The sequence below is a fragment of the Tateyamaria sp. 7Alg 36 genome (assembly GCF_059882455.1).
The window spans coordinates 1-56493 of record NZ_CM187613.1 but is presented as its reverse complement, the minus strand read 5'-3'; the positions used below and the strand labels follow the sequence as shown (position 1 = coordinate 56493).

Below are 56493 nucleotides of genomic sequence, written 5' to 3'. Positions count from 1 at the left end.
GGATCAGGATCGAGGTCACGCGCTGCCCCGGGGCCTCAGCCAGCCAGTCCTGCGGGAACGGATCAAAGGCGCGCGGATCGAACGGGCGTTGCTCCACCCCTTCGGAAAAGATCGTGTAGGTCACGAACTCGGTGTGCTGTTCCCATTTCAGCCAATAGCGCCCGATCTGCCCGTAATAATGCGTGGCATCGGGTTGCGGGTGCGGCGCGCCGTGGCGGTCCAGCAGCTTGTGCAGGTGCGCCACATCGGCGGATCGGTCACGGTTCGCCGCCATCTCGGGCTGTTTGAACGCGACATAGGCGGCAGCGCAAGGCGCTTGCATCGACGGGAACGGGCGCGCGTGCAATTCGTTTGCCAGTTGATAGCGCAGCGGATGATCTTCGACGGCTGTCATGGTGGATATTCCGGTCCCTTTTCCCCCGAATAATCGCAAACCGCGAAAACTCAAAGCATTTATTATTTTATTTCAACGCCTTATCGGAATACAACGGTATGCAGCCGACATGGGCGCCGGTTTCACGGCGTCACGCGCGCCCGCAGTTTGTCATTCAGGGGCAGCGTATCGGACTGCAAAATGCGGCGCACGAGGTCCGAGTGGCCAGTCTTGTTCGCCCGTTCCAGCAGATCGCGCACGAACACGGGATCACTATGCCGCTTGCGCAAAAGCTGGTGGAATTTGCGCGGGTTCAGCCCGCCCTTGATGGCGCGGCTGGCGATGGTCGACAGCAGGCCCATGGACTTGAGGTGCTGCGGCACGCGGTGCCCCATGAAAGCGGCGTGATAATGCTGTACCTGCGGGCCAGCAAGGCGGGCGGCATGGGCGGCGTCGGCCTCCCAGAACGGGTCATAGATCAGCTTGACGCTGGCGGCATCCGCGATGGTGCGCGCCCCGTCGACCCATGGCCCCGACCACTGGCCCAGCTTGCGCCCGTTGGGAAAGCGCGTCTCGAACGGGGCGATAGATTTGCGCAGCGTGGATTGGGGAGAGATCGCCACCACCCGCGCCCCCGGATGCACGACAGAAAACGCGCAAGCCGCATAGCCGCCCATGGACGCGCCGTAAAAGACGACCTCGTCAAAGCCTTCGAAAAAGGCGGTGTCGCGCAATTCGCGGTACAGCGCGAACATGTCCTTGTGGCGGAACCAGTCGTTCTGCTTGGTCATGTTGCCCAGATGCGACCAGCCCATTTGCGCGGCCAAACCGTGCCCCCATGGCAGGCGCGGCGGTTCGGAATGGATCGACCCGTAATGGTCGAACGTCACCAGCAGTTTGGAAGATCGCGGCATGAACACGACGCAATGGCGCGGCATGTTGCGGATAAACCCCTGCCGCCCCGACTGGACCGAGGCCGCGACTATTTCTTTCAACAGGGACACGCGGGCACAGACCATCCATTAAGTACGCAGACGGATGCCATCCTAGCCCATTTCCCGCAAAGGGCCAGCCTGACGCAAAAACACCGCCCCGAGGGTTCGGGACGGTGTCTGTACTTGTGTGAACCGGCAGGGCCGCCCCTGCCGACTGCGCGTTCTGATCAGTCGATCATCGGCAGCAGTTTGTCGATGGACGCCTTGGCATCGCCGTAGAACATGCGCGTGTTCTCTTTGAAGAACAGCGGGTTCTCGATACCGGAATAGCCTGTGCCCTGCCCGCGCTTGGACACAAAGACCTGCTTGGCCTTCCAGCATTCCAGCACCGGCATACCGGCGATGGGGCTGTTGGGATCGTCCTGTGCGGCGGGGTTCACGATGTCATTGGACCCGATTACGATGGCAACATCCGTGTCCGGGAAGTCGTCGTTGATCTCGTCCATTTCCAGCACGATGTCATAAGGCACTTTGGCCTCGGCCAGCAGCACGTTCATGTGACCGGGCAAACGGCCTGCCACGGGGTGGATGGCGAAACGCACGGTCTTGCCTGCTGCGCGCAGCTTGCGCGTCAGTTCGGCCACGCCTTGCTGTGCCTGCGCCACGGCCATGCCATAGCCCGGAATGATGACCACGCTGTCGGCCTCGTTCAGGGCGGTGGCAACACCGTCGGCTTCGATGGCAATCTGTTCGCCCTCGACCGCCATCTGTTCACCCGCAGGGCCGCCAAAGCCGCCAAGGATCACGCTGACAAAGCTGCGGTTCATCGCCTTACACATGATGTAGGACAGGATCGCACCCGAAGAGCCGACCAGCGCACCGACCACGATCAACAGATCGTTGCCAAGGCTGAAGCCGATCGCCGCCGCCGCCCAGCCGGAATAGCTGTTCAGCATGGACACAACCACGGGCATGTCCGCACCGCCAATGCCCATGATCAGGTGATAGCCGATGAACAGCGCCGCCAGTGTCATCACGAACAGCGGGAAGAACCCGCCGGTGTTGAAGTACCAGATCAGGCACAGCAGCGACAAACCCGCAGCACCCGCGTTCAGCAGGTGACCGCCTGGCAGTTTGGTGGCCGCCGAGTCGACCTTGCCCGCCAGTTTGCCATAGGCAATGACAGAGCCGGTGAACGTCACGGCACCGATGAAGATACCGAGGAACAGTTCGACCCGCAGGATCGAGATTTCGACGCCGTCCTTCTTGGCCAGCAATGCGGCAAAGCCTTCAAGCGCCTTACGCTCCATATCGTCCATGGCCAGCACGCGGCCCAGTTCGACATGCGCAATCAGCCCGACAAACACAGCCGCCAGACCGACAAGGCTGTGCATCGCGGCAACCAGTTCGGGCATTTGCGTCATCTGCACCTTGGTGGCCAGTTGATACCCGATGGCCCCGCCCATCCCGATCAGGATCACCGACAACAGCCAATAACCCGATCCCGGTCCGATCAGCGTTGCCAGCACGGCCAGCGCCATGCCGACAATGCCATACCACACGGCGCGCTTTGCGCTTTCCTGACCGGACAGACCGCCGAGGCTGAGAATGAAAAGAATTGCTGCGACCACATAAGCCGCTGTAGTGAAACCAAATTCCATGATCCCGCCCCCTTAAGATTTCTGGAACATGGCAAGCATGCGCCGTGTGACCAGAAAGCCGCCGAAAATGTTGATGCCGGTCATAAAGACCGCCAGCGCCGCCATCAGAATGACAAGGCCGGACCCCGACCCGATCTGCGTCAGCGCGCCCAGAATGATGATCGACGAAATCGCGTTCGTGACCGCCATCAGCGGGGTGTGCAGGCTGTGCGCCACACCCCAGATGACCTGAAAGCCGACAAAGACCGCCAGAACAAACACGATGAAGTGCTGCATAAAGCTTGCAGGGGCCACCAGACCCACTGCCAGCAACAGCGCCCCGCCAATGGCCAGCAGGCCGACCTGCGTCTGGGTCTGTTTCTTGAACGCAGCCGTTTCGGCGGCGCGTTTTTCCTCGTGGGTCAGTTCCTTGACCGCCGGCTTTTTCGGCGCGGCGGCAATGGCCGCGATCTTGGGCGGTGGCGGTGGGAAGGTGACCTCTTTGCCATGGGCGATGGTCGCGCCACGGATCACGTCATCTTCCATGTTGTGATTGATCACGCCGTCTTTTTCCGGCGTCAGGTCCGTCATCAGGTGGCGGATGTTCGTCGCATAGAGGCTCGACGATTGCGTCGCCATACGGCTTGGGAAGTCGGTGTAGCCGATGATTGTGACGCCGTTCTCGGTCACGATCTTCTCGTCCATCACGGTCAGCTTGCAGTTGCCGCCCTTTTCCGCCGCCAGATCTACAACCACCGAACCGGGCTTCATGGCCGCAACCATGTCCTCGGTCCACAGCTCGGGCGCTTCGCGGTTGGGGATCAGCGCCGTCGTGATGACGATATCGACCTCGGGGGCCAGTTCGCGGAACTTGGCTAACTGCGCCTCGCGGAATTCCGGTGACGAAACAGAAGCATAGCCACCCGTCGCCGCGCCGTCTGTCTGTTCTTCCTCAAAGTCGAGGTAGACAAACTCGGCCCCCATCGATTCAACCTGCTCGGCCACTTCGGGGCGCACGTCGAAGGCGTAGGTGATCGCGCCCAGCGATGTGGACGTGCCAATCGCGGCCAATCCCGCAACGCCCGCGCCAACCACCAGAACTTTCGCAGGGGGCACCTTGCCCGCCGCGGTGATCTGTCCGGTAAAGAAGCGGCCAAAGTTGTTGCCCGCCTCGATCACGGCGCGGTAGCCCGCGATATTCGCCATTGAGGACAGCGCGTCCATCTTCTGGGCGCGGCTGATCCGCGGGATCATTTCCATCGCGATGACGGTCGCGCCTTTCTTGGCGGCGGACTTCATCTTGGCCTCGTCCGCGACGGGGCTGAAGAACGAGATCAGCGTTTGCCCTTCGCGCAGGCGCTTGAATTCTGTTTCGTCCGGCACGCGGACCTTGGCGACCACATCGGCGGCCTTCCACAAGGCGGCGGCGGTTTTCACCACCTCGACGCCCGCTTTTTCATAGGCCTCGTCGGAAAATCCGGCTTCCAGCCCTGCGCCTGTTTCGATCAGGCAGGTATGGCCCAGCTTTTGCAGGGCCGTTGCGCTTTCCGGCGTCATCGCAACGCGGCGCTCTCCGGCAAAGGTCTCTTTAGGTGTTCCGATCTTCATCCGGTGCGCTCCTCCTAGCTGTCATGGCGGTCATTCGGCGGCAAAACCAGAGTGCAGAATGGCAGGTGCCGCGGGAGTGTCCACTACATTTACACTCGCGGATATACAAGACAGCCATACGCCCACTTACAGTAATAAATGCAAAGCTGTGGGCGAGATGGCGCAGTTTTCGGTCGCAAGCCGCCGCGCAGGGCGCAAGTTAGGGTCTGCTGCAGTGCAAGGGGCGGCCCCGATACGGCGCTCGCTGATGCAGGCGGAACAGCCCACTGTTCACCGGCTTCGGGCGCAAAACCCCTTTGCGCTTGGCCCTGTCCGCCCACCCATTCAGCGCAAGGCACCGACCATCGCTGCCTATCTGCCCACACCATACGCGATGCGCTTCAAAACCGGCACCCTACTGCCAACCCACCGAAACCGTTTGAATATTTTGCGCCGCCCGCGCACAATCTTTAGGCGCTTCCACCCAAAAGGACACCCAAGATGCAACACGACACCTCTCTTGACGGCAAACACGCCCTTGTCACAGGCGGCGGTACAGGCATCGGTCTGGCCATCGCCCGCGCCCTTGCCGAGCGTGGCGCACAGGTGACCATCACAGGGCGCCGCCAGTCCGTGCTGGACGATCTAAGCGGCAACGGCCTGTTCGGCATGGCGATGGATGTGCGCGACGAAGCCTCGGTTTGTGATGTCATCGCAAATGCGACTGACCTGCGCGGGCCGGTGCAAATCTGTGTGCCCAACGCGGGCATCGCCGAAGGACGCGCCGTTCACAAGACGGATATGGAGTTCTGGCGCAACATGATGGCCACCAACCTTGATGGCGCGTTCCTGACCATCCGTGAATGTCTTGGCAGCATGCGCACGACCGATTGGGGGCGGGTGATCGCCGTGTCTTCCATCGCGGGTCTGCGCGGCCTGCCCGGTGCGGCGGCCTATGCCGCGTCCAAACACGGGCTGATCGGTCTGATCCGCTCGCTGTCCGAAGATTACATGGGCCAGCCCTATACGTTCAACGCCCTCTGCCCCGGCTATGTGGACACGCCCATTGTCGAACGCAATCAAAGCGCCATTGCCAAACGCACAGGGATGAGCGCCAAAGATGCGCGCAAGGTCATGGTGGATGCTAACCGGCACCAACGCCTGCTTGAGGTCGAGGAAGTCGCCGCCGCGGCGCTCTGGCTCACCGGCCCCGGATCTCAAAGCATCAACGGCCAGAGCATCCAGATCTCTGGCGGTCAAACAGTATAAAGTCAGAAAAGAAGGGCACAGGCGCGCAGAACCACGCGCCCGTCCCCGAACAGCCTAAGCTCAGGCGGAACGCAGCATCGGTCGCGCCCGCCGCGCCTCGGCCCAATCACGGCAAGCCGCGCCAAAGGCTTCGAACAGGGGACGCGATACCGCATCATCCTTGGCGTTCCACTCAGGATGCCATTGCACCGACAGGGTGAACCCCGGTGCGTCCTCGATATAGATCGCCTCGGCCGTGCCATCGGGCGCATGCCCGTCCACCACCACACGTGGTCCAGGTGTTTTGATCCCCTGCCCGTGCAGCGTGTTGGTCAGAACCGACCGTTCCCCCATCAAGCGGTGGAACACCCCCCCGTCCGAGAATGTCACGTGATGGCGCAGGGCGAACTTTTCCTCCAGCGTGCCGTCGGGCGGCATGCGGTGGTTGTCACGGCCCGGCAGGTCGCGGATCTCGGGATACAGCGTGCCCCCCATCGCGACGTTCACTTCCTGAAAGCCGCGGCAAATCCCCATCAGGGGTTGGCCCCGCTCTACCAATGCGCGGATCAGCGGCAGGGTCAGGTTGTCACGATTGCGGTCAAACGACCCGTGGGCGGGGGTCTCTTCCTCGCCATATTCCTCGGGATGCACATTGGCGCGGCCGCCCGTGAACACAAACCCCGCGCAGCTTTCCAGCAGATCCTCCAGCGGCACCTTGTCCGGCTCGGCAGGCACCAGCAGCGGCAAACCTTCCGCCACATCCGCCACGGCCGAGATGTTGATCAGCCCAGCGGCCTGAACATCATACTCTTCGTTGATCGTGTGCAGGTTCGAAATAATGCCAATGACGGGACGGGCCATGTGATCCTCTTTATGCGCGCAACGAGGGTCTTCATAAACCCTCGCCCCGCATGTGCCTAGAGGGCCTCGCGCACAACACACTGTGCGCAAGACGCCTTTCGCGCCACTGCCTAGATTTCAGCCACAAGTCCGGTGGCGGCAATGCCCGCCTGCGCGGCGATGACGTCATTATCGGACGTATCCCCCGTCACACCCAGCGCACCGATCACCGCGCCACTGTCGTCACGGATCAGCACGCCGCCCGGCACCGGCACGACCTTGCCGCCATAAACGCCGTTCACCGCCGCCATGAAATAGGCCTGCGCATCGGCCCGCGCCATCTGCGCCCTGCCCGCCATGCCCAGCATGATCGACCCATAGGCCTTGCCCTGCGCGATCCCGAACCGTCCGGGCGATGCGCCGTCTTCCCGCTCAAAGGCCAGCACATGGCCCCCCGCATCCAGAACAATCGCCGACAAGGGCTTGAACCCCATCTCGCGGCCTTTTTCCAACGTCGCAGCAATCATCGTGCGCGCAAGATCCAGTGTCAGTCCCATCCGTTCTCTCCTCATGGTGCGAAACAAAAGGTCCATGACCTTCTCTGTTCCAAAAAATCCTCGGGGGAGCGCGAGGGGGCAGACAGCCCTCTCGCTCCCGTCCCTCGTAAATAGGATGCCCGCCCAGATGATGCAAAACCTTTACCGCCCGCCTCCGCGTGCCGGCTCCCCCTTGGCCTGCCCGCGACAGCGGCGCGAACAATAAAGGACCGTCTCCCAGTCCTTTTCCCACTTCTTGCGCCAGAAGAACGGGCGGTGACAGACGGGACAGACCTTTTGCGGCAGGTCCGACTTTTTGCGCATCTTTGCCATGCGACCGCTCCTCAGCGACTAACCATTCCGAATATGCTGTTCACCGCAGACCTAAACCGCGCGGCGCCTGTGCCAAGGTCTGCCGCCACCTTCCCCTAGTGCACCACAGGGAAGCTCCGCTTGCGGTCCAAGGGCGCGAACCCTACGTTCCGCAGTAACGCCCGCCCAGATATAAAGGCCATGCATATGCGCGACGCCGCACCCCAGACGATCTTCCTTCAGGACTACACCCCTTTCGGTTTCTCCGTGTCCGAGGTCCATCTGACCTTCGATCTCGCCCCCTCTGCCACGCGGGTCACGTCGCGCATTCGCTTTGTGCCGAACCGCGCCACGCCAGACCGCACCTTCTTCCTACATGGCGAGAACCTGACCCTCCTGTCCGCCAAGATCGACGGAGAGGCCGTGACACCGACCCTCACGGACGAGGGACTGACCTGCGACGTGCCCGACATGCCCTTTATCTGGGAGGCGGAGGTCAAGATCGACCCCGCCGCCAACACCGCGCTCGAAGGGTTGTACCTGTCGGGTGGCATGTACTGCACCCAGTGCGAGGCCGAAGGGTTCCGCAAGATCACCTATTATCCCGACCGCCCCGATGTGATGAGCACCTTCACCGTGCGCATCAACGGCCCGCACGGCACGCTCTTGTCCAACGGCAACCCCGTGGCCTCGGGCAATGGCTGGGCCGAATGGCACGACCCGTGGCCCAAGCCTGCCTACCTGTTTGCGCTCGTGGCCGGCGAACTGGTCGCCCATCGCGACACATTCACCACCTCCGAAGGGCGCAAGGTCGATCTGGCCCTCTACGTCCGCCAAGGCGACGAGGGCAAATGCGCCTTCGGGATGGAAGCGCTGAAAGCGTCGATGAAATGGGACGAAGAGGTCTATGGCCGCGCCTATGATCTGGATGTGTTCAACATCGTGGCGGTGGACGACTTCAACATGGGCGCGATGGAGAACAAGGGGCTGAACATCTTCAACGCCTCTGCCGTTCTCGCCAGCCCCGAAACCTCGACCGATGCCAATTTCGAACGGATCGAGGCGATCATTGCCCACGAATATTTCCACAACTGGACCGGCAACCGCATCACCTGCCGCGACTGGTTCCAGTTGTGCCTCAAGGAAGGACTAACCGTCTTCCGCGACAGCCAGTTTACCTCGGACATGCGTTCGGCCCCCGTCAAGCGGATCAGCGACGTGATCGACCTGCGCGCCCGCCAGTTCCCCGAGGATCAGGGTCCGCTGGCACATCCGGTGCGCCCCGACCGTTTCCAAGAAATCAACAACTTCTACACGGCCACCGTCTATGAAAAAGGGGCGGAGGTGATCCGCATGCTCAAGACGCTGGTGGGAGATGCCGCCTACGAAAAGGCGCTGGACCTCTATTTCGACCGCCATGACGGGCAGGCCTGCACGATCGAGGATTGGCTGGCCGTGTTCGAGGACGCCACAGGGCGCGACCTGTCCCAGTTCAAACGCTGGTATACCCAAGCGGGCACACCCCGCGTCGCGGTGCAGGATGATTTCAAGGACGACACCTATACGCTGACCTTCACCCAGACCCCGTCGCCCAGCGCCACCACCCCCGATCCGCAGCCACAGGTGATCCCTGTTGCCGTGGGTCTGCTGGACCCAGACGGCACCGAAGTGATGGGCACACAGGTGCTGGAACTGACCAAAGCCGATCAAAGCTTTTCCTTCACCGGACTGGCGGCCAAACCCACGGCGTCGATCCTGCGCGGCTTTTCCGCGCCGGTGGTGCTGGACTACGCGCCGGACAACGCGGCGCTGCTGGCCCATGACACCGATCCGTTCAACCGTTGGGAGGCAGGACAGAACCTTGCCCGCGCATCGCTGATGGCGACCGTGACCAAGGGCACCGCGCCCGACCCAGCGTGGTTGGCGGGTGTCGAGCGGGTGTTAACCGACGACACGCTTGATCCGGCCTACCGTGCCCTGATGCTCGACCTGCCGGGACAGTCGGAACTGGCCGCCGCATTGCACCGCGCGGGCCACACGCCCGACCCCGATGCGATCTGGTCGGCGGTTCAGGGCCTTAAACACGCGCTGTCCGATGCGATGGCCGACAAGCTGCCCGCGCTTTATGCCGCCAATCAGGTGCAGGAACCTTACAAGCCCGACGCCCGCCAATCCGGCATGCGCGCCCTTGCCAGCAGCGTGCTGACCCTGCTGACCCGTCAGGACGGCGGCGATCAGGCGCAGGCGCAATATGACGCGGCGGATAACATGACGCAGCAACTCGGCGCGCTGGCCAACCTGATCCGCGCAGGGCGCGGGGACGAGGCTCTGGCCCAGTTCGAGGCGCGCTGGAAAGATGACCGGCTGGTCATGGACAAATGGTTCGGGTTGCAAGTGATGACCGCCGAACCGGATGACGCTGCCGACACGGCCAAGGCGCTGACCCGTCACAGTGCATTCAACTGGAAGAACCCCAACCGCTTCCGCGCCACGCTCGGCGCGCTGGCGGGTCATCACGCGGGCTTTCACGCGCGCGACGGGTCGGGCTATTCCCTGCTGGCGGACTGGCTGATCAAGCTCGACCCCGTGAACCCGCAGACCACGGCGCGGATGTGTTCGGCCTTTCAAACGTGGCGGCGCTATGACGCGATCCGCCAGTCGATGATTAGCAAGGAACTGGACCGCATCGCCAGCACCCCAAACCTAAGCCGCGATACATCTGAAATGATCACCCGCATCCGAGAGGCGTAATTACCGCCCGATGCGTGCCGCCACGGCGCGCCTCGGGGTTTCCACACTATATACACGCATCCCAGAAAGGCCCCGAGACCATGACCCAACGCCCTGTTTGCCTGATCACCGGTGCCTCTGCCGGTATCGGGGCCGCCTGCGCCCGCCTTGCCGCACCGACCTATGATCTGGTGCTGAACTATCGCAGCGACACCAAGGGCGCCGAGGCGGTCAAGGCCGACGTTGAAGCCGCCGGTGGTAAGGCGGTTCTGGCACAGGGTGATGTGTCGGACCCCGCTGGCATCGCCGCTATCTACAAGGCGGTAGACGACCACTTTGGCCACATCGACGTGTTGATCAACAACGCGGGTATCGTGGCCCAAACCGCCAAGCTGACCGAGATGGATCATGCGCGCCTTGTGCAGATGATGCATGTCAACGTGATCGGCGCCATGCTGGTTGCGAAAGAGGCGGTGATACGTATGCAAGCGCAGGGCGAAGGCGGTGCGATCATCAACGTTTCCTCCGCCGCGGCGCGGCTGGGATCGGGCAACCAATATGTCGATTATGCCGCCTCGAAGGCGGCGATTGATACGTTCACTAAAGGGCTGTCGGACGAGGTCGCCGCCGACAATATCCGCGTCATGTCCCTGCGCCCCGGTCTGATCGACACCGGCATCCATGCCAAGGGCGGCGAACCCGGACGGGCGCAGCGTCTTGCCCATATGGTCCCGATGAAACGCGAGGGCACGGCCGAGGAAGTCGCCCGCGCCATCCTCTGGCTTGCCTCGCCCGAGGCAAGCTATGTCACCGGATCGACATTGGACGTCACTGGCGGACGCTAGGGCACGGATGACCCCCTATCGCTATGAAACCAATGGCAGAAATCTGAAAACCCTGTTCTGGGTCGCGCTGATTTGGGCGCTGGTCCTTGCCGCTGTCTACTGGCTTGAGGCGTCGCTGATCCTTGCGGGGCTGGTGGCGCTGTGCACCCTGCCTGCGATCTACGATCTGGCGGCGGGACGGCAAAGCGGTGTGACGCTGGAGCAAAGCGGCCTGCACTGGTTTGCCGGATCGCGTAGGGGCGAGGTTGCGTGGGACAAGATCGACCAAATCCGCCTGGACACGCGGCTGGACCTGTCCGTGCGCGCCAGTGCAGTGCTGACAAGCGGGCGCAAGCTGCGCCTGCCGCTTGAATGCACGCCGAACGCAGACGGCTTTGCCGAGGCCCTTGCCGCACGTGGCATCAGGGTCGAACGGCACCACTTTTCACTGCTGGGGTAGGTCGCCCGCATTGCGCACCAAACGGTCCGCAGGCCGCGCCCGTGGCCGGACCGAGGACGCCAGCGCGCAATAGGACTGCCGTTTAAGCCAGCCCGCCATCTCGGCCCGTTTTGCGCGCGACCGCATCGGCCCCCAATCCGCCGCCACCCCGCGCCCGTTCGGCCCGTAGATCACCCCGTCACGCGGCACGGTTACGGCCATGATGCGCACCGCACAGCTTAGGTTCGCCGCGCCACTTTTCAGGGCCGTGCCCGAACGCGCATTGCAGCCATAGCCGCGCGCCGTGGCGGGTAAAATCTGCAACAGCCCGTACCAGCGCCCGCCGCCACCCACCGCATTGGGGCGATAAGTGCTTTCGTATTTCGCCAGCGCTGACATGAAGCCGACCCAGAAACTGCGACGCTGCGCCTCGTTCGCCTCGGGATAGGCGGGGCACCAGTCGCGCACATCCGCAGGCACCATATCGACCAAGGGCTGCCCATGGGTCTTCAACGCACTCAGGGCGGCGCGATTCCACAGCATGTGACGCGGTTGATGGGTCCAGCGGGTCGCAGGCACATTGGCGTCCCGCGCCACGGGGCGCACCACTGCAACCCCGGCAGGCACCTGCCCCGTCAGCGGCACGTCCATCGAGGCGACCTCGCGCAGGGCCTCGTCACCTTGCGCCTGCGCGGCAAGCCACAGCGACAGCCACAGGCCCAAAGCGACAAAAAGGGGCCTGCGCCCCTGAAAAGACAGCATTCTTTCGATCATGGCGCGCAGTATGTGAGGCGCGCGCGCGCCCTGTCCAGCCTGCCGTGCCAAACCGCGCCATTTGGGCGCATTCCCCGCAACAATCGCACTGCCACCTCGCAATTGTCCCCGCCCCCTCGCGCAACCGCAAGAAATCTTCACCAAAGCAGCCCTAACATGTCTTGGCCTCGCCCTTTTTGTGACCCAATTCGCGGGCAATTTTAGCCCAGTAAACAGTTTCGGATTTTTGACATGGCTCTTGCAGAACGCATCTTCACTCCGATCGCGCAAATTCGGGCGCGCTTTTCCCTCTCCCGTCAGGTCGAAGCACATGATGGCGTGCTTCAGGATGCACCCGCCGCAGGCGACTGGCCCCGACAGGTGGCTGCAGCCCTCAAGGACGGGCTCACCATCCCCTGCCCCGACCCCACTGCCGAGGAACGCTGCCGCGATGCCCATCAGGTCCGTGGACTGAAACTGGCGCGGATCGAGGAATGGGAAGTTCTGAGCAAGGAAATCATCGCCGCCGACACGCAACGGCTCAAGACCCCCGGCGGGATGCCTGTGGCAGAATTGCTGGCCTTTGGCGCGCGTTCGGATGTGGTGAATGCCGCCGAACATGCGCTGTTGGATGGCCGTGCCGCCCGCGACGCGCCCTTGATGGCGGGGATCGAAGCCTTTGAAATCCTGCTAGAGGAAAGCCCTGACAATCACGCACTCGCCGCCATCGTGGCGCTGGCCCATATTGATCTGGGCTGGGCATGGCGCGGCACGGGCTGGGACATCGAAGTGCCCATGCGCAACCGCGAGGCCTTTGCCGCGCATTTCGACCGCGCCGCCAACATCATGGCCGATTTTGACGCCGCAATGTTGGATTCGCCGCTGCTTGCCGCGACCCAATGCGCCCTGTTCGCCGGTCAGGGCGGTTCGATGCGCCGCATCGCCGCGCAGTTCGAAACGTGGATCGACCTCGACCCGAAAAACCCGCGCGCCTATCGCTCGCTTGGGGCAAAGATGCTGCCGCGCTGGCACGGCAGCTATGCACGGCTCGAGCTTGAGGCCCGCCGCGCCGCAGGGCGCACCCACGACATCTGGGGGGCCGGTGCCTATACGTGGGTGATGTTCGACGCCATCGCCAGCGATCCGGTCGCCTGCGCCCAGGTCGATCTGGGTTTCTTCCTCGAAGGGTTGCACGACATCCTGCGCAACAGCCCCGACCAGCACACGGTCAACCTGTTGCTGGCCTATTGCGCCAACACGATGGGCGCCACACAGACGGGCAATAATGAAACAGACTATGTGCGCACACAAATCGCCGCCTCTGCCGACTGGATTGTGCGCGACCACCTGTCAGAGCTTCACCCGATGATCTGGGCCCATGCCGCCCGCGGGTTTGACAATGCGCTGCGCATCCGCTGCCCTGAAAAGTTCGCCGCGTCGGGCCATGCTGACGCTGTGCACTTCCTGACCGAACTTTACCGCCGCGAGCTGAGCGCGGGCAAACGGGTGATCTTTACCAAGAACGGGGCCGAGACGCGCACCGCGTGATCCGAATTAGACCGCCGCACTTTATCGCAATCGTCGCGCCGCCCCTGCCAGCAATGCGCGCGAATACATCTCGTGTGCGCCCTTGAGGCTGTGAAAGACGGGGCCAAGGGTCAGCGACCCGCCACGCCCCTGCACCGGCGTCACGACCGACCCGAACCGCACCACATCCGGCGCAACCTGCAGCCACGAACAGGTGCGCCCACCTTTCTGCATCATCACGATCTCGTCCTCTTGGCGGGTCGCAACGCGCCACACCGCCAGACTGTCCCCCGTGCCGTCCGCCAACGCGTTGACCTGCGCATCACTCGACGGCGCGCGCGCCAACAGGCGCAGCACCAGACGTTCCGCCCGAAACAGCGGCTGGGTGTAAAAGGCACGGATGAACTGCGGCAGGGTGACGGGCGTGGTCACACGTGCCTCGAAACAGTCGGTATAATGCCCTTCGCGCTGCGCATAGGCGGCGATCAGGCTGTCATCGGGCGGATCTGTCTTTTGAATGTCCATTGCCCTCGCAGCTTGGCACAAAATGCACCGCGTCACAGCCGCCCTGTTGTCGCGCCCCCTTGCAGCAACGGGGCCGCTGATCTATGCCCGCAAATGTGCCAAGACAACGCAGGATATCGCCATGCTGGACCTGACCTACGAGACCCCGAAAGTTAAAACCATTGCCGGTGCCAAACATGATTGGGAACTGGTGATCGGGATGGAAGTCCATGCGCAGATCAGCTCGAATGCGAAACTGTTTTCCGGTGCCTCGACCCAGTTCGGCAATGAACCCAACTCGAACGTGGCCTTTGTGGATGCAGCGATGCCCGGCATGTTGCCCGTCATCAACGAGTTCTGCGTCGAACAAGCGGTGCGCACGGGCCTCGGCCTCAAGGCAGCGATCAACCTGACATCGGCCTTTGACCGCAAGAACTATTTCTACCCCGACCTGCCGCAAGGCTACCAGATTTCCCAGCTGTACCACCCCATCGTGGGCGAAGGCGAAGTGCTGGTCGAAATGGGCCCCGGTCCCGAGCTTGGCAAAAAGCGTCTGGTGCGCATCGAACGCATCCACATGGAACAGGATGCGGGCAAATCCATTCACGACATGGACCCCAACATGTCCTTTGTCGATCTCAACCGCACCGGTGTGGCGCTAATGGAGATCGTCTCCCGCCCCGACATCCGTGGCCCCGAAGAGGCCGCCGCCTATATCACCAAGCTGCGCCAGATCCTGCGCTATCTGGGGACCTGCGACGGCAACATGCAGAACGGCAACCTGCGGGCGGACGTGAACGTGTCGATCTGCCTGCCCGGCCAGTACGAGAAATATCAGGAAACACAGGATTTCTCGCATCTCGGCACGCGCTGCGAGATCAAGAACATGAACTCCATGCGGTTCATCCAGCAGGCCATCGAGGTCGAGGCACGCCGCCAGATCGCCATCGTCGAAGGCGGCGGCGAGGTGGATCAGGAGACGCGTCTGTACGACCCCGACAAGGGCGAAACCCGCTCTATGCGCTCCAAAGAAGAAGCGCACGATTACCGCTATTTCCCCGATCCCGACCTGCTGCCGCTGGAAATCGAACAGGCATGGGTGGACGACATCGCCGCCAACCTGCCCGAACTGCCCGACGCCAAAAAGGCGCGATTCATGGGCGATTACGGCCTGACCGACTACGACGCATCGGTGCTGACCGCCGATCTGGACACCGCGGGTTATTTCGAGGCCGTGGCCGAAGGGCGCGACGGCAAACAGGCGGCAAACTGGGTCATCAACGAATTGTTCGGGCGTCTGAAGAAAGATGACCGCGACATCACCGATTCCCCCGTGTCCCCTGCCCAACTGGGCGGCATCGTCGATCTGATCGCCAAGGGCGACATCTCGGGCAAGATCGCCAAGGACCTGTTCGAAATCATCTATACCGAAGGCGGCGACCCCGCCGAGGTGGTCGAAGCGCGCGGCATGAAACAGGTGACCGACACCGGTGCCATCGAAGCCGCCGTGGACGAAATCATCGCCGCCAACCCCGATCAGGTGGAAAAAGCAAAGCTGAACCCGAAACTGGCAGGCTGGTTTGTCGGTCAGGTGATGAAGGCGACGGGCGGCAAGGCGAACCCTAAGGCGGTGAACGAACTGGTCGCGAAAAAGCTGAACGGCTGAAAAGTCTAAACGCGGTGCGGGCCAATGGCCCGCGCCTGCCCTATTGCTGCGCGCTACACCAGCAACCGCGAATAGTGCATCATGCCGGACGCGCACAGCGCCACTTCGACCTTCCCCCATACCTCTGACTCTGCCGCGCCGATCTGGGCCAGTGTGCGTCGTCCGTCGATCTGCGCGATCAGCGGGGCGGCCTCGGGCGGGGCGTCGAAGGTGAATGCCTCTCCGGCGGTGTCGATGGTGATCTTGCCCGTGCTGGCCACCAGCGTCGCCACATCTGCCGCCGAAGCACCGCGCAGATGGGGCACCGCGTCCGGCTGGCCGAAGGGTGGAGCCTGCACCTCTCCTACAGCGCGGGCATAGACCACGTGGGTCTTGAACGTGCCGCGCAGATCTTCGGCCAGTTGCATGGCCGCGACGCGGTCCATACCGTCCGCCAGCGCACCGGTTAGCGGCACCGGATCATAGAGCATCGGCTCGGGACAGCCCGCATAGTCCAGACCGGCGGCGGACAGGGCTGCCATCACCTCGGTGATCGTGAACGGACGGTCGCGTCCGTGCAGCAGCAGATCGTAAAACCCCGCATCGCCGTTTTCATGATCCACCACGCGGGTGTTGCGTTTGAACGGGTGCGCCTCTGGCAAGGCGCGATAGATCGCCTTGGCCTGTTTCAGCCGCTTTTCCGGCGCAAGCCCCTGCAACAGCGCGTTAAATGCCGATTGCAGCGGATAGACACCCGCGCGCCCGTGCGGCGCATAGACCATGAGGCCGATGCCGCCCTGCGGGGCCAACGCACGCGCCAGCGCGTCAAATCCGGCCTGCGGGTCTGCCAGATGGTGCAGCACGCCACAGCAGTCGATATAGTCGAAGGGGCCGTAGGCGTCCGCCTCCAGCAACGATCCGGTGACAAAGGTGATACCTGCCAGTTTGCGCACCTGCGCGCGTTTTTCCGCGATGCGCCGCGCCGCCTGCGACATGTCGAGATAGGTAATCTCATAGGGCCGCCCCGCATCCGTCAGCAACTGTGCCAACTGGATCAGCGCATCGCCCGTGCCGCCCCCCGCCACCAATACGCGCAGCGGCTGGGACCAGTCCCGCGCCCCGCCCCACAGCCAATGATCCATCTCGACCGGTAAGGAGGGCGAGCCGGTGACAAGGCGCTTGCGCTCGTCCGTGGGTTTGCGTTCGGGATAGGGATAAGCCTCGTACTGGGCCTCGACGTCGTGATCGCTCATGTCGCAAATATCCTCGCGGTGCGCAAAACTGTACCACGGCCCATAGGCTGTGCAATGGCGCTGGCCAAGGGCATGTGCGCCAGCCTAGACTAAACCGCAGATTTTCAGCGATAAAAGGCCGACTCCGTGACACAACCCGCCCCGTTCCGATCTTCTGTCATGACCGTGAAACCCGAGTGGATCGACTATAACGGCCATCTGAACATGGCATACTACAACGTATTGTTCGATCAGGGCGCGGACGAGATTTACGAGGAACTGGGGTTCGGGCCGGACTATCACAAGGCGACGGGCAACACGACTTATGTGGCGGAATTCCACCTTGCCTATGTGCGCGAGTTGCATGTGAACGACCCCGTGACGGTGACGTTCCAACTGGTCGATTATGACGCCAAACGCTTCCACTCCTATCAGGAAATCTGGCATCAGGACGGCTGGCTGGCCGCCACGGGCGAGGCGCTGACCTTGCATGTGGACCAGTCCGGCCCCCGTGTCGCGCCCATGCCGCAGGACGTGCTCGACAAGGTGGCGCGAGTGGCAGAGCGGCACGCGCAACTGCCCCGCCCCGACCGGATCGGCGCACAGATCGGCATTCGTCGGCGCAGCTAGGCCTGCGGCCCGTCACGCAGGCTTTTCACTGCGCGCGCGGGCCGCTATACGGCGCCAACACCGTGCGAAAGGGATCGTATGTCTGGTTGGGAATATAAAGTCGTACCCGCCCCCACAAAGGGCGTCAAAGGTCAGGGCATCAAAGGTCCGCAAGGGCGTTTTGCCAATGCGATCGAGCTGTTGATGAACGAAATGGCCCGCGACGGCTGGGAATACCAGCGCGCCGAAACGCTTCCTTCGGTCGAACGTTCGGGCCTGACGGGCAGTACGACGGAATGGCGCAACCTTCTGGTGTTCCGCCGCGCCACGACATCGGATCTGGAGGCGTTTGAACCCGAACTGCTGCCAGCCCCCGTTGACGCACCCATCGGGGCCGAGGCACCGCAGGACGCCGCCGCCGAAGACGAAGACAGCGCTGACATGCACAATGACGCACAAAGCGTTGAAGAACCGTATGAAAACGACGACGCGGAAGAGGTGCCGGACAATGGTGTCGAGGACACTGATGACATGTCTGATGTCACCGCGTCGCTGAAACGCCGCGCCATGCAGAAAAGTGACGGCGAAACAGCGGACTAACCCCGCGCCTAGACGTCGAGGTCAAGCGCCAGTGCGTGGATGCGACCAATCAGCTCAGGCCCCAGTGCGCCATGTACGGCGCGGTGGCGGGCAAGGCGGTTTTTCCCTTCGAAAACAGGGCTGCGCATCATCACGTTAAAGTGGCTTTCACCGGCAGCGGGCGCACCTGCATGGCCAGCATGGCTTGCACTATCGTCCACAACCACTATCTCGCGTGGATCGAAGGCTCCGCGCAGTGCATCTTCTATTTTCTGGCGTACCGACATTTTTTTCTTCGACCCCCTTCAATCCTCGTCCCCATATCCTAAACTGTGCCGCCTGAGTCGAAAAGGACCATCCCATGCGCAAGTCTGACCCATTTGGTTTTGATATGTCCGTTTCATCGGCAAAAAAGAAGAATCCGCGTGGCCGTCGCGGTATGTCCGGCGCGTCCGAGACCTCGACCCGCATCTGCGATCACGAGGGCTGCGACGAGGCGGGCAAGTTCCGCGCGCCAAAAGCGCCCGACGTGCTGGATGATTACTTCTGGTTTTGCCAGCAGCATGTGCGGGAATATAACCTGAAATGGAATTTCTTTGACGGCACCACCGAGGCCGAGATCAATGCCCAGCAGACCAAGGACAAGGTCTGGGAACGCACCACCAAGCCACTGGGCGATCCAGAGGCCCGCGCATGGGCGCGTCTTGGCATCGAGGATCCGCATCAGGTGCTGGGCAAGAACGCGACCCAGAACCCTGGCCGTGGTGGCAACGCCGCTGCACGCAAGCTGCCCCCCACCGAGAAACGCGCGATCGAGATTCTCGAAACCACGGCGGATGCGACCAAGGCCGAGATCCGCAAAGCCTACAAGGCGCTGATCAAGGTGCTGCACCCCGACATGAACGGCGGCGACCGCAGTCAGGAAGAACAGTTGCAAGAAGTTGTCTGGGCATGGGACCAGATCAAGGACAGCCGCAGCTTCAAGTAAGGGCGGACAGGGGGCTGCGGGCCATGCGCGCCGCGCAGTGCATCAGCAGCCCCGCCCCCAGCCAAATCGCCATCACCACAGGGCTGGTTGTCAGCCCGTCCATCAGTGCCATCATCCCCAGCGGCGCGGCCTCGCCGCCCGCCTGAACGCCGCCCTGACGGATCAGGCCGAACAGGCCCGCGCCCGCCACGCTGCCCAAGGCAGAGGCAATCAGCCACGCCAGCGCGCCGCACACCGCCCCCCAGACCCCGCGCCGTCCGCACAGATCGGCCAGCACCAAACCGGCCATCCCGCCGCCTAATGCGGCCATCACCGTCATCTCGGCCAATGTCGGCAGGAAACGCCCCATCGACCCCGGCCACAGCACCAGCGCCTGCCCCACGGCCCCGCCGGTGATGGCCATCAGGGCGGCAATGTGCAGGCGGGTCGTTAGGGGCAGGAATGTCATCGGGATCGTCCTTTCGGTTCTGTTCCGCCCCTTTGCTGCAAAACCATGTGCAGGCGGTGGCATAGTGCTTGTGCAGGGTCCGTGCATTTTTGCCTTACGGTTGCCCCTTCCCCTTGCCCTTGTCCGCGTTATGTTGCACGACGATGACCGCGCCCCTGAAGGGCGCGTTTTAGCTTTTGAAGGGATGGGCGAGATGGCTGACGGCGCGATGGATATCAATGCAAAACCGGACCAAGATATCTCTGTGCGCGAGGTCTTTGGCATTGATACCGACATGGTGGTCAAAGGGTTCGCCGAAGGCAGTGACCGTGTACCGGAGCTTGACCCCACCTATAAGTTCGATCCCGACACCACGTTGGCGATCCTTGCAGGGTTCGGCCATAACCGTCGTGTGATGGTCCAGGGCTATCACGGGACAGGCAAATCGACCCATATCGAACAGGTCGCCGCGCGCCTGAACTGGCCCACGGTCCGTGTGAACCTTGACAGCCACATCAGCCGTATCGACCTGATCGGTAAAGATGCGATCAAGCTGAAAGACGGCAAACAGGTCACCGATTTTCAGGAAGGCATCCTGCCATGGGCGCTGCGCAACCCCTGCGCCATCGTGTTCGACGAATACGACGCGGGCCGTGCCGACGTGATGTTCGTGATCCAGCGTGTGCTGGAAGTGGACGGCAAGCTGACCTTGCTGGACCAGAACACCGTGATCGAACCCCACCCCTATTTCCGCATCTTCGCGACGGCCAACACGGTTGGTCTGGGTGACACCACGGGCCTTTACCACGGCACGCAACAGATCAACCAAGGCCAGATGGACCGCTGGTCGCTGGTGGCCACGCTCAACTACCTGAGCATTGATGCCGAAACCGCCATCGTTCTGTCCAAGAACCCGCATTACAACACCGCCGAGGGCCGCAAGACGGTCAAGCAGATGGTGACTGTTGCCGACCTGACGCGCACCGCGTTCATGAACGGCGACCTGTCCACCGTGATGTCGCCGCGTACCGTGATCGCATGGGCCCAGAACGCCGAGATTTTCCGCAATGTCGGCTATGCGTTCCGCCTGTCCTTCCTGAACAAATGTGACGAGCTTGAGCGCCAGACCGTGGCCGAGTTCTACCAGCGTCTGTTTGACGAGGAACTGCCCGAAAGCGCGGCCAGCGTGAGCTTGGGATGATGCGTCTCGCAACGGCTGTGCTCGCCTCTAGCGCGATGCCTGCTTTTGCGGACACCGGCATGCAAGCCTTGCACTTTGCCGGATGTATCGGTCAGGCTGATGCCTATATCGACGCGGCGTCGGACTATGCGGATATGGGCGTCGTCACAGACGCGAATGCCGCGCAATACGCCGCAATCCTGCGGGTCATCAATGATCCGGCGGCGGCAACTTCCGCCCGCAAGGACGGCAGGCGCGCATGGAAAGCCCGTGCCGCCGCACTGACGGCAGCGGGCGGTCCGATGGAAGGCCCCCTGTGGGATGCGCAGGTCGAGGCGACATTGAAATGTGACGCATTGCGCAATGACCTTGTCGCGGCGGGCATATTGGAGGACGGTTGAGACATGAGCAAACCTAACGACAACCCCGCCGATCCGTTCAAAAAGGCGCTGGCCGAAGCGACCAAGGTCATGGCCAATGACCCCGAATTGAACGTCAGCTATTCGGTCGATCCATCCGGCACGTCGGGCGACTCCATGCGCTTGCCGCAAGTGAGCCGCCGCATGACCCGTGACGAAGTGATGCTGGCGCGTGGCACCGCCGATGCGCTCGCCCTGCACCGCCGCTATCACAACGGGCAGACCCATGCGCGCTATTCCCCGCAAGGCGAGATGGCCCGCGACCTTTACGAGGCGATGGAAACCGCGCGTTGCGAGGCGATGGGCGCGCGCGACATGCCTGGCACTGCGGGCAACATCGACGCCAAGATCGCCCATGACGCGATGCGCCGCGGCTACGAGCAGGTAAAACAGGCCAGCGATGTGCCTTTGGCCGCTGCTGCGGGATACCTTGTGCGCCATCTGGCCACGGGCCGCGACCTGCCCGCAGGGGCACAGAACGCGATGGACCTGTGGCGCGGCTTTATCGAGGATCAGGCCGGCGGCACGCTTGAGAACCTTGATAAAATTCTGGATGACCAGTCCGCCTTTGCCCGCTTTGCGCGGCAGGTGATCTCGGACCTTGGCTATGGCGACCAGTTGGGCGACGACCCTGACCAGCTTGACGAGGATCAGGAAGACGAGGCCGAGGAAGGCGCCGAAGAAGAACAGGATCCCGACAGCACAGGTCAGGACGACCAGAACGAAGAGGAAGAGGACGCAAGCCCCGAGTCCTCTCAGGAAGAACAGCAGGACGCGTCGCAGGCGCAGGTCTCCATGGATGACATGGCCGATCAGGAAATGGGCGAAGAGGCAGAGATGCCCGATGGCGAGGCCCCGCTTGAACCCCCTGCCCCGCAGCCCGTGTCGGAAGCCGATCCGAATTACGAAGTGTATCTAAGCGAGCATGACGAGGAAATCCGCGCCGAGGATCTGGCCGAGCCTGTCGAGTTGGAGCGTCTGCGCGCCTATCTGGACCAGCAGCTCGAGCCGCTGAAAGGGGCCGTGAGCCGTCTGGCGAACAAGCTGCAGCGCCGCCTGCAGGCCCAGCAGAACCGCAGTTGGGAATTCGACCTCGAGGAAGGCACGCTGGACGCCGGACGCCTTGCCCGCGTGGTGGCGAACCCGACCACGCCCCTGTCGTTCAAGGTCGAGAAGGACACCGAATTCCGCGACACCTGTGTGACGCTGCTGCTCGACAATTCCGGCTCCATGCGGGGCCGTCCGATCTCCATTGCCGCGATCTGTGCAGACGTTCTGGCCCGCACGCTGGAACGCTGCAATGTGAAGGTCGAAATCCTCGGCTTTACCACCCGCGCGTGGAAAGGCGGGCTGGCCCGCGAGGCTTGGCTGAACGATGGCCGCCCCGCCCAGCCGGGACGTCTGAATGATCTGCGCCACATCATCTACAAATCCGCCGATGCCCCGTGGCGTCGGGCGCGGGCCAATCTGGGCCTGATGATGAAAGAGGGTCTGCTAAAGGAAAACATCGACGGTGAGGCGCTGGAATGGGCGCACCGTCGCATGGCGGGCCGTCCCGAGGCGCGTAAAATCCTGATGGTGATTTCCGACGGCGCGCCGGTGGATGACAGTACGCTGTCGGTCAATCCGGCCAACTATCTTGAAAAGCACCTGCGCGACGTGATCGCCATGGTCGAGCGCAAGCGCGCGGTCGAGTTGCTTGCCATCGGGATCGGCCATGACGTGACCCGCTATTACGACCGCGCGGTGACGATCACGGATGTGGAACAGCTGGCCGGTGCGATGACCGAACAACTGGCCGCGCTGTTTGACAGCGATCCCCGTGCACGGGCGCGCGTCATGGGCATCAAGCGCGCCAGCTGACAGCGGCCCTCCGGGGGGGATTTTTTTAGAACAGAGAAGGGGTACGGGGATGTTTCAGAGTTTTGAGGTCACAGCCCGTCCCGAGCAGGGGCCACCACGGCTGGCTGCCTTGCGCAAAGTGATGCGCGCGGTCGGGCTGGACGGGTTTCTGGTGCCGCGTGCGGACGCCCATCAGGGGGAATATGTCTCGGCCCGTGACGAGCGGCTTGCATGGCTGACAGGCTTTACCGGATCGGCGGGTTTCTGTGCGGTGCTGAGCGATGTGGCAGGCGTGTTCATCGACGGGCGCTATCGCACGCAGGTGAAGGCGCAGGTGGCGGATGTCTATACCCCCGTGCCATGGCCCGAAGTATCGTTGGCCGACTGGCTGATCCAGCAATTGCCAGAGGGCGGGCGCGTCGGGTTTGATCCGTGGCTGCACACTACAGCGCAGATCGAACAGGCCGAGGCGGCGCTGGAGGGGCGCGGCATCGAACTGGTGCAAAGCGACAATCTGGTGGACCGGATCTGGGATGACCAACCCGCCCCCGCCGCCGAACCGGCCAAAGTGCACCCGATCGCCTTTGCCGGTGAAAGCCACGCCAGCAAACGTGCGCGGCTGGCAGAAGATCTGACGAAGGGCGGCGCGGCATCGGCCGTGATCACCCTGCCCGATTCACTGTGCTGGTTGCTGAACATCCGTGGCGCTGACATTCCGCGCAATCCGGTGGCGCAGGGCTTTGCCGTGCTGCACGGGTCTGGCGCCGTCGATCTGTTCATGGACAGCGCAAAGCTGGACGAGGTGCGCGACCATCTGGGCACCGACGTGACCTGCCACGCGCCTGACGGCTTTCTGGACGCGCTCGACGCATTAGAGGGGCCTGTGCGGGTCGAGAAATCCTCGGTCCCCGTCATTGTTGCCGACCGCTTGGGCGCGCGTGTGCAATGGGGCGCTGACCCTTGCGCCCTACCCAAAGCCTGCAAGAACAAGGCCGAGATCGAAGGCAGCGCCGAGGCGCATCTGCGCGACGGGGCGGCGGTTGTCGAACTGCTGGCGTGGCTTGACGGGCAAGAGGCGGGCGCCTTGCGCGAAAGCGACGTGGTGCGCCAGTTGGAAACCTACCGCCGACGCGACAACGCGCTGCAGGACATCAGTTTCGAAACCATCGCAGGCACCGGCCCGAACGGTGCGATCATGCACTACCGCGTGACCGAGGACACCGACAGCGTGCTTGAGGACGGGCATCTGATCGTGCTGGACAGTGGCGGGCAGTATCTGGACGGCACCACCGACATCACCCGCACCATCCCCATCGGCCCGCCCCCGCAAGAGGCCTGCGCCGCCTTTACCCGCGTGCTGGCGGGCATGATCGCCATGTCGCGCCTGATCTGGCCCAAGGGGCTGGCGGGCCGCGATATCGAGGCGATTGGCCGTGCGCCCTTGTGGTACGCCCATCAGGATTTCGACCATGGTCTGGGCCACGGGGTTGGCGCGTATCTTTCCGTGCATGAAGGGCCGCAACGCCTTAGCCGCGCCAGCACCGTACCACTTGAGACCGGTATGATCCTGTCGAACGAGCCGGGATATTACCGCGAGGGGGCGTTCGGCATCCGCCTCGAAAACCTGCTGGTCGTGCAACAGGCCAAGGCGCCTGCAACGGGGGACGCGCATCGCGACATGCTGTGCTGGCGCACGTTGACCTTCGCGCCCATCGACCGCCGCCTGATCCTGCCCGAGTTGCTGGACCAGCCGTCGCGCGACTGGCTTGACGCCTATCACGCACAGGTGCTGGAACAGATCGGGCCTCGGGTCTCAGGCCCCGCGCGCACGTGGTTAACGGCAGCGTGCCAACCACTCTAGCGGCGCTGTCGTCCATCTGTTACATCTCGCGTTCATCACTCGATGCAGCGCAGTCATAGGGAGGCTTTCATATGTCCGAATACATTACGATCCGCAAAGCAGAAGGCACTTGGACTGTGCGTGCAGGCGGCGCGGTGCTGGGCGAAAGCCAGAATGCGCTGGAACTGGTCGAGGGCGATTATCCCCCCGTCATCTACTTCCCCCGCGAAGACATTGCAGTCGCCTTTCTCGACAAGACCGACAAGACGACCCACTGCCCGCACAAGGGCGAGGCGAGCTATTATTCGGTGGTGACCAAGTCCCAAACGCTCGACAACGTGGTCTGGAGCTATGAGGCCCCGAAAGAAGGCACTGAGCGGATCAAGGACCACCTTGCGTTCTATACCGGCGACGGCGTCGCGGTCGAACATATCTAAGACAAACGGGTCGGCGGGCGGGCGCTTTTGCGCCGCAAACAGAGCCGCCCGACCGCGCTAGCTGTGCTCTTCCGCTGCGGTGGCGGCAAGGGCGCGGTTATAGGCCTTCAACGCATCCACATGGAACAACGCGCCTTTCAACTCGGGCGCGGCATCCTTGCCTGTCAGCGTGACCACGGGGATGAACGGCACCATGGTGCGGTCGAATACGGGCAAGGCCACTTCGAGCGTGGCCGACGCATCCACGTAGATCGCATCGGCAATCATGTCCCAGCATTGCGCCTCTTCCGCCGCGCGCGCGTCATCCATCGGGCGCATGACCGAACTGACCCTGAACATCGCCAGCAGATAGGCCTGCGGCCCTGCGGCAAGGTGCACGCCCTTACGCTCCAACTGGGTCAAGAAGAAGCTGCGGTCGACCAGCCGCGATGACAGCGCGGTCGAGATCGACACCGCCACCATCACGGCCAAACCCGTCTGCCAGTCGCCTGTCAATTCGAACACGATCAGCGTGGTGGAAATCGGCGCGCCCAGCACTGCCGCCGCCACCGCCCCCATGCCCGCCAGCGCATAAAGCGACACAGACCCCGATACATCCGGAAACACGCTGGTGGCGATCAGGCCAAAGAACAGGCCGGTCATCGCCCCGATCATCAGCGAGGGCGAAAACACCCCGCCGCCCATGCGACCGGCCATGGTGATCGCCACCGCCGCCGTTTTCAGGACGATGAACACCACCACTTCGTTCAGTGCCAGTTGTCCGGTCAGCGCCAGCGACGTAGTTTCGTACCCGACGCCAATGATGTGGGGATAGAATATCGCCAGCCCGCCCAGCAGTGCCCCAGCAATGGGCGGGCGCAGCCAGCGTGGTATGCCGGTGCGCGTCTGGAACAGCGTCCCCACATCATCCGCCCAGAAGATCGAGCGCATGAGCACCACCGCCACCAGACCGCAGACAAGGCCCAGCAACAGGAATGCCGGAAGCTCTTGGTAGAAGATCAACTCGTTGGTGTCGGGCGACATGAATTCGGTCACGCCGCCGAATTCCAGACGGTTGATAACCGTACCCGCGACCGAAGCGATGACAATCGGCGCAAAAGCATGCACCGCAAAGTGGCGCAGCACGACTTCGAGCGCGAACAACGCTCCCGCAATCGGCGCGTTAAAGCTGGCCGAGACTGCCGCCGCCACGGCACAGCCCAGCAGGTCGCGCCCCGTGATGCCATCCGCACTGATCCAGCGGCAGACCTTGGACGAGATTACCGCCGCCATGTGCACCACAGGCCCCTCGCGCCCCGTAGAGCCGCCGGAGGACAGGGTGATAAAGCTCGCCACAGCCGAGGCCATGCCTGCCCGCCTGCTCACCTGCCCGTCGCGCAGCGCAGCACCTTCGATCACGTCCGCAACGCTGCGCACGGTGCCGTCATCGGTGAATTTGTGCAGGATAAGGCCCGTGAACAGGCCGCCCACGATGGGGATCACAAGGATCAGATACCACGGCAGGGACGAGGCAAAGCTGTGCAGGTATTGCACGTCATCCGTGCCATAAAGCCACGCCTGCGTCGCCTCGATCCCCTTGCGGAAAAACAACGCGGCAAAGCCTGCGGCGATCCCGATGGCAAGGGCGATAAACCAGAACTGAATCTGGCTTGGCCCACGTTTGCGCAGCAATATCCACCCGTCACGGCACGCGTTCAGCGCCAGATCAATCTGCTGCGTGACAAAGGGGCGGGGCGGAGTGGCCATGGCTGGGATGCGCGTCGCAATTTGCAAGTGTTGACGTTGGGTCTAGGCCAATTGCCGACGCCCCGAAACCCCAAAGACCGGCGATTTTCCAAAGCGCGTTGCAGCGCGGCGCAAATGTCGCCCTAGCCTGCCAACAACGCCCGTGCCGCCGCGCGCGCCTGATCGGTGATCGTGTCGCCCGAGACCATGCGCGCGATCTCGTCCACGCGGTCATCCTGCGCCAATGGCACCACGGTTGATGTGGTCATGCCCTTGGCCACACGTTTTTCAACACGCCAGTGATGCGCGCCAAGGGCGGCCACCTGTGGCGAGTGTGTGACGACCAGCACCTGCGCGCCACTGGCCAGTTGCGCCAGCCTGCGCCCGACCGCATCCGCCGTTGCGCCCCCGACCCCACGGTCGATTTCGTCAAAGATAATGGTCAGCCCCGACTGTTCGCGGGTGAGGCACACTTTGAGCGCCAGCAAAAAGCGGCTGAGTTCACCGCCCGAGGCGATCTTGTTCAGTGGTCCCGCAGGTGCACCGGGGTTGGTGGCGACAGAGAACGCGACCGCGTCGCGCCCGTCGGGACCTGCCTCGTCCTCGGTGATCTGCGTGGTGAACACCGCACGTTCCATCTTGAGCGGGGCAAGCTCCGCCATCACCGCCTTGTCGAGCAACTTGGCCGCTTTGCTGCGCGCTGCGTGCAGCTTGTCAGCAGCCGCGTCATAGGCCGCGCGGGCGGCGGCCACTTCTCCCTCAAGGCGGCTCAGATCGGCGTCGCCTGCATCCAATGCCGCCAGTTTGGTGCGCAGGTCATCGGCAAAGGCGGGCAAGGCATCTGCCGCGATCCCGTGTTTGCGGGCCAAGGCGCGGATGGCGAACAGCCGCTCTTCGGTATGTTCAAGGTCCGAGGCGTCGAATTCCATCGCCTCAAGCGCGCGCACGATCCCGTCGCTGGCTTCGTCCAGTTCGACGAGGGCACGGCCCAATGCGGCCAAGGGTCCGTCCAACTGGCCGTCGGCGTTTTCCGCGACGCCATCCAGCCAGCGGATCGCATCGCCCAAGGCGCCTTCAGCCCCGTCATGGCCCAATATCTGATGGGCGCGCTGCACGTCCTCGCGGATACGCTCTGCGGCCTGCATCTGGCGGCGACGGGCGTCCAGTGCCGCCTCTTCCCCCGCTTGGGGGTCGAGCGCGTCACATTCGGCGACAGCATGGCGCAGGAACTCTTCCTCGGCGCGGATCGCGTCCATCGCGGCCTGCGCATCCGAAAGCGCCTTGCGCGCCTGCCCCCATGCGCGCCACGCAGTACGGGTGGCGGCACGGGCGCTGTCGGTGCGGGCGAATTCATCCAGAATGGCGCGGTGGCCTCGTGGGTTCAGCAACCCGCGATCATCATGCTGTCCATGCAGTTCGATCAACGTATCACTCAGCGCGCGCAGCACCTCGCCCGAACAGCGCCGGTCGTTGACCCAAGCGGTCTTGCGCCCGTCGGCAGTGTTCACACGGCGCAGGATCAGCTCGTCCGCGACGGGCAATCCCGCTTCTTCCAGAATGGCGATAGCCGGATGGCCCTCGGACAGATCGAAAGTGGCCGTGACCTCACCCTGCGCGGCCCCTTGGCGCACCAGTTCGGCCCGCCCGCGCCAGCCCAGAACAAAGCCGAGCGCATCCAGCAAAATGGATTTCCCCGCGCCCGTCTCACCGGTCAGCACGTTCAGACCGGGCTGGAACTCAAGCTCCAGCCGGTCGATGATCAACATGTCCGAGATATCAAGCCCGCGCAGCATCTCTATCAGCCCGTAGGGCGGGGATTAGCCCGCCACTGTTTACAGCCACCGGCCCTTGATCATCTGGCGATAGATTTTGGCCAGCCAGTTGTCGCCGCGCGACCGCATCTCAAGGCCCCGACCGGTCAGCAGCTTGTAGCTGTCCTGATACCATTCGGTGGACTGGTAGTTATAGCCAAGGATCGCACCGGCAGTCTGCGCCTCGTCCGTGAGGCCAAGGGACAGATAGGCCTCGACCAGGCGGTGCAGCGCCTCGGGGGTGTGGCTGGTGGTCTGGAAATCCTCGACCACCACACGGAAACGGTTGATCGCCGCCGAGAAATTGTCACGACGCAGGTAATAGCGCCCGATCTCCATCTCTTTGGCCGCGAGGTGGTCAAAGGCGAGGTCGAATTTCAGGATCGACGATTTGGCATATTCGCTGTCGGGATAGCGTTCGATCACTTCGCGCAGCGATTGCAGCGCCTGAAAGGTCAGCCCCTGATCGCGCCCGATCTCGTCGATCTGGTCATAATAGCTGAGCGCGAGGAGGTATTGCGCATAAGCCGCATCTTCGTCCGCTGGGTAGAAGTCGATGAACCGCTGTGCCGACGAACGCGAGTTCGGATAGTCGCGATCACGGTGATAGGCGAAGGCCTGCATGATCAACGCGCGCCGCGCCCAGTCAGAATAGGGATACAGGCGTTCGATCTCCGAGAAGTAGAACGCCGCCTCGGTCAGATCGTTGTTCTCAAGCTCGTATTCGCCACGCTCGAAAATCTGTTGCGCTGTGAATTCTTCCAGCGGCACTTCTTGCTGGTTGAAAAAGCCGCCCGTTGTCGGGCGCCCGCTGCCACCACATGCCGCAAGCGCGGCTGTTAGTGCCAAGACAGACGTTAGTCGCAAAATGGATGTTCTGCGGATCATGCTACCCCCAAGAGACGCTCAGCACCGCCCAGTTCCGGGCTGTTTGCCTGTCTCTAGCACAAAGCTTGCAAAGGTTGAAACGGCGATTTTACCGACCTTAGGCAACTTGGGGAATCTCGTCCCAGACAAGACCCGCACCAGGAAGCAGTGCGGCCATGTCTGCATCACATGTCACCATGCGTGTCGCACCCGGTGTGGCGAACAATTCGCGCAGCAATTGGTTGGTCAACGTGTGCCCGGCCCGCACGCCTGTATAGTGGCCCACAAGGGGCGCACCGGCCAGTGCGAGGTCGCCAAGCGCGTCGAGCATTTTGTGGCGCACAGGTTCGTCCGCGTGGCGCAAACCGCCGGGGCTTGCGACGCGATCACCGTCGAAGACGACGGCGTTTTCACCTGCGGTACCGCCAAGGGCCAGCCCGCTGGCTTGCATCTTTTCAACGTCGCCCTTGCGGCAGAACGTGCGGCTGTCGCTAAGTTCGCGGGCAAAGCTGCCGTTGGACATGTTCAGCGATTTGAACTGGTGACCGATGGCGGCGTCGTCGAAATCAATCTGGAAGTCGATACGCAGTACGGGCGACGGGGCGATGGTTGCCCGCGCGTCGCCGTTGGACACAGTCACGGTTTTCAGAACTTCGATGGCGCGCACACGGGCAGGCAAACGGCGCAAGCCGCGCTGCATGATGCCACGCACGAAAGGCACAGCAGAACCGTCAAGGATCGGCACTTCGGGGCCGTCGATTTCGATCAGCGCGTTGTGAACGCCACAACCGGACAGTGCCGCCATGACATGCTCAACGGTGCCGACGCTGACGCCTGCCTCGTTCACGAGGGTGGTGCAAAGGGGCGATTGGTGCACAACATCATAGCGCGCCGGAATCATCCGGTCGCCGGACTCGATGTCGGTCCGAGAGAACCAGATACCGTGCTCTGCCATCGCGGGACGAATGGTCAGACGTGCGGGTTTGCCGGAGTGAAGACCCCGCCCGATAAAGGTAACTGGTGATTTTACTGTCGCTTGCACTGGGTCCATCCCGTAACGCTTTTATGACAGGTAAACAGCTAGGGTGCGGGGTCTGAACACTCAACTCAATCTTTGTAACGGTCTGAAACATGGGCGTAACATTTGAGCGCTGCGGCGCGCACGACATTTCAACCCGTTGAATACGCAAAGAAAAAGGGCCGCCCAATGGCGACCCTCTAATTTAGTTCGTGACCTGAATTAGTTCGCTTGGCGACGCAGGAAGGCCGGAATTTCAATCCGTTCCTGATCGGGATCCACCGCTTCGGCAGGGCGTTGCGCCGGTGCGGGGGCCGCACCACGGCTTTGCACGGGCGGTTGCTGACGCGCGGGACGCTCGGCCTGCTGGCCACCTTCGGCGGTGCCGGTCATGCGGTTGATCAACGAGTTGATGCCAAAGCGGGGCTTCTCGCCGCCCTGCCCTTGCTGCTCTTCCGCGCGGCGGTGCTGGTCCTCGGCGCGGGGTGCTTGCTGCTGGCCACGGTTTGGTGCAGCTTTGGCGGTTGCGGCGCGCAGACGTGCCAGTGCTTCGGGCGATGGCGTGCCAGGTGCAGGGGCACGTGGCGCGACAAAAGTTTCCGGCTCTGGCGTGGGTTCGAACGCGGCCACCTGCGGCTGGTAGGCGGGTGGAGGCAGATCGTCGTCCTGTGCCTGATCGTCTTCGGCAAAGATGTCCTCGGCCATATCCTCGGCAGCGGCGCGATTCACGTCCAGTTCTTCGAACAGGGTGGGCTCTTCTGCGGCGGCTGCAACGGGGGCAGGCTCTGGCTTGCGCTCGGGCGCGCGCTCTGCTTCGGGCTGGTCAAATGCGGTTGGCAGTGGTGCGGCCATCGAACGGCGCGGCACAGGGATTTCTGTCTGCACGTCCACCGCGTCGATGCCGGTGGCGACAACGCTGACGCGCATCATGCCTTCCATCGCGGTATCGAGGGTCGAACCGACGATGATGTTCGCGTCTGGGTCCACCTCTTCGCGGATGCGGTTGGCGGCTTCGTCCAGTTCGAACAGGGTCAGGTCGTGGCTGCCAGTGATGTTAATCAGCACGCCCTTGGCACCACGCAGGCTGATTTCGTCCAGCAGCGGGTTGGCAATGGCTTTTTCGGCGGCTTGGATGGCGCGATCTTCGCCTTCTGCCTCGCCTGTGCCCATCATGGCTTTGCCCATCTCGTCCATCACGGCGCGCACGTCCGCAAAGTCGAGGTTGATCAGGCCGGGACGGACCATCAGGTCTGTCACACCTTTGACGCCCTGATACAGCACGTCGTCCGCCATCGAAAACGCCTCGGTGAAGGTGGTTTTTTCGTTGGCCAGACGGAACAGGTTCTGGTTGGGGATAATGATCAGTGTATCGACCATTTTTTGCAGGGCCTCGACACCGTCTTCGGCCTGCTTCATCCGCTTGGCACCTTCGAACTGGAAGGGCTTGGTCACAACACCGACGGTCAAAACGCCCAGTTCGCGGGCCGCTTGCGCGATGATCGGCGCGGCACCAGTCCCTGTGCCACCGCCCATACCGGCAGTGATAAAGCACATGTGCGAACCGGCGAGATGGTCAACGATCTGTTCAATCGATTCTTCGGCAGCGGCGGCACCAACGCTGGCGCGGGCACCGGCGCCAAGGCCTTCGGTCACCTTGATGCCCAACTGGACGCGGTTCTCGGCGGCGGATTGTTGCAGCGCCTGTGCGTCCGTGTTGGCGACGACGAAATCGACGCCATCAAGTTCTTTTTCAATCATATTGTTGACGGCGTTGCCACCTGCCCCGCCGACACCAAAGACGGTGATCCGCGGTTTCAACTCGTCATTTCCGGGCATCGAAAGGTTCAGTGTCATGGGTCAGCTCCGCCTGTCTGTTTGCCGCATTCGCGGGTGTTTTTGTGCCTAAATCGCCTTGATCTTACCCCCGAACAGCCCAGAGGTCACTCATAAAACGCAAAAATGCCGCAAAATATGGGCAAAAAATCGCTAATTCTTACTGCATATCTGCTGTTGGTCTAAATCTAGCTGTCACCAGTTGTCCCTAAACCATTTTACGGCGCGCCGCAGGGACCGTGAAGAGCTGCTGTCGCTGGGAATGTCAAAGTCCCACCATTCATCCTGCGGATGGGCCGCAAACAGCGCCAGACCGACCGCGCTGGCAAATCCGGGGCCTGTGGCGGCTTGTGGCAGGCCATGCACACGCAAGGGGCGTCCAAGGCGTACCTGCTGGCCTAAAATCTTGCTGGCCAGCCCGTCAAGGCCCGGAATCTGGCTGCCGCCGCCGGTCAGAACGATCTGCTGGCTCGGCAGGTGGTCAAAGCCTGCGGCATCAAGGCGGGCGCGGACTTCCTCGAGGATTTCCTCGACCCGCGGGCGCATGATGCCGATCAGTTCGGCGCGGCTGGCGGTGCGGCGGTCATGTTCATAATCGCCCGTATCGCCGCCGATCTCGATCATCTCGCGGTCATCCATGCCGGTGGCGTGTACGCCGCCATAAAACGTTTTGATCCGTTCGGCATTGGCCGTCGGCACCTGAAGGCCCAGCGAAATGTCCGAAGTGACGTGATCGCCGCCCATGCGCACCGCATCGGCATAGATCATGTGTTTCTTGATAAAGATCGACACGCCCGTGGTGCCGCCGCCCAGATCAATGCAGGCCGCGCCCAGTTCCTGTTCGTCTTCCACAAGGGCCGCAATGCCCGACACATAGGCCGACGATGCAATGCCCGCCAGTTCAAGGTCACAGCGTTTGATACAATGGGCCAAGTGCTGCACGGCAGCGGCATCGACCGTCAGCATGTGCATGTCCACCGCCAGTTCGTTGCCAAGCTGCCCGCGCGGGTCCGACAGGCCCGAACGGTGATCCAGCGCAAAGTTCACCGGCTGGGCGTGCAGAACCTCGCGCCCCTCGCCGTAGTCGGGCACATCGCAGCGCGCCAGCACCTGTGCCACATCCTGTTCGCTGACCACTTGCCCTTGCAGATCGACCTTTGCGTCCAGCCCATAGCTGCGCGGCTCGGCCCCTGCGAAACAGGCGATCACGTGATCGACGCGGATACCGGCCATCTTCTGGGCCGCTTGCAGGGCGGTGCGGATCGCACGCTCGGTTTCCTGCATGGCGCAGATTTCGCCAAAGCGCACACCGCGCGACCGCGTGGTTGCTGCGCCAATGACACGGAAGCCCGACTGACCGGCCAGCGATCCGATCTCGCCCTCTTCGCCCAGCTTGCTGGTGCCGTCAAAGCGCAACACAAGGCAGGCGATTTTCGAGCTGCCCACATCAAGGATAGCCACCACACCGCGCTGCATCGCAATCCGGCGCATGTTCCGCATCGCCCGTTGATTTTGATAAAGATCCGTCATGGCGTTCACTCGTTCCCTGCGTTCAACTGTCTTATTCTCCACCACTCTTCGGTGGCACTGGCATTCATCCGCACCGTGGGACGTTCGTTCAGGCGCAGATCGATACGGGCAATATCGCGGCCCAAAAGGTCGTCTACGCCGTTCAGCGCAATCGCCCGTTCCAGCGCGCGCACGGCGTCCTGCGCGGGCAGCATGATGCGTTGGTTGCGGTCCAGAACCACGTCCCAACGCCGCTCGCCCATCCGGACCAGACCACGCAAGCGATCCCCCAGCGGCGCGCCCGCCGAAACCAGCGCAAGCGCCTGATCCACGTGTTTGGAGGCCCCCTCCCCCGCGATCACGGGCAGTTCGGCGCGTTCGGCGCGACTGTCGATCGGGGCGACGGCGACACCGGCGGCATCAATCAGGGTCAGCCCCTCGGCCGTGCGCCAGATCGCAACCGGTTCGCGCGGCGTGATCTGTACGTGCAGCACACCACCGGGGCGGATGCGCACGCTGGCCTCTTTCACCGGGGGCATTTCGAGGATGCGGTCGCGCATCGCGGCAGGATCAAGATCAAAGGATGATACGGGGAACGACAGCGGCACTTGGGCGCGGATCGCCTCGTCCAGATCGGGGCCGACACCGTCGATGGCCATCAGGTTGACCATGAATTCGGGGCGTTGCTCCACTGCGGCGCGGGCTTCGGCCACGGTATCGCGGATCAGCGACTGGTTCTGCGGATCGGTCAGCCACCATGTCGCCGCCCCGAAGGTCAGCACAAAGGGCACGCCCACGCGCAGCCCCAAACGGAACAGCGGCGTCAGCATCAACCGCTGCATCCGCCACGACCAGCGCGACGGCGCCGGATCGGCGCGCATCGTGCGGCGATGGCCCGTCCCCGCGGCTGCCATGCGCTTTATCGCGGACATGAAGCATCCTCCACCATCCACGCGCAGAGTTCGGCAAAAGAGATGCCCGCCGCCTGTGCCTGTTCGGGCGACAGCGAGGTGGGCGTCATGCCGGGCTGGGTATTCGTCTCAAGAAGGATAAGGCCTTCGGCCCCTTTGGTGTCGTCCCAGCGGAAATCGGTGCGGCTGAGGCCGCGACAGCCAAGTGCGTTGTGCGCGCGCATTGCGTAATCAAGGCACAGCTCGGTGATCTCGGTCGGGACATTGGCGGGGATCACGTGGCGCGATCCGCCTTCCTTGTATTTCGCGTCGTAATCATACCAACCATCGGTCAGGATCTCGGTCACACCCAAAGTGCGCGTGCCCATCACGGTGGTCGTCAGCTCGCGCCCGGGGGCATAGGCCTCGACCATCACGGTTTCAGGCATCGCGTCGTCTAGTTGCGGCGGGCCATTGGCCGCGTCATGCACCAGATAGACGCCGACGCTCGATCCTTCATTGTTGGGTTTGACCACATAGGGCGGGGCCATCACGTGATGCTGCCGCACTTCGGCTGCGGCCACGATCACGCTGTCCACCACGGGCAAACCAGCGGCGCGGTACACGTCCTTGGTGCGCTGTTTGTCCATGGCCAGCGCCGAGGACAGAACGCCCGAATGGGAATAGGGAATGCCAAGCCATTCAAGCAGGCCTTGCACACAGCCGTCTTCGCCCCACCGCCCGTGCAGGCAATTGAGGACAACATCCGGTTTTTCGGAAATCAATACAGAGGCCAGATCGCGGTCCACATCGACCTCGACCACCTCGTAACCTGTGCTCCTCAGCGCGGCAGCGCAGGGTTTCCCACTGGCAAGTGACACTTCGCGTTCCGCCGACGCGCCACCCATCAATACCGCCACTTTCGGAGTCGTCCTGCTCGACTGACCCGCCATGTGCCTCTTGTCCCGGAGCCCTTTTGCGGGCCCTCGATTATTGTGCCAAAATCTCTATTCAGTTTTCGGCCTGCCTAGCGCTGGCACCTTATTCCGGTTCGCCTATGCGCATAATTTCCCATTCTAGCGTGATACCACTGGAATCGTAAACCTTTTTTCGCACGTCCTCGCCCAATCCTTCGAGATCTGCGGCCGTTGCCGCCCCCGTATTGATCAGAAAGTTGGAATGCATCTCGCTCATCTGGGCACCACCACGACGTGCACCGCGCATTCCAGCGTCGTCAATGACCTTCCACGCCTTCAGGTCATGCACATCATCGGCCTGCCCCGTCGATGAAAACCCCGCAGGATTGCGAAAAGTCGACCCCGCGCTGCGGTCCTTGGTGGGTTGGGTTGCATCGCGTTTGGCCAGTTGGTCGGTCATGCGCGCGTGCAGGGTTTCGGGGTCGCCCTCGGGGGCGCGCAGCGTGACACCTGTCAGCACTGCGCCCTCGGGCAGATCGCTTTGGCGATAGCGGAAGTTCAACGCCGCAGCATCCAGCGTTGTAACCGTGCCATCGCGCAGCACCACTTGGGCGCTTTCGAAGACGTCCGCCGTATAGCTGCCATAACAGCCCGCGTTCATGCGCACCGCGCCACCGATAGTACCCGGAATGGTGCGCAGGAACGTGAGGTCCACCCCCGCATCCGCCGCGCGGCGCGCAACATGCGCATCCAGTGCCGCCGCCCCTGCCCGCACCGTGGTGCCGTCCACCTCGATCCCGTTGAACCCGCGCCCCAACCGGATCACCACCGCACGCAAGCCCCCGTCGCGCACGATCAGGTTGCTGCCCACGCCCATGGGGAACACCGGCACCGACGGGTCCAACGCGGCAAGGAAAGTGCTTAGGTCTTCCACATCCGCAGGCTGGAACAGCCAGTCGGCCGGCCCGCCAACGCGCAACCAGGTAAGGGTGGACAAGTCTTTTTGCGCGGTCAGCGTGCCGCGCACGTCGGGAAGGTCATATGTCATGGCCAAGGGCAATGGCGCGCAGGCGCGGCGGCGTCAAGGGCGCGATGAACGCGGACGCAGCAGCCATGCAAACACCCCGCCCCCGAACAGGCCTGATGCCATTGGCGGCGCAATCAGGAACGCCGCGATCAGAATGGCGTACCCATCCCCGGGCAGCGTATCGGCGGGAACCAAGACCACAAAACAGATCAGCCCCACCAGCGCACAGATCAGCCCGACCAAAGTGCGCAACATAAACCGCCGTGCGAGGGTGAACCCAACAGCGATGCCAATGCACAAGGATGCCAGCGCAATCGGTATCATCGCGCAACGCGCCTCTTGATCCAGCGGGTCAGGTAGATGACGGGCCAGCGCAGCACGCTCATCCCCGCCGCAAGTACCAGCAAGCCGATCCAAGGTCCGTGCTGCCATGTCACATAGCCTACAATCGGTATGCCCACCGCAATCAGCGCATAGGCATTGGTCCAGTGGTTGTCCTTACTGGGGAACATCGCCAGCACATTGGCAACAAGCGCCCATAGGCAGGCAAGGATGATCGACAAGCTCATGGCTGCACCTCCGGTGGCAAGGATTGGGTTTGCTGCACCGCTGTTGGCAAGGGTGGGTTCTGGCCGCGCAATCTGGCCCAGAAATACCGCAGCGGGTTGCGGAACATCGACACGAAAGCCGCCAACGCCAGCAGGCCCGCCCACCATGCCACGGCAAGGCCGATCCACAGGATGATAAGCGGCGCGGCGATCAATAACGCCAGTCCGGGGGCATACTGGTGGCGCATGGGCAGCATCGCAACCACGGTTGCCGCCAAAACCCAGCCCACACTGATCCACAGCAGCATTACACCATGCCCCCCACCGAAAACAGCAAGGCCCCCGCCGCCAGCACTGCGCCGATCACGGGCGTTGCCATCGGCACCTTGAACGGTGCCTCGGGCAAGCGGCGTTTAAGCACGATCAGGGTGATGTTGATCACCACAAACACGCTCAACAATATGACCGAGGTCGCCCCCGCTAGCGTCGCGACCGGCAAGGCCAGCGCGCCCGCGATGATCGCGCCACCCACCAACACCGTGGCAAGGACAGGCGTGCCGAACCGGCGGTGCACCCGTTGCAACGGGGCAAAGGCGCGGCCCAGACGGCCCATGCCGAACAGCACGCGCGACGCCATGACGATCTGCGCGAGAATGCCGTTCAACGCCGCCACCACCGCAATGGCCGACAACAGGCGGGCATCGCGGGCGGCGTCTTCCCCGCTCCAGACCAAAGCAAGGGGTTGTTCCGATCCGGCCAGCAGGTCCGCAGGCACGGCGCGCACGGCGGCCCATGTGACCAGCGCATAGATTGCCGTGGTCAGCGCCAGCGATACGATGATCGCGATGGGCAGGGTGCGCGACGGATTGCGCGTTTCCTCGGCCATGTTCACGATGTCTTCGAACCCGATAAAGGCGAAAAAGGCGAGGACCGCCCCCACCCCGACAGCCGACCATGCAATCGCCGGTGGCGCGCTATAGGCAGCGACGGGTTCGGCCCACCAGCCTGCCCAGATCACCAGCCCCAGCCCCGCCAGTTCCACAGCCGTGAACACGGCGGCAACGCTCAGGCTTTCGACCGCGCCGATGATCGCCACAAGGGTTAGCAGCACGCCAAGCGCGATGATGGCCCAGACCGCAGGCACATCCATCACCACCTGCAAATAACCGACACCGCCGCGCAGAACGGCGGCGGCAGACACGATGCCCGCCAACACGATGGCCAGCCCTACGGCCATGGCAAGCCGGTCACTTTTCAGCCCCGTCGCCACATAGGCCGCCTCGCCCCCTGCTTCGGGGATGCGGGTGGACAGTTCGGCATAGCTGAGGGCGGTCGGGGCCGCGATCAGCCCTGCCAGAAGGAAAGATAAAGGGGCCCAGATGCCCGCCTGCGCCACCACGGCACCGACCAGCACGTAAATCCCCGCCCCCACCATCACACCGACACCGTAGGCCGTCAAAAGCCATGGCCCGATGCGCCGCTTCAGCGCGGAGGGGGCGGCGTCGGCAGTCATGCCGCGCTGTTTTTCAACCGGTCGGGCAAGGCGTTCGCCCAAGCCGAGATGGTCCCTGCCCCAAGGCACACAACCAGATCACCCGGACGGGCCTGTTCGCGCACCAAGCGCTCCAGATCATCCTCGCCCATCACGGCGCGCACATGGCGGTGGCCACTGCGGATCAGTCCGGCAACAAGGTCTTCCCGCGATGCGCCTTCGATGCGGTCTTCGCCAGCGGCAAAAATCTCGGTGATGCCCACCACGTCGGCATCGTTAAAACAGGAACAGAAGTCGTCGAAATGGTGGTGCAGACGGGTATAGCGGTGCGGCTGGTGCACGGCGATCACGCGGCCCGTAGTGGCCTGACGCGCAGCCTTCAGCACGGCGGCAATCTCGGTCGGGTGGTGGCCGTAATCGTCGATGATGGTCACGCCATCCACTTCGCCCACACGGGTAAAGCGGCGGTTCACGCCGCCGAAATTCGCAAGGGCCGAACGGATTTCGTCCGCTTTCATTCCCAGATGGCGCGCCACGGCAATGCCCGACAGTGCGTTCGATACGTTGTGATCCCCCGGCATGGGCAGGGAACAGCCTTCGATCACCATGTCCTCGGATTGCAGGGCAACGTCGAAATGCGCCACACCCGCCTCGTAGGTCAGGTTGATGGCGCGCACGTCGGCCTGCGCGTTGAATCCGTAGGTCACGACGCGGCGATCGGTGATCTTGCCGACCAGCGCCTGCACATCGGGATCATCGGTGCAGCATACGGCCAGCCCATAGAACGGAATGTTGGACACAAAGTCGTAAAAGCCCTGATGCAGCGCCTCTTCGGTGCCCCAGTGTTCCATATGTTCGGGGTCGATATTGGTGACGATGGCGATGGTGGCGGGCAAACGGTTGAACGTGCCGTCGCTCTCATCGGCCTCAACCACCATCCACTCGCCCTCGCCCTTGCGCGCGTTGGAGCCATAGGCGTGGATGATGCCGCCATTGACGACTGTGGGGTCAAACTTGCCCTCGTCCAGCAGGGCCGCGACCATCGTGGTGGTGGTCGTCTTGCCATGGGTGCCTGCGATGGCGATGTTGGATTTCAGACGCATCAGTTCGGCCAGCATCTCGGCACGGCGCACGATGGGCAGGCCACGGGCGCGCGCGGCGTCCAGTTCGGCATTGCCCGGCTTGATGGCCGAAGAAATAACCACCACTTCGGCGCTTTCGATATTCTCGGCGGATTGACCGACAAAGATATGCGCGCCCAGTTCCGCCAGACGGTCGGTAATCTTGGACGCCTTGAGGTCAGACCCCTGCACCACATAGCCGTGATTCAACAACACTTCGGCAATGCCGGACATGCCAATGCCACCGATCCCGACAAAATGGATGGGGCCCACGTCTCCGGGCAGTTTTGTAGCGGCGTTCATTTACGTCCCTTTCTGTGCGAGGGTTTCGACGAGTTCAACAAGGCTTTGTGTGGCTTCGGGTTTGCCCGCGCTGGCAGCAGCCCGCGCCATCTGCGCGGCGGCGTCCGGATTGTCCAGTATGGCCGAGATCTGTTCAGCCATAATCTCGACGCTCATCTGGCTTTCGGGGATCAGAATGGCGGCGTCGGCCTGTACCAGACCGCGTGCATTGGCCGTCTGGTGGTCGCCCGTGGCCGCCGCATAGGGGATCAGGATCGACGGACGCCCGATCACCGAAATGTCCGCCACCGACGACGCACCCGAACGCGAGATCACAAGCTGCGCCTCGGTCATGCGACGAGGGACATCGGTGAAAAACGGCTGCACATCGGCAGAAATGTTGTGTTCGTCATAAAAGGCGCGCACGCGCTCTTCGTCCTCGCCACGCGCCTGATGGCTGACACGCAGATTGCGCAAACGCTCCATCGGCAGGCTGGCAATGGCGGGCGGAATGATATCGGACAGGATGCGCGCCCCTTGCGAGCCGCCGATCACCAAAATCTCCATCGGATAATCGCCGGGTGGGATATACCCCGCCTCGGCGCGGCTTAGGATCGCGCTGCGCACAGGGTTGCCCACATGCAGTCCCTGGACCCCTTCGGGCAGGTCCGTGGGCCATGTCCCGCAGGCCACGATCTGCACACGTTTGGCCAGAATGCGATTGACGCGGCCCAGCACGCCATTCTGTTCATGGATCATACGGGGCAAGCGCAGAAGGGTCGCCGCCGCCATGGCCGGAATGGTGGGATAGCCGCCAAAGCCCACAACCACGTCAGGCCGGTCGCGCAGCATCTTGAACCCCGCGCCGATGACACCGGCGAGAATACGGAACGGCACCGCCGCCTTGGCCAGCACGCCGCCGCGCGCAAAGGTGGCCGACGAAATGTGTTCAATCTGGGTCGTATGCGGGAACCCGCCGGTATAGCGCGCGCCACGGGCATCCGTGCTCAGCTTTACCCGCCAGCCCTTGGCCAGCATCGCCTCGGCCAGTGCCTGCGCGGGGAACATGTGCCCGCCCGTGCCACCGGCTGCAATCAGTAACAATGGCTGTTTCACCGCCGCCCCCGGCTCAGGAAATCTGCAATCTCGCCCTGCGCGCGTGTGCGCGTAAAGGCCAGCAACATGCCCACGGCAATCCCGCTGGCAATGACCGAACTGCCGCCATAGCTGACAAAGGGCAAGGTCATGCCCTTGGCAGGCAACAGACGCACCGCAACGCCCATGTTGATCATCGCCTGCACCCCGAACATGCAGGCCAGACCCGTGCCCGCAAGGCGGATGAACGGATCACGCTCGCGCACCAACCGCATGAGCGAGCGCACAACAATCCCCGCATAAAGCAGGATGATGCACAGCACGAGGATCAGGCCGTATTCTTCGGCAGCCACGGCAATGATAAAGTCGGTATGCGCATCAGGCAGCGACCATTTCACCTGCCCCTCGCCCACGCCGACACCGAACAGCCCGCCCTCTTGGATCGCGTTGGTCGCGTATCCAAGCTGCGTGCGCGGATCGACATCTGGGCTTAGAAAGCCGTCAATCCGGCGCGCAAAGTGTTCGGAGTTGGAATAGGCAATCGTGCCGAAAAACACGACCGCACCGGCCATGCACACCAACAACAGCATCGGCGCACCGGCCACGAAATACATCACACCCCAGCCGAACAGGACAAGGCAGGCCTGTCCGAAATCGGGCTGCAAGGCCAGCATCAGCACAATCGCGACGCATAGGGAAAAGGACCACACCTTGCCCGGAGGGCCGTTGATCTCTTGGCTGGCGGCCATCATCCACGCCGCAGCCACCACAAAACCAGGTTTCAGGAATTCAGACGGCTGGATCGACGCAAAGCCAAGGCTGTACCAGCGCACCGCCCCTTTGCCGAAATCCGTGCCCAGAAACGGCAGCAGCGCCAACGCCACAAAGGCCACGAGGAACCCCAGCACCGCCAGACGGCGCACCAGAAGCGGCGTCATCATCGACGTCAGGATCATGGCAAGCAACGCGCCCGCCCCGAACACCGCCTGTCGTGTGACGTAGTGGAACGGCGCAAACCCGTTCTTTTCGGCCAGCGGCACCGATGCCGCCAAACCAAGCAAAAGTCCGATCGCAAACAGGATCAGAACGCAACTCAGCGACCATTTGTCGATGGTCCGCCACCATTTTGGAAGTATGGGTTCGCCGTCCCGTACCGGAACCGCGCCATAGACCATCTCTGTCATGATCTGCCGCCTTTACACTGCCTCGTTGCCCTTGGTTGATCCAAGGTACAAAGCGCAGCATAGCGGGAAAAACGCGCGCGGGCTAGCCCTTGTTGGACCGGCCCGCGCCAATATCAGGCGGGTTTATGCGTGCCGCGCACGGGGTAATCCTTGTCCCGCACAAAGGTGATGCCCCGCAGGGCCGCTTGCAGGTCGGGCCGCAGGAACGGCGCGTTCGAGAGATCGACCATCTGGATATTCCCTTGGCCGTTCACCACGTACATCCCCGGTTCGGGGAAGGGCCGGTCGGTTTCCTCTGGGCTGCGCGGATCCGAGATATAAAGTCCCAAGGCCTGCATCTGCGCAATCGACATGCCAAAGCCTATGGGCAGGGTCAGGGATTTCTCCGCTGCCATGGCGCTGGCTTTCTCTTCGGGATCGCCCGAGGCAACGACCACATCAACGCCGATGTCGTGGAAATCGCCCTGCATCTCTTCGAGTTCGGCCAGATACTTCTTGCACAGCGGGCAGTGCAGCCCGCGATAGATCACGACGAGTTGCCAGTCACGGCCCTGTTCGGGCACGCCAAGGGTGATCTTGCCGCCGCCCAGACGGTCCAGCTCTGTCTTGGGAAAAGGGCTGCCTGCGGTCGGTTTGGTCATGGGGTGTCTCCTGTTCGTTGCGGTTAAAGCTTGAAGAACAAGTAAGCGGCAAAGGCGCCCGAACAACCCATGGACCTTGACCAGACCTGTGCATTCCTGCACGGGGACGTCATGGATTACGACACGCTCGTCATAGGGGCCGGTGCTGCTGGCATGATGTGCGCCGCCCACGCGGGGGGCCGCGTTCTGGTGGTGGATCACGCCCGCGCCGCCGGAGAGAAAATCCGCATCTCGGGCGGCGGGCGCTGCAATTTCACCAACATGTATTGCGACGCGCACGCCTTCATCAGCGAGAACCCCCATTTCGCCAAATCCGCGCTGGCACGCTATACCCAATGGGATTTTGTCGCCCTTGTGGACCAGCACGGGATCAAGTGGCACGAAAAGACCCTTGGCCAGTTGTTCTGTGACGTGTCGGCCAAAGATATCGTGGCGATGCTGCGCAGTCTGATGCAACAGGCCGGTGTCGAACTGTCGTTGCAGACCGAGGTGACGCAATTCGGCAAATCCCCCGACGGGTTCAAGGCGACCATCGTACAGGACGGCCATACCCGCCATATCACCGCCGCCAATGCGGTGATCGCCACGGGCGGTATATCCATTCCGAAAATGGGCGCGACCGGCTTTGCCTATGATGTGGCGCGCAAATTCGGCCACCGCGTGACCGACCTTGACGCGGCCCTCGTCCCCTTCACCTTCCCCGACGGGCGCTTTGCCGCCATTTCGGGCGTGGCCTGCCCCGCACGGGTACAGGCGAACGGCCCCGCCTTTGACGAAGCCCTCCTGTTCACCCATCGCGGCCTGTCCGGTCCGGCAGTCCTGCAAGCGTCAAGCTATTGGCACGCGGGCCAGCCCATTACTGTGAACCTCTGCCCCGACACCGACTTTGCAGCCACGCTCAAAACCAAACGCCAAAGCGACGGGAAAAAGGCGCTGACCACCGAACTCGCCCGCCTGCTGCCATCACGGCTTGTGGATCACCTCAGCGGTGAATTCGACCTTAGCGGTCGCGTGGGCGATCTGTCCGATGCGCGGATCGAGGCACTGACCGACGCGCTGTCCAACTGGCAACTGACCCCGAACGGCACCGAAGGCTACCGTACCGCCGAAGTCACCCGTGGGGGCATCGACACCGCCACGCTCAGTTCCAAAACCATGGAATCCAAAACCACCCCCGGCCTCTATTTCATCGGCGAAGCTGTGGATGTGACAGGCTGGCTCGGCGGGTACAACTTTCAATGGGCGTGGTCCTCGGCCATGGCCGCCGCACGCGCCCTGTCGGACTGACATCTGTCTCGGAGCCGCCATCGGCTGCGCGCTGCCCGACAGATCACGCATACAGGTCCAAGGAAAATCGACGCGGGGCCCCGCTTGCGGGGATACGACGATTTTACTTGGGGCTGGGTGCGGGCTCTGTCAGGCCGGTCGCGGGGATGGTGCGCGCAGACAGATATCTGTCTTGGTGGGCCAGAAGCCTTTAATCCAAGAATGTCGTGCGCCCGCAAGGGCGCGCCGTTGGATCACAGCCGCTTCTGGACCTCTGCGACGAAATCATCGCCGCGCCGCTCGAAACTGTCATATTGATCAAAGCTGGCCGCCGCCGGTGCCAGCAGGATCACATCGCCCGGCTCGGCCTCTTCCATCGCGGCAGCGACAGCGGCGGACATGGTCGAACAGACCTGCGCGGTGACGTTCAACTGCATCGCGAATTGCGCCGCTTCGCGCCCGATCACATAGGCCTTTTTCACTGACCCCGAGGCCGCATTCACACCGTCAAGCCCGCCCTCTTTCTGCAAGCCGCCGCAAATCCAACGGATGCTGTCAAAGGCCGCAAGAGCCTTGGCCGCGCTGTCCACATTGGTTGCCTTGCTGTCGTTCACGAACCGCACGCCATTGGCTTCTGCGATGGTCTGGCTGCGATGCGGCAGGCCCGCAAAGCTGGCAAAGGCTGTCTCGATCACTTTGGGCGCGATGCCCACAGCGCGCGCAGCGGCATAGGCCGCGCAGGCGTTCTGATGGTTATGCGCACCCGGCAGGCCCGAAATTCCGCGCAGGTCGATGGAGGCAACCTGCCGCCCCTTGCGCACTTCCGACAGGAACCCCTTGCGCACAAAGACGGACCATCCCGGCCCGGACAACTTGCTGTCCGCCGAGACGCGGATCACGCGATCATCGGCGGGGCCTTCGCTCAGTTGGTTGGCGAGGTAGCGCCCCTCGTCCTCGTCCACGCCGATCACCGCACGGTCCGGTCCGCCCTCGGCAAACAGGCGGCGTTTCGCGGCGAAATATCCGCCCATGCCCGCGTGCCTGTCCAGATGGTCCGGCGTGAGGTTGGTGAACACCGCCACATCCGGCGTCAGGGCACGTGCCAGATCGGTCTGGTAGCTCGACAGTTCCAGCACGACCACCTCGCCATCATGGGGCGGGTCGATGTCCAGCACGCCGCGCCCGATATTGCCCGCCAACTGGCTGGGCCGCCGTGCGGCCTCCATAATGTGGTGGATCAGTGCCGACGTGGTGGACTTGCCATTCGATCCGGTCACGGCGATCACGCTGGGCGCGGTGTCGAAATTGTCCCATTCCGTGGTCGCGAAAGACTGGAAGAACAGCCCGATATCATTGTCCACCGGCACGCCGGCCGCCCACGCTGCCGCAACCACCGCGTTTGGCGAGGGGTAGAGGTGCGGGATACCGGGGGACAGGATCAGCCGCGCGATGTCGTCGAATGCGCCGGTTTTCTTGAAGTCGCGGCAAGTGAAGCCTTCGGCCTCGACCCGTGCGCGGGCATCCGGATTGTCGTCCCAGCAGATTGGCGTTGCGCCGCCTTCGGCCAGTGCACGCGCGGCGGAAAGCCCCGAACGGCCAAGGCCCAGCACGGCCACATTTGCCCCTGACAGGCCGCGCACGGGGATCATGCGGCAGCGCCTTTGGTCATCATCGGAGCGAGGGGCCAGCCCCTCGCGCTCCCCGCAGTATTTATGGCCAAAAGAACAGCGGTGTGGGTCATTCTAGCGTACCTTGAGTGTGGCGAGGCCGATCAGGGCGAGGATCAGCGCGATGATCCAGAAGCGGATCACGATCTGCGGTTCTGCCCAGCCTTTTTTCTCGTAATGGTGATGGATCGGGGCCATGAGGAACACACGTTTGCCGGTGCGTTTGAAGTAGATCACTTGGATCATCACGCTGAGCGCTTCGACCACGAAAATACCGCCCACAATGGCAAAGACGATTTCGTGCTTAGACGCGACCGCGATAGCACCAAGCGCCCCACCAAGGGCGAGGGAGCCTGTGTCGCCCATGAAGACAGCGGCAGGCGGTGCGTTATACCACAAAAAGCCCAAGCCGCCGCCGATCAGCCCCATGCAGAAAATCAGCAATTCGCCAGTGCCGGGTACATAGTGCAGGCCGAGGTCTTCGGTGAAGTCCACGCGGCCGACGAAGTAGGCGATGATACCCAGCGTGGCCGCGGCGATCATCACCGGCATGATGGCCAGCCCGTCCAGACCATCTGTGAGGTTCACCGCATTGGCCGAGCCCACGATCACGATGATGGAGAACGGGATGAACAACAGGCCGAGATTGACCAGAACATCCTTGAAAATCGGCACGGCCAGCTGGTTTTGCAGCCCTTCGGGGTGGGACACAGCAGCGAAATAGGCCGCGATGGCCGCGATCAGAAAGCCGAGCAACAGCCGCACCCGCCCCGGCACCCCTGCGGTGTTTTGCTTGGACACTTTGGCGTAGTCGTCCAGAAATCCGATCAGGCCGAAGGCAAGCGTCACGCCCAGCACGATCCACACAAACGGATTGTCGAGCCGCGCCCAAAGAAGCGTGGAGAACACCAGCGCGCCCACGATCAGCAGTCCGCCCATGGTCGGCGTGCCCGCTTTGACGAAATGCCCCTCGGGGCCGTCATCACGGATCGGCTGGCCCTTGCCCTGCCGTTTGCGCAGCACCGCGATCAGCGGTCGACCGAACACAAAGCCGAAGATCAGGGCCGTCAGAAACGCCCCGCCCGCCCGAAAGGTGATGTAGCGGAAAAGGTTGAAGAAATCCCCGCCATCCGAAAGTGCTGTCAACCAATAGAGCATGCGTGCCGGTCCCTACCCATTATCTTGTGGGCCAGTGCCCGTTGCGACCGGATGGCCCATTTTGCGGATCACGTCAACGATCACCCTCAACTTCATGCTGAGCGACCCCTTGACCAGCACAACGTCGCCACTGTCGAGCGACCGCACAACGCGGCTGGCCATATCGTCAGAGGTTTCGGCCCAGAAGCCGCGCTTGTCCTCAGGCAGAGCCGCATGCAAATTCTTCATCAGCGGGCCGATGCAGTGGACAGTGTCGATTGCGTCAACCGCGTCCAGTGCGGCGAGATCGGCGTGCATCCCTGCCCCGTCCGCGCCCAACTCCTTCATATCGCCCAGAAAGGCGATGCGCCGCCCCTTGCTGACGCGGCCTGTGTCGTGGGTGACTTGCGCGGCAGCCAGCACTTCAAGCGCGGCAGCCATCGAAGTCGGGTTGGCGTTATAGCTGTCGTCGATCAATTCCAGTGTCAGGTGCGTGTCCACCGCATCAAGGCAGATCACCTCGCGCGCGCCACGCCCTTCGAACGGCGACCAGCGGCCCAAGGATTGCGCGGCCAGCGCCAGATCGGCGCCCAACGCCTCGGCCGCGGCCAGCGCGCCCAGACCGTTCATCGCATAGTGCCGCCCCACCGCGCCGATCTTGAACAGCAGCGGCGCGTCATGGGCAGTGGCCTGCACGACCGTGGTATCGCGGCCCAGATCAAGGGAATTCAGCACAAAATCAAAGCCGTGTTCGCCAAAGCCCACATCGCGGCGCTTGGCGTCATGCGCCTTGGCCTGAAGGATGGCAGCTGTTGAACAGTCATTGTTGAGGATCGCCGTCCCGCCATATTCCAGCCCGTCAATGATCGACGCCTTTTCCACCGCGATGCCTTCGATATTCTCGAACGCTTCTAGGTGGGCGGGTGCGACGGTGGTGATCATGGCCACATGGGGGCGTGCCAGTTTGGCAAGTGGCGCGATCTCTCCGGGGTGGTTCATGCCGATTTCGATCACCGCATATTCGGTGTCCTGCGGCATGCGTGCCAAGGTCAGTGGCACGCCCCAGTGGTTATTGTAGCTGGCGACAGAGGCGTGGGTGCGGCCCTGATCGCCCAAAATGGCGCGCAGCATTTCCTTGGTCGAGGTTTTGCCGACCGATCCGGTGATCGCCACGACGCGCGCGTCGGTGCGGGCGCGGGCGGCGCTGCCCAGAGCCTCGAGCGCGGTCAGTACGTCGCTGACCATCAGGCATGGACAGTCCTCGTCCACGTCCGGAACGCGCGATACCAGCGCCGCCGCCGCCCCTTTTTCAAAGGCTTGGGCAACAAAGTCATGGCCATCGCGCACATCGCTGAGTGCGACGAACAGGTCGCCCGGTTGCAAGGTGCGGGTGTCGATGCTGATGCCTGTGCAGGTCCACTCGCGCGTGTTTACACCGCCCGTGGCGGCGGCAGCATCGGTCGAAGTCCAAAGCGTCATGTCAGTCGTCCTTCCAGTGCTGCCACGGCCACGCTGGCCTGTTCGGCGTCGTCAAAGGGCAGGATGTCATCGCCCACGATCTGGCCTGTTTCGTGCCCCTTGCCCGCGATCAATAGCGCATCGCCTGGCCCAAGGGCATCGACCGCGCGCAGGATCGCCTCGGCGCGGTCGGCGACCTCAATCGCCTCGGGGCAGCCTTCCATTACTGCCGCACGGATCAACGCAGGATCTTCGGAGCGGGGGTTGTCGTCGGTGACAAAGATGATGTCCGCATTCTGTGCCGCCGCCTGCCCCATCAACGGGCGCTTGCCCGCGTCGCGGTCACCGCCAGCGCCGATCACCGCCACAAGGCGGCCCATCACGTGCGGGCGCATGGCCGACAGCGCGGTCGCCACAGCATCGGGCGTGTGGGCGTAATCCACAAAGACCGCCGCGCCGTTTTCGCGGGTGGCCGCCAGCTGCATACGGCCCCGCACGGTGCCCATATGGGGCAAGGTTTCGAACACGCGCTCAGGCTCGGCCCCGCAGGCGATCACAAGGCCGCAGGCCAGCATCACATTGTCGGCCTGAAACCCGCCGATCAGCGGCAGGCGCGCGGTGTAGGATTTGCCGAGGTAGTCGAACCGCACATCCTGTCCGGTACTGTCGAACCGCTGGGCCGACAGATGCAGATCGCCGCCGTCGCGACCAACCGTCAGCACGGTCTGCCCCCGCGCACGGGCAATCGCGGCCATATCGACGCCGCGTGCGTCGTCCATATTGATTACGGCGGTGCCATCTTCGGGCAGGACGCGGGCGAACAGGCCCGCCTTGGCGTCGAAATACGCTTCGAACGTCTCGTGATAATCCAGATGATCCTGCGTGAAATTGGTGAAACCGGCGGCTTTCAGGGTCACGCCATCAAGGCGGCGCTGGTCGAGCCCGTGGCTTGATGCCTCCATCGCGGCGTGGGTGATGCCAGCGGCGCGGGCCTCGGCCAAGGTGCGGTGCAAGGTGATGGGTTCGGGCGTGGTATGGGCCAGCGGCGCGGTCCACGCGCCCTCGACCCCTGTGGTGCCGAGGTTGACCGCCGGCAAGTCCATCTCGATCCAGATCTGGCGCACAAATGTGGCGACCGAGGTTTTGCCGTTGGTGCCTGTCACGGCGACCATCGTGTCGGGTTGTCCGCCGAACCACAGCGCGCAGGTGCGCGACAGGGCGGCACGCGGATCGTCGGTCAGCACCACGGCGATCCCGTCCAGATGGTCGGCCGCAATTTCGGCCCCTGCACGGTCGGTCAGCACGGCCACCGCCCCCATGCGCACGGCGTATTGGATGAACTCCGCCCCGTGCACACGACTGCCGGGCATGGCGGCAAACAGGGTGCCGTCCACTACCTGACGGCTGTCCACCGCGATGTTTGTGATGTCTGGATTGGCTCCGCCTTGGGCGGTCAGGCCCAAAGATGAAAGAGGTCTTGCCTGCGCGCCCATGTGTATTCGGCCTTTTGGCTCAGTTGCTGCTGGTCAGCGTTATATCAGCCAATGGTTTGTGTTCAACGGTTGGACGCAGTCCCAGAAGCGGCGCAATGCGCCCGATCATTTCCGCCGCCACCGGAACAGCCGTCCAACCCGCCGTGCGGCGCGGTTTGTCGCCCGACGTCTCGACCGGTTCGTCCAGCGTGACGATCAGCACATATTTCGGATCATGGGCGGGGAACATGGTGGCAAAGGTGGCGATGACCTTGTCATCGTAATACCCGCCATTTGGCTTGGGCTTGTCCGCGGTACCGGTCTTGCCCGCCACGGCATAGCCTTCCACATCGCCCATGCTGGCGGTACCCTTGGACACCACGGCGCGCAGCATGTCGCGGGCGGCGCGGGCGGCCTCGGCGCTCATCACACGTTCGCCATAGCGGGGGCCGTTCTGTTTTAGGATCGTCGGACGCACCGCATAGCCACCATTGGCAATCGCCGCATAACCCGCCGCCAGATGCATGGGCGAAGAGGACAGGCCGTGGCCATAGCTGACTGTGACCGCGCTCAGGTCAGTCCAGCGTTTGGGCAGCAGCGGCTTGCCGGTTGCCGCCTCGACCAGTTCGAACGAGGTCGCCTCGAAAAAGCCGAGGCTTTGCAGGAAATCCTGCTGCCGCTTGATCCCGATTTCCAGCGCCATGCGCCCCGTGCCACGGTTCGAGGATTTGACGATAATGTCCGACACAGTCAGCACGCCGTAATTCTTGTTCTGGAATTCACCGATGCGGAAGCCGCCGACGCGCATCGGCCCCTTGGTGTCGATCACCGTGTCGGGCGTCACAATACCCAGATCAACCGCCTGCGCGGCGGTGAAAATCTTGAAAGTCGAGCCGAGTTCATACACGCCCTGCACCGAGCGGTTGAACAGCGGGCTGTCGGACTGGTCGCCCGTGATCGCGGGGCGCGGGCGGTTGTTGGGATCGAAATCCGGCAAAGACACGACCGACACAACCTCGCCCGTGTGCACATCCATCAGGACCGAGGTCGCGCCCTTGGCGTTCATGATCTTCATGCCACCATAAAGCACCCGTTCCGCCGCCGCCTGCACCGTCAGGTCCAGCGACAGTTCCAGCGGGCGCTGACCGTTGGCCGGATCGCGCAGATATTCGTCAAAGTATTTCTCGACACCCGCAACGCCGATCACCTCGGCAGCGTGCACGCCTTCCTTGCCGAAAGACGCACCGCCCAGCACGTGGGCCGCAAGCGAGCCATTGGGATAAAGGCGCATGTCACGCGGGCCGAACAACAGGCCCGGATCGCCAATTTCGTGCACGGCCTGCATCTGTTCGGGGCTGATCTTCTTCTTGATCCACAGGAACTTACGCTTGCCGGTGAAGTCCTCCAGCAGATCCTGTTCCTCAAGATCGGGGAAGATTTCGGCCAATTGCTTGGCGGCGGCCGCCTTGTCGATCATATGCGGCGGCTGCGCATAAAGGGCGTGGGTTTCGAAATTGGTGGCCAGCAGACGGCCCTTGCGGTCCACGATATCAGCGCGCGCCGCCGAGATGGCGGCCCCTTGCGCGCTGGCGCGGGGTTCGACGGGTTCGGACGTGGCAAGCATACCCATTCGCGCCCCGATCACGATAAAGGCACAGAAAAAGAATGCCCCCAGCACCAGCAACCGCCCTTCGGCACGCTGGCGGGCGCGGTCGCGCATTTCTTCGTGGCGCAGGGCAAGGTTTTCACGCTCGATCGCCTCGGGGTTCTGTCCGGCGGCACGGGCAGGCAGGATACGGGCAAGCGGGCGAAGCGGCGTGCGGATCATTCTGCGTCCTCCTCCTGCTCGATGGTGCCGATGACCTCGACACTATTTGTAATGTCCAGCAGGGGCGGCGCGGGATAGGCAACCTCGTCTGTGCGCCCGAACTGGTCGGGACGGAAGGGCAGCAGGCCCAGACGGTCAAAGTTGATGTCGGCCAGATCGCGCAGACGGTCGGGCCGGTTCAGATAGGCCCATTCGGCCCGCAGCACGGCCAGACGGGAATGCGCGGCGCGGATGTCGCGGTGCAACTGGTCCGTTTCGGCCAGCGATTCCTGCGTGGCATAGTTTTCGCGGTAGGCCCAGAAGGCCAGACCGATCACCGCCAGCGTTGTCAGAACATAAAGTACACTGCGCATCATAGTCCCCCTTTGACGTGCGGCATGCCCAAGGCTTTGGCCTCGATCTCTCCGGCGGGTGCGTCGGTACGCACCCCGACGCGCAGCTTGGCCGAGCGGCTGCGCGGATTGATGGCCAGCTCATCCGCATCCGGCGCGATGGCCTTGCGGCTTTTCAGCGTGAATTGCGCGGCGGCCTGCACTGTTTCGGGCGCATAGCGGTTGGCATTGGCCGCCCTGCCCCCGCGTGCGGTCAGGAACCGTTTGACCATCCGGTCCTCGACCGAATGAAAGGTGACGACCGCCAGCTTACCACCGGGTTTCAGTGCGCGCTCAGCGGCCATAAGGCCCTGATACAACTCGCCATATTCATTGTTCACCGCGATGCGCAGCGCCTGAAAGCTGCGCGTGGCGGGGTGCGACTGGCCCGGTTTGGGGCGCGGCAGGCATTTTTCGACAATGCTTGCCAGTTCCAGCGTTGTGGTGATGGGACGGGCAGCGATGATCGCGCGCGCAATGCGGCGGCTGGCGCGTTCCTCGCCATAATGGAACAGGATGTCGGCCAGCACGGTTTCGTCCGCCGTGTTCACCAGATCAGCTGCCGAATGGCCGTCCTGCGACATGCGCATGTCCAGCGGGCCGTCCTTCATAAAGGAAAATCCGCGCTCGGCCTGATCAAGCTGCATCGAGGACACGCCAAGGTCGAGCACGACGCCGTCAAGGTCGCTGGCATAATCGTCAAGTTTGGAAAATACGCCCTGCTGCATCACCAGCCGGTCGCCGTAATCAGGTGCCCAGTCGGCGGCCATGTCAAAGGCCAGCGGGTCACGATCCACACCGATCACCTTGGCAGCACCACCCTCGAGCAACGCACGGGTATAGCCACCCGCCCCGAACGTGCCGTCCAGCCATGTGCCTTCGATCGGGGCGCAATGCGACAGGATCGCGTCGATCAGAACTGGAATATGTGGCCCTTCAGACATCTTTTTGTGCCTTCGCCCTTACCGACATCTTAATCCATGTCCCCGTCGAGATAGACAGACGGATCCAGATCGGGGTCGAACCCGTCGTCATCCAGCGCCGCGATGCTGGCGTCATAGGCGTCAGGGTTCCAGATTTCGAATGTGTCCCCCGAGGAGACAAAGCGCGCCATGCCATCAAGGCCGATCTTCTCGCGCAGTTTGGCGGGCAGCACGATGCGGCCCGTGTCATCCACGACGGTCTCGATGGATTGCGCACTATACAGACGCTCCATCGCCTTGCGCTTGGCCGAGCCGCGCGGATGTTTGGAAATCTTTTCGTCGACCTCGTCCATGGCCTCGATGGTGAACCCTTCGAGGTAGTCACGCGTCGCGCCGCCATAGACCAAGATCACACGGGGCGGCAGGCCTTCGGTCCAGTCAGGGTCGCAGGATTCGATCACACGGCGAAACGAGGCGGGGATAGACACCCTGCCCTTCGCGTCCACCTTGTGGTCGCTTTCGCCTCTGAACCTGCGTGCCACTGTTCGGCCCGTCCCTTTTTGTCCCCGTTGTGCCGAACGCTTGATTTGTCCGGCCTTGAAAATGGAAACGGCGGGTTGATCTGCTGCCACTGATCAACCCGCCGCCCTCGTCCCGCTTGGCGGGATGTCCAGCTGCGCGCGCCACCTGGGGGGATGTCTGCTCGCTCGCGCGCCGGATCTCTGGTCTGATGAAAGCGAGGTGCCTGTATGAAACCTGCTAGAGTTTTTTGTATTGCTTGGGGTCGTTTGCTGCCCCGGGCTCGTTCTCATCTGATGCATTAGGGATGCCATGGGAATTGATGGGAAACAACAGTTTTTTATGGGCATGGCGGTCGCGAGATCGCGAAATCGAGAGGTCACGGACACATACTATATGCAGAAAGATGGCAAATTTCCGCCTATTCTGCGCTAAAACCGTAATCAGACACTATATGTAGTGCCACCCCTGCCCGTGCCAGCGCGGCCCATAAAATCCCAAAAAACTTTCGCCCATGCTCACTGACTAAGCGATGTTTATTCTTTGTTCCAAATCACAGCCCCGTGAATCACAGGACATCCCGCAAATTCGATTCGAAACCGGCGCGGATTTGCAGGCATTTCCCACAAATTCCCATGGGCCCTCCGACCACGCCTAAAATGAAAGTGGTATATATGTGTCGCAGGGCGCCCGCGCGGAGGCGGCGCGCCCTGCCGGAATTAAGGGGATCAGGCCATGCCGCCTTGGATCAACCCTTGGGCAATGCGGGCATAGGCCTCTGCCATCGGCCCGTCGCCTGCTGCAATCGGTGTACCGGCATCGCCTGCCAGTCGCGTGTCCAGATCAATGGGCAGCGCGCCCAGCAGCGGCACGCCCATCTTCTCGGCCTCGGCGGCGACACCGCCCTGCCCGAAGATCTTGTGCTCCGATCCGCAATCGGGACAGACAAACATCGACATATTCTCGATCAACCCCAGCACAGGCGTCTTGAGGGTCGCGAACATGTCTATCGCCTTGCGCGCATCAATCAATGCTACATCCTGCGGCGTGCTGACGACGATGGCGCCGCTCAACTCGGACTTGGTGCACAGCGTCAACTGCACATCCCCCGTTCCGGGCGGCAGATCGACCAGCAGCACGTCAAGCTCGCCCCACTCCACCTGCCCCAGCATCTGTTGCAACGCGCCCATCAACATCGGCCCGCGCCAGACCACCGCTTTGCCTTCTTCAAGCATGAAGCCGATCGACATCATCGTGACGCCGTGGGCATGCAGCGGGATGATCGTCTTGCCATCGGGCGATGCGGGGCGCTTGTTCACGCCCATCATGCGCGGCTGGCTGGGACCGTATATATCTGCATCCAGCAGCCCGACCTTGCGGCCCGCCCGCGCCAGCGCCACGGCAAGGTTCGAGGACACAGTGGATTTGCCCACACCGCCCTTACCCGAGCCGATCGCAAGAATGCGTTTGACCCCTGCGGGCTTGGTCGGACCCTCTTGCGGTTTGGGATGGCCACCGATCTTCAGGCTGGGTGGCGCGGCAGGTTTCGCCGCCGGACCATGGGCAGTCAGGGCAACGCGCACCTGCTCCACACCTTCTATGGCACGCACGGCAGCTTCGGCCGCGGCGCGCACAGGTTCCATTGTCGCCGCCAGCTCCGGTGTCGGCGCTTCGATCACGAACTGCACGGTAGAGCCGTCAATCTGCACCGCTCGAATCATATCCCTGCTGATCAGGGTCTCTTTGTCGGGCAATGCAATCCGGCCCAAGGCCGACATGATCTGGTCTTTGGTAAGGGGCATAAGGATGGTCCTTGCTGGGTTGCCGCAATAACTGGCAGAATTTGAACAGAGAGCAAGGGGCAGGCAGGATTCACGGCGAATCTGCCACCGTCTTAGGCAACATGCCTACTATTTCAACCTGAACCCCATGCATTTGCTGCATAGCAGCATTGCCGACACGACCATTGTGCATCTGCAGCATTCGCTTATGTTTGGGCTAACGAAACAAGAGCACGAGGCAATAAACATGGCCTACTACAATGACATAGCACGCAGCAACGATCTGGTTGAACGCGTACTCGCAAACGTCGCACGGTTCTTTGAAACCGCCGCAGAGCGTCACGCAACACGCCGCGTGTACCGTGACACACTGAATGAACTGGGCGCACTGTCCAGCCGCGAACTGGCCGATCTGGGCATCCACCGGTCCGAGCTGAAGCGGATCGCGTGGGAATCCGCGTACAAAGACACCACTCGCTAAGAACACCGAGATCAGATGCTCCTCTCCTCCTCCCTGGGGCATCTGTAATTAGCGGCGGCGCCCTCCTCCTCCCTGGCGTCGTCGCACCTTTTCTTCGCACCGAACGGTGCAAACGCATACATCGGTTGAGGTCCTCCTCCTCCCTGACCTGATCGATGTTGTAAGCACGGCGGCCCCTACCTCC

The 56493-nt window shown here is 62.8% G+C and carries 54 protein-coding genes (1 of these 54 only partly in view); 16 read left to right on the top strand and 38 right to left on the bottom strand.

Annotated features, from left to right (window positions below):
• The 4 genes from AC6GQJ_RS00270 to AC6GQJ_RS00255 all read right to left on the bottom strand — a co-directional run.
• On the bottom strand, nt 1–394 hold the start of the coding sequence (locus AC6GQJ_RS00270; RefSeq protein WP_500770606.1) for a DUF3422 family protein. 890 nt of this gene lie to the left of the window's left edge; only the first 394 of its 1284 coding nucleotides appear in the window; it begins with the start codon at nt 392–394; the stop codon falls past the left edge of the window.
• 122 nt (nt 395–516) lie between these two features.
• On the bottom strand, nt 517–1377 hold the full coding sequence (locus tag AC6GQJ_RS00265; RefSeq protein ID WP_500770604.1) for a hypothetical protein: 861 nt from the start codon (nt 1375–1377) through the stop codon (nt 517–519).
• Nucleotides 1378–1535: 158 nt separating this feature from the next.
• Nucleotides 1536–2969 (bottom strand): NAD(P)(+) transhydrogenase (Re/Si-specific) subunit beta, encoded by a 1434-nt coding sequence (locus AC6GQJ_RS00260; RefSeq protein ID WP_500770602.1) that lies wholly within the window; start codon nt 2967–2969, stop codon nt 1536–1538.
• A 12-nt stretch (nt 2970–2981) separates the two neighbouring features.
• Nucleotides 2982–4556, bottom strand: coding sequence for a Re/Si-specific NAD(P)(+) transhydrogenase subunit alpha (locus AC6GQJ_RS00255; RefSeq protein WP_500770600.1), 1575 nt, complete (start codon nt 4554–4556; stop codon nt 2982–2984).
• Nucleotides 4557–5036: 480 nt separating this feature from the next.
• On the opposite strand from AC6GQJ_RS00255, the gene AC6GQJ_RS00250 reads away from it, so the two are divergent.
• On the top strand, nt 5037–5804 hold the full coding sequence (locus AC6GQJ_RS00250; protein WP_500770598.1) for an SDR family NAD(P)-dependent oxidoreductase: 768 nt from the start codon (nt 5037–5039) through the stop codon (nt 5802–5804).
• A gap of 60 nt (nt 5805–5864) precedes the next feature.
• On the opposite strand, the gene AC6GQJ_RS00245 is transcribed toward AC6GQJ_RS00250, so the two are convergent.
• The 3 genes from AC6GQJ_RS00245 to AC6GQJ_RS00235 form a co-directional block, all read right to left on the bottom strand.
• The gene (locus AC6GQJ_RS00245) at nt 5865–6644 is read right to left on the bottom strand and encodes a gamma-glutamyl-gamma-aminobutyrate hydrolase family protein (protein ID WP_500770596.1); all 780 of its coding nucleotides are present in this window, start codon (nt 6642–6644) and stop codon (nt 5865–5867) included.
• A gap of 110 nt (nt 6645–6754) precedes the next feature.
• Entirely contained in the window at nt 6755–7180 is a 426-nt protein-coding gene (locus AC6GQJ_RS00240; protein WP_500770594.1) for a GlcG/HbpS family heme-binding protein, read from the bottom strand.
• 141 nt (nt 7181–7321) lie between these two features.
• Nucleotides 7322–7492 (bottom strand): DUF2256 domain-containing protein, encoded by a 171-nt coding sequence (locus AC6GQJ_RS00235; protein WP_500770592.1) that lies wholly within the window; start codon nt 7490–7492, stop codon nt 7322–7324.
• 186 nt (nt 7493–7678) lie between these two features.
• Between AC6GQJ_RS00235 and pepN the strand changes: the two genes are divergently transcribed.
• From pepN to AC6GQJ_RS00220, 3 genes are all read left to right on the top strand, one after another.
• A complete protein-coding gene (gene pepN / locus AC6GQJ_RS00230; RefSeq protein WP_500770590.1) occupies nt 7679–10222 on the top strand; it encodes an aminopeptidase N in 2544 nt (847 codons plus the stop codon).
• An 80-nt stretch (nt 10223–10302) separates the two neighbouring features.
• Complete coding sequence (locus tag AC6GQJ_RS00225) at nt 10303–11046, top strand: SDR family oxidoreductase (protein WP_500770588.1); 744 nt, start codon at nt 10303–10305, stop codon at nt 11044–11046.
• Between the two features lie 7 nt (nt 11047–11053).
• On the top strand, nt 11054–11485 hold the full coding sequence (locus tag AC6GQJ_RS00220) for a hypothetical protein (protein ID WP_500770586.1): 432 nt from the start codon (nt 11054–11056) through the stop codon (nt 11483–11485).
• Here AC6GQJ_RS00220 and AC6GQJ_RS00215 read toward each other — a convergent pair.
• Complete coding sequence (locus tag AC6GQJ_RS00215; RefSeq protein ID WP_500770584.1) at nt 11471–12226, bottom strand: transglycosylase SLT domain-containing protein; 756 nt, start codon at nt 12224–12226, stop codon at nt 11471–11473. The two genes, AC6GQJ_RS00220 and AC6GQJ_RS00215, sit on opposite strands and share 15 nt — an antisense overlap.
• A gap of 243 nt (nt 12227–12469) precedes the next feature.
• On the opposite strand from AC6GQJ_RS00215, the gene AC6GQJ_RS00210 reads away from it, so the two are divergent.
• Entirely contained in the window at nt 12470–13765 is a 1296-nt protein-coding gene (locus tag AC6GQJ_RS00210) for a hypothetical protein (RefSeq protein WP_500770582.1), read from the top strand.
• A 21-nt stretch (nt 13766–13786) separates the two neighbouring features.
• Here the strand turns inward: AC6GQJ_RS00210 and AC6GQJ_RS00205 are convergent, their stop codons facing one another.
• The gene (locus AC6GQJ_RS00205; protein ID WP_500770580.1) at nt 13787–14269 is read right to left on the bottom strand and encodes a DUF2867 domain-containing protein; all 483 of its coding nucleotides are present in this window, start codon (nt 14267–14269) and stop codon (nt 13787–13789) included.
• Nucleotides 14270–14390: 121 nt separating this feature from the next.
• On the opposite strand from AC6GQJ_RS00205, the gene gatB reads away from it, so the two are divergent.
• Complete coding sequence (gene gatB, locus AC6GQJ_RS00200; protein ID WP_500773976.1) at nt 14391–15914, top strand: Asp-tRNA(Asn)/Glu-tRNA(Gln) amidotransferase subunit GatB; 1524 nt, start codon at nt 14391–14393, stop codon at nt 15912–15914.
• A gap of 53 nt (nt 15915–15967) precedes the next feature.
• On the opposite strand, the gene AC6GQJ_RS00195 is transcribed toward gatB, so the two are convergent.
• Nucleotides 15968–17146 (bottom strand): class I SAM-dependent methyltransferase, encoded by a 1179-nt coding sequence (locus AC6GQJ_RS00195; RefSeq protein ID WP_500770578.1) that lies wholly within the window; start codon nt 17144–17146, stop codon nt 15968–15970.
• A 126-nt stretch (nt 17147–17272) separates the two neighbouring features.
• On the opposite strand from AC6GQJ_RS00195, the gene AC6GQJ_RS00190 reads away from it, so the two are divergent.
• On the top strand, nt 17273–17755 hold the full coding sequence (locus AC6GQJ_RS00190; RefSeq protein ID WP_500770576.1) for a thioesterase family protein: 483 nt from the start codon (nt 17273–17275) through the stop codon (nt 17753–17755).
• Between the two features lie 78 nt (nt 17756–17833).
• Nucleotides 17834–18334, top strand: a complete 501-nt coding sequence (locus AC6GQJ_RS00185; RefSeq protein WP_500770574.1) for a DUF4177 domain-containing protein — start codon at nt 17834–17836, stop codon at nt 18332–18334.
• Nucleotides 18335–18342: 8 nt separating this feature from the next.
• On the opposite strand, the gene AC6GQJ_RS00180 is transcribed toward AC6GQJ_RS00185, so the two are convergent.
• Nucleotides 18343–18600, bottom strand: a complete 258-nt coding sequence (locus tag AC6GQJ_RS00180; RefSeq protein WP_500770572.1) for a BolA family protein — start codon at nt 18598–18600, stop codon at nt 18343–18345.
• A gap of 74 nt (nt 18601–18674) precedes the next feature.
• Between AC6GQJ_RS00180 and AC6GQJ_RS00175 the strand changes: the two genes are divergently transcribed.
• Entirely contained in the window at nt 18675–19301 is a 627-nt protein-coding gene (locus tag AC6GQJ_RS00175; protein WP_500770570.1) for a J domain-containing protein, read from the top strand.
• Here AC6GQJ_RS00175 and AC6GQJ_RS00170 read toward each other — a convergent pair.
• Complete coding sequence (locus AC6GQJ_RS00170) at nt 19294–19749, bottom strand: hypothetical protein (protein ID WP_500770568.1); 456 nt, start codon at nt 19747–19749, stop codon at nt 19294–19296. The two genes, AC6GQJ_RS00175 and AC6GQJ_RS00170, sit on opposite strands and share 8 nt — an antisense overlap.
• Nucleotides 19750–19942: 193 nt before the next feature.
• Between AC6GQJ_RS00170 and cobS the strand changes: the two genes are divergently transcribed.
• The 5 genes from cobS (at nt 19943) to AC6GQJ_RS00145 (ending at nt 25446) form a co-directional block, all read left to right on the top strand.
• Nucleotides 19943–20929 carry a cobaltochelatase subunit CobS gene (gene cobS / locus AC6GQJ_RS00165; RefSeq protein WP_500770566.1) on the top strand — a complete coding sequence of 329 codons (987 nt, stop codon included), beginning with the start codon at nt 19943–19945 and terminating at the stop codon, nt 20927–20929.
• Entirely contained in the window at nt 20926–21309 is a 384-nt protein-coding gene (locus tag AC6GQJ_RS00160) for a hypothetical protein (RefSeq protein WP_500770564.1), read from the top strand. Before cobS ends, AC6GQJ_RS00160 begins: the two co-directional genes overlap by 4 nt.
• Nucleotides 21310–21312: 3 nt before the next feature.
• A complete protein-coding gene (cobT, locus tag AC6GQJ_RS00155) occupies nt 21313–23190 on the top strand; it encodes a cobaltochelatase subunit CobT (RefSeq protein WP_500770562.1) in 1878 nt (625 codons plus the stop codon).
• A 49-nt stretch (nt 23191–23239) separates the two neighbouring features.
• Nucleotides 23240–25030 (top strand): aminopeptidase P family protein, encoded by a 1791-nt coding sequence (locus tag AC6GQJ_RS00150; RefSeq protein WP_500770560.1) that lies wholly within the window; start codon nt 23240–23242, stop codon nt 25028–25030.
• 71 nt (nt 25031–25101) lie between these two features.
• Nucleotides 25102–25446, top strand: coding sequence for a DUF427 domain-containing protein (locus AC6GQJ_RS00145; RefSeq protein WP_500770558.1), 345 nt, complete (start codon nt 25102–25104; stop codon nt 25444–25446).
• A 57-nt stretch (nt 25447–25503) separates the two neighbouring features.
• On the opposite strand, the gene AC6GQJ_RS00140 is transcribed toward AC6GQJ_RS00145, so the two are convergent.
• The 17 genes from AC6GQJ_RS00140 to AC6GQJ_RS00060 form a co-directional block, all read right to left on the bottom strand.
• Nucleotides 25504–27192: a chloride channel protein gene (locus AC6GQJ_RS00140; protein WP_500770556.1), complete on the bottom strand. Its 1689-nt coding sequence runs from the start codon at nt 27190–27192 to the stop codon at nt 25504–25506.
• Between the two features lie 122 nt (nt 27193–27314).
• A complete protein-coding gene (gene recN / locus AC6GQJ_RS00135) occupies nt 27315–28964 on the bottom strand; it encodes a DNA repair protein RecN (protein WP_500770554.1) in 1650 nt (549 codons plus the stop codon).
• A gap of 39 nt (nt 28965–29003) precedes the next feature.
• The gene (locus AC6GQJ_RS00130; RefSeq protein WP_500770552.1) at nt 29004–29870 is read right to left on the bottom strand and encodes an outer membrane protein assembly factor BamD; all 867 of its coding nucleotides are present in this window, start codon (nt 29868–29870) and stop codon (nt 29004–29006) included.
• A gap of 97 nt (nt 29871–29967) precedes the next feature.
• Nucleotides 29968–30891 carry a UDP-3-O-acyl-N-acetylglucosamine deacetylase gene (gene lpxC, locus AC6GQJ_RS00125; protein ID WP_500770550.1) on the bottom strand — a complete coding sequence of 308 codons (924 nt, stop codon included), beginning with the start codon at nt 30889–30891 and terminating at the stop codon, nt 29968–29970.
• 198 nt (nt 30892–31089) lie between these two features.
• Nucleotides 31090–32721 carry a cell division protein FtsZ gene (ftsZ, locus tag AC6GQJ_RS00120; RefSeq protein WP_500770548.1) on the bottom strand — a complete coding sequence of 544 codons (1632 nt, stop codon included), beginning with the start codon at nt 32719–32721 and terminating at the stop codon, nt 31090–31092.
• Nucleotides 32722–32895: 174 nt separating this feature from the next.
• The gene (ftsA, locus tag AC6GQJ_RS00115) at nt 32896–34230 is read right to left on the bottom strand and encodes a cell division protein FtsA (RefSeq protein ID WP_500770546.1); all 1335 of its coding nucleotides are present in this window, start codon (nt 34228–34230) and stop codon (nt 32896–32898) included.
• 5 nt (nt 34231–34235) lie between these two features.
• Complete coding sequence (locus tag AC6GQJ_RS00110) at nt 34236–35141, bottom strand: cell division protein FtsQ/DivIB (protein WP_500770544.1); 906 nt, start codon at nt 35139–35141, stop codon at nt 34236–34238.
• Nucleotides 35129–36052 carry a D-alanine--D-alanine ligase gene (locus tag AC6GQJ_RS00105; RefSeq protein WP_500770542.1) on the bottom strand — a complete coding sequence of 308 codons (924 nt, stop codon included), beginning with the start codon at nt 36050–36052 and terminating at the stop codon, nt 35129–35131. Before AC6GQJ_RS00105 ends, AC6GQJ_RS00110 begins: the two co-directional genes overlap by 13 nt.
• A gap of 88 nt (nt 36053–36140) precedes the next feature.
• Nucleotides 36141–37064, bottom strand: a complete 924-nt coding sequence (murB, locus tag AC6GQJ_RS00100; RefSeq protein ID WP_500770540.1) for a UDP-N-acetylmuramate dehydrogenase — start codon at nt 37062–37064, stop codon at nt 36141–36143.
• A 33-nt stretch (nt 37065–37097) separates the two neighbouring features.
• Nucleotides 37098–37298, bottom strand: a complete 201-nt coding sequence (locus AC6GQJ_RS00095) for a hypothetical protein (RefSeq protein WP_500770538.1) — start codon at nt 37296–37298, stop codon at nt 37098–37100.
• Between the two features lie 65 nt (nt 37299–37363).
• Nucleotides 37364–37612: a DUF2484 family protein gene (locus AC6GQJ_RS00090; protein ID WP_500770536.1), complete on the bottom strand. Its 249-nt coding sequence runs from the start codon at nt 37610–37612 to the stop codon at nt 37364–37366.
• Nucleotides 37609–37899, bottom strand: coding sequence for a DUF2484 family protein (locus AC6GQJ_RS00085; protein WP_500770534.1), 291 nt, complete (start codon nt 37897–37899; stop codon nt 37609–37611). The genes AC6GQJ_RS00090 and AC6GQJ_RS00085 overlap by 4 nt, the downstream gene beginning before the upstream one ends.
• Nucleotides 37899–39104: an APC family permease gene (locus AC6GQJ_RS00080; protein WP_500770532.1), complete on the bottom strand. Its 1206-nt coding sequence runs from the start codon at nt 39102–39104 to the stop codon at nt 37899–37901. The genes AC6GQJ_RS00085 and AC6GQJ_RS00080 overlap by 1 nt, the downstream gene beginning before the upstream one ends.
• Nucleotides 39101–40507, bottom strand: coding sequence for a UDP-N-acetylmuramate--L-alanine ligase (gene murC, locus AC6GQJ_RS00075; protein WP_500770530.1), 1407 nt, complete (start codon nt 40505–40507; stop codon nt 39101–39103). The genes AC6GQJ_RS00080 and murC overlap by 4 nt, the downstream gene beginning before the upstream one ends.
• Nucleotides 40508–41602, bottom strand: a complete 1095-nt coding sequence (locus tag AC6GQJ_RS00070) for a UDP-N-acetylglucosamine--N-acetylmuramyl-(pentapeptide) pyrophosphoryl-undecaprenol N-acetylglucosamine transferase (RefSeq protein ID WP_500770528.1) — start codon at nt 41600–41602, stop codon at nt 40508–40510. It lies immediately after the preceding gene.
• Nucleotides 41599–42765, bottom strand: a complete 1167-nt coding sequence (gene ftsW / locus AC6GQJ_RS00065) for a putative lipid II flippase FtsW (RefSeq protein WP_500770526.1) — start codon at nt 42763–42765, stop codon at nt 41599–41601. The genes AC6GQJ_RS00070 and ftsW overlap by 4 nt, the downstream gene beginning before the upstream one ends.
• Before the next feature lie 113 nt (nt 42766–42878).
• On the bottom strand, nt 42879–43406 hold the full coding sequence (locus tag AC6GQJ_RS00060) for a redoxin domain-containing protein (RefSeq protein ID WP_500770524.1): 528 nt from the start codon (nt 43404–43406) through the stop codon (nt 42879–42881).
• Nucleotides 43407–43517: 111 nt separating this feature from the next.
• Between AC6GQJ_RS00060 and AC6GQJ_RS00055 the strand changes: the two genes are divergently transcribed.
• Entirely contained in the window at nt 43518–44693 is a 1176-nt protein-coding gene (locus AC6GQJ_RS00055) for a BaiN/RdsA family NAD(P)/FAD-dependent oxidoreductase (protein WP_500773974.1), read from the top strand.
• Nucleotides 44694–44926: 233 nt separating this feature from the next.
• Here the strand turns inward: AC6GQJ_RS00055 and murD are convergent, their stop codons facing one another.
• From murD to AC6GQJ_RS00010, 9 genes are all read right to left on the bottom strand, one after another.
• A complete protein-coding gene (murD, locus tag AC6GQJ_RS00050) occupies nt 44927–46321 on the bottom strand; it encodes a UDP-N-acetylmuramoyl-L-alanine--D-glutamate ligase (protein ID WP_500770522.1) in 1395 nt (464 codons plus the stop codon).
• A 93-nt stretch (nt 46322–46414) separates the two neighbouring features.
• Nucleotides 46415–47497, bottom strand: a complete 1083-nt coding sequence (gene mraY, locus AC6GQJ_RS00045; protein WP_500770520.1) for a phospho-N-acetylmuramoyl-pentapeptide-transferase — start codon at nt 47495–47497, stop codon at nt 46415–46417.
• Nucleotides 47498–47509: 12 nt separating this feature from the next.
• A complete protein-coding gene (locus AC6GQJ_RS00040; RefSeq protein ID WP_500770518.1) occupies nt 47510–48955 on the bottom strand; it encodes a UDP-N-acetylmuramoyl-tripeptide--D-alanyl-D-alanine ligase in 1446 nt (481 codons plus the stop codon).
• Nucleotides 48952–50427 carry a UDP-N-acetylmuramoyl-L-alanyl-D-glutamate--2,6-diaminopimelate ligase gene (locus tag AC6GQJ_RS00035; protein ID WP_500770516.1) on the bottom strand — a complete coding sequence of 492 codons (1476 nt, stop codon included), beginning with the start codon at nt 50425–50427 and terminating at the stop codon, nt 48952–48954. Before AC6GQJ_RS00035 ends, AC6GQJ_RS00040 begins: the two co-directional genes overlap by 4 nt.
• A 19-nt stretch (nt 50428–50446) precedes the next feature.
• Nucleotides 50447–52234 carry a peptidoglycan D,D-transpeptidase FtsI family protein gene (locus tag AC6GQJ_RS00030; RefSeq protein ID WP_500770514.1) on the bottom strand — a complete coding sequence of 596 codons (1788 nt, stop codon included), beginning with the start codon at nt 52232–52234 and terminating at the stop codon, nt 50447–50449.
• The gene (gene ftsL / locus AC6GQJ_RS00025) at nt 52231–52587 is read right to left on the bottom strand and encodes a cell division protein FtsL (RefSeq protein ID WP_500773972.1); all 357 of its coding nucleotides are present in this window, start codon (nt 52585–52587) and stop codon (nt 52231–52233) included. The genes AC6GQJ_RS00030 and ftsL overlap by 4 nt, the downstream gene beginning before the upstream one ends.
• A complete protein-coding gene (gene rsmH, locus AC6GQJ_RS00020) occupies nt 52587–53549 on the bottom strand; it encodes a 16S rRNA (cytosine(1402)-N(4))-methyltransferase RsmH (RefSeq protein WP_500770512.1) in 963 nt (320 codons plus the stop codon). Before rsmH ends, ftsL begins: the two co-directional genes overlap by 1 nt.
• 29 nt (nt 53550–53578) lie before the next feature.
• Nucleotides 53579–54070, bottom strand: a complete 492-nt coding sequence (gene mraZ / locus AC6GQJ_RS00015) for a division/cell wall cluster transcriptional repressor MraZ (protein WP_500770510.1) — start codon at nt 54068–54070, stop codon at nt 53579–53581.
• A gap of 705 nt (nt 54071–54775) precedes the next feature.
• Nucleotides 54776–55849 carry an Mrp/NBP35 family ATP-binding protein gene (locus tag AC6GQJ_RS00010; protein ID WP_500770508.1) on the bottom strand — a complete coding sequence of 358 codons (1074 nt, stop codon included), beginning with the start codon at nt 55847–55849 and terminating at the stop codon, nt 54776–54778.
• Between the two features lie 226 nt (nt 55850–56075).
• Here AC6GQJ_RS00010 and AC6GQJ_RS00005 point away from each other — a divergent pair, with 226 nt between their 5' ends.
• Nucleotides 56076–56309 (top strand): DUF1127 domain-containing protein, encoded by a 234-nt coding sequence (locus tag AC6GQJ_RS00005; RefSeq protein ID WP_500770506.1) that lies wholly within the window; start codon nt 56076–56078, stop codon nt 56307–56309.
• The last annotated feature ends 184 nt before the right edge of the window (nt 56310–56493 follow it).

Bases quoted from the DNA above. Each gene is read 5' to 3' on its own strand.
- AC6GQJ_RS00130 (WP_500770552.1), bottom strand. From the start codon at position 29,870: ATGATCCGCAGAACATCCATTTTGCGACTAACGTCTGTCTTGGCACTA.
- AC6GQJ_RS00180 (WP_500770572.1), bottom strand. From the start codon at position 18,600: ATGTCGGTACGCCAGAAAATAGAAGATGCACTGCGCGGAGCCTTCGAT.
- AC6GQJ_RS00210 (WP_500770582.1), top strand. From the start codon at position 12,470: ATGGCTCTTGCAGAACGCATCTTCACTCCGATCGCGCAAATTCGGGCG.
- AC6GQJ_RS00255 (WP_500770600.1), bottom strand. From the start codon at position 4,556: ATGAAGATCGGAACACCTAAAGAGACCTTTGCCGGAGAGCGCCGCGTT.
- pepN (WP_500770590.1), top strand. From the start codon at position 7,679: ATGCGCGACGCCGCACCCCAGACGATCTTCCTTCAGGACTACACCCCT.
- AC6GQJ_RS00055 (WP_500773974.1), top strand. From the start codon at position 43,518: ATGGATTACGACACGCTCGTCATAGGGGCCGGTGCTGCTGGCATGATG.
- AC6GQJ_RS00235 (WP_500770592.1), bottom strand. From the start codon at position 7,492: ATGGCAAAGATGCGCAAAAAGTCGGACCTGCCGCAAAAGGTCTGTCCC.
- ftsZ (WP_500770548.1), bottom strand. From the start codon at position 32,721: ATGACACTGAACCTTTCGATGCCCGGAAATGACGAGTTGAAACCGCGG.
- AC6GQJ_RS00225 (WP_500770588.1), top strand. From the start codon at position 10,303: ATGACCCAACGCCCTGTTTGCCTGATCACCGGTGCCTCTGCCGGTATC.
- AC6GQJ_RS00160 (WP_500770564.1), top strand. From the start codon at position 20,926: ATGATGCGTCTCGCAACGGCTGTGCTCGCCTCTAGCGCGATGCCTGCT.
- recN (WP_500770554.1), bottom strand. From the start codon at position 28,964: ATGCTGCGCGGGCTTGATATCTCGGACATGTTGATCATCGACCGGCTG.
- AC6GQJ_RS00245 (WP_500770596.1), bottom strand. From the start codon at position 6,644: ATGGCCCGTCCCGTCATTGGCATTATTTCGAACCTGCACACGATCAAC.
- AC6GQJ_RS00110 (WP_500770544.1), bottom strand. From the start codon at position 35,141: ATGTCCGCGATAAAGCGCATGGCAGCCGCGGGGACGGGCCATCGCCGC.
- AC6GQJ_RS00205 (WP_500770580.1), bottom strand. From the start codon at position 14,269: ATGGACATTCAAAAGACAGATCCGCCCGATGACAGCCTGATCGCCGCC.
- AC6GQJ_RS00240 (WP_500770594.1), bottom strand. From the start codon at position 7,180: ATGGGACTGACACTGGATCTTGCGCGCACGATGATTGCTGCGACGTTG.
- ftsA (WP_500770546.1), bottom strand. From the start codon at position 34,230: ATGACGGATCTTTATCAAAATCAACGGGCGATGCGGAACATGCGCCGG.
- AC6GQJ_RS00185 (WP_500770574.1), top strand. From the start codon at position 17,834: ATGTCTGGTTGGGAATATAAAGTCGTACCCGCCCCCACAAAGGGCGTC.
- murD (WP_500770522.1), bottom strand. From the start codon at position 46,321: ATGATCCCCGTGCGCGGCCTGTCAGGGGCAAATGTGGCCGTGCTGGGC.
- AC6GQJ_RS00085 (WP_500770534.1), bottom strand. From the start codon at position 37,899: ATGCTGCTGTGGATCAGTGTGGGCTGGGTTTTGGCGGCAACCGTGGTT.
- ftsL (WP_500773972.1), bottom strand. From the start codon at position 52,587: ATGCGCAGTGTACTTTATGTTCTGACAACGCTGGCGGTGATCGGTCTG.
- AC6GQJ_RS00215 (WP_500770584.1), bottom strand. From the start codon at position 12,226: ATGCTGTCTTTTCAGGGGCGCAGGCCCCTTTTTGTCGCTTTGGGCCTG.
- AC6GQJ_RS00105 (WP_500770542.1), bottom strand. From the start codon at position 36,052: ATGGCGGGTCAGTCGAGCAGGACGACTCCGAAAGTGGCGGTATTGATG.
- rsmH (WP_500770512.1), bottom strand. From the start codon at position 53,549: ATGTCTGAAGGGCCACATATTCCAGTTCTGATCGACGCGATCCTGTCG.
- AC6GQJ_RS00060 (WP_500770524.1), bottom strand. From the start codon at position 43,406: ATGACCAAACCGACCGCAGGCAGCCCTTTTCCCAAGACAGAGCTGGAC.
- gatB (WP_500773976.1), top strand. From the start codon at position 14,391: ATGCTGGACCTGACCTACGAGACCCCGAAAGTTAAAACCATTGCCGGT.
- murC (WP_500770530.1), bottom strand. From the start codon at position 40,507: ATGAACGCCGCTACAAAACTGCCCGGAGACGTGGGCCCCATCCATTTT.
- cobT (WP_500770562.1), top strand. From the start codon at position 21,313: ATGAGCAAACCTAACGACAACCCCGCCGATCCGTTCAAAAAGGCGCTG.
- AC6GQJ_RS00260 (WP_500770602.1), bottom strand. From the start codon at position 2,969: ATGGAATTTGGTTTCACTACAGCGGCTTATGTGGTCGCAGCAATTCTT.
- AC6GQJ_RS00030 (WP_500770514.1), bottom strand. From the start codon at position 52,234: ATGATCCGCACGCCGCTTCGCCCGCTTGCCCGTATCCTGCCTGCCCGT.
- mraY (WP_500770520.1), bottom strand. From the start codon at position 47,497: ATGCTCTATTGGTTGACAGCACTTTCGGATGGCGGGGATTTCTTCAAC.
- AC6GQJ_RS00150 (WP_500770560.1), top strand. From the start codon at position 23,240: ATGTTTCAGAGTTTTGAGGTCACAGCCCGTCCCGAGCAGGGGCCACCA.
- murB (WP_500770540.1), bottom strand. From the start codon at position 37,064: ATGACATATGACCTTCCCGACGTGCGCGGCACGCTGACCGCGCAAAAA.
- cobS (WP_500770566.1), top strand. From the start codon at position 19,943: ATGGCTGACGGCGCGATGGATATCAATGCAAAACCGGACCAAGATATC.
- AC6GQJ_RS00040 (WP_500770518.1), bottom strand. From the start codon at position 48,955: ATGACGCTTTGGACTTCGACCGATGCTGCCGCCGCCACGGGCGGTGTA.
- AC6GQJ_RS00090 (WP_500770536.1), bottom strand. From the start codon at position 37,612: ATGAGCTTGTCGATCATCCTTGCCTGCCTATGGGCGCTTGTTGCCAAT.
- AC6GQJ_RS00195 (WP_500770578.1), bottom strand. From the start codon at position 17,146: ATGAGCGATCACGACGTCGAGGCCCAGTACGAGGCTTATCCCTATCCC.
- AC6GQJ_RS00175 (WP_500770570.1), top strand. From the start codon at position 18,675: ATGCGCAAGTCTGACCCATTTGGTTTTGATATGTCCGTTTCATCGGCA.
- AC6GQJ_RS00145 (WP_500770558.1), top strand. From the start codon at position 25,102: ATGTCCGAATACATTACGATCCGCAAAGCAGAAGGCACTTGGACTGTG.
- AC6GQJ_RS00250 (WP_500770598.1), top strand. From the start codon at position 5,037: ATGCAACACGACACCTCTCTTGACGGCAAACACGCCCTTGTCACAGGC.
- AC6GQJ_RS00005 (WP_500770506.1), top strand. From the start codon at position 56,076: ATGGCCTACTACAATGACATAGCACGCAGCAACGATCTGGTTGAACGC.
- AC6GQJ_RS00170 (WP_500770568.1), bottom strand. From the start codon at position 19,749: ATGACATTCCTGCCCCTAACGACCCGCCTGCACATTGCCGCCCTGATG.
- AC6GQJ_RS00035 (WP_500770516.1), bottom strand. From the start codon at position 50,427: ATGGGCGCGCAGGCAAGACCTCTTTCATCTTTGGGCCTGACCGCCCAA.
- AC6GQJ_RS00220 (WP_500770586.1), top strand. From the start codon at position 11,054: ATGACCCCCTATCGCTATGAAACCAATGGCAGAAATCTGAAAACCCTG.
- AC6GQJ_RS00095 (WP_500770538.1), bottom strand. From the start codon at position 37,298: ATGTTGCGCACTTTGGTCGGGCTGATCTGTGCGCTGGTGGGGCTGATC.
- AC6GQJ_RS00140 (WP_500770556.1), bottom strand. From the start codon at position 27,192: ATGGCCACTCCGCCCCGCCCCTTTGTCACGCAGCAGATTGATCTGGCG.
- ftsW (WP_500770526.1), bottom strand. From the start codon at position 42,765: ATGACAGAGATGGTCTATGGCGCGGTTCCGGTACGGGACGGCGAACCC.
- AC6GQJ_RS00010 (WP_500770508.1), bottom strand. From the start codon at position 55,849: ATGCCCCTTACCAAAGACCAGATCATGTCGGCCTTGGGCCGGATTGCA.
- AC6GQJ_RS00080 (WP_500770532.1), bottom strand. From the start codon at position 39,104: ATGACTGCCGACGCCGCCCCCTCCGCGCTGAAGCGGCGCATCGGGCCA.